Consider the following 55,465-nt stretch of genomic DNA (forward strand, 5'->3'; position numbering starts at 1 on the left):
CCGGGGGGGGGGGGGGGGGGGGGGGGGTGGGGGGGGGCGGGGGGGGGGGGGGGGGGGGGGGGGGGGGGGGGGGGGGGGGGGGGGGGGGGGGGGGGGGGGGGGGGGGCCCCCCCCCCCCCCGCGGCGGGCCCGCCGGGGGTGCGGGCCTGCGGAGGGTGCGGGCCTGGGTGCGCGCCGGGCGGAGGCCGCTCGGCGCAGCGAACCTAAACCGGTTCAGGAGCGCTGTCAACGACTCGCGCAGCAACCACCCCGTCGGGTGGCTCGGCCCCCGGCGGCGAGGTGGACTCGCGCACGGTCAGCCGCGGTGTGGGCATCTGCAGGTCACGCCCGGAGCCGGCCTCGTCGAGGGCCGCCAGCAGGCTGCGGGCGACCTGCTCGCCGAGCGCGAAGGTGTCCCGGCTGAGCGCGGTCAGCGGCGGGTGGACGATCCGGGCCAGCACCGAGTCGTCGAAGGAGACGATGGACAGTTCGGCGGGCACCGCGACGCCCATCTCCCCGGCCACGCCGAGCCCGGCGACGGCCATCACGTCGCTGTCGTAGACGATCGCGGTGGGGCGCCGGGGCCGGGAGAGCAGGGTGCGGGTGGCGGCGGCGCCCTCGGCGTCGCTGAAGTCGGTGGGCACCGACACGGCCTCCTCCAGCCCGAGCCGGCGGGAGGCGTCGCGCAGCGCGCGGATCCGGCGCTGGGTGTGCTGGAAGTGCGGCAGCCCGGCCAGGTGGGCGATCCGGCGGTGCCCGATGGCGGCCAGGTAGTCGACGATGGAGAGCATCGCCTCCCGGTCGTCGGCCCAGATCCGCAGCGGGCCGGCGCCCTTGCCGGGCCCGCCCAGGACGACGGCGGGCAGGCCGAGTTCGTCCAGCACCGGCAGCCGCGGGTCGCGGACCTGGAGGTCGACGACGATGAAGCCGTCGACCCGGTGCTCGGAGGCCCAGCGCCGGTAGACCTCGATCTCGGCGGCGGTGTCCTCGACCACCATCAGGTGCAGCGCGACGGAGCTGGCCGAGAGCACCGCCTGGAGGCCGGACAGCAGTTGGCTGAAGAACGGCTCGACGCCGATGGTGCGGGCGGGGCGGGCGATCACCAGCCCGACGGCGTCGGCCCTGGCTCCGCCGAGGGCCCGGGCGGCGCTGTGCGGGCGCCAGTTCATCTCCTCGGCGACCCGCAGGATCCGGGCCCTGGTCGCCTCGCTCACGCCGGGGCGGCCGTTGAGCGCGAAGGACACCGCGCCCTTGGAGACACCGGCCTGGCGCGCGATGTCGGCGATCGTCGGTCTGGCCACAGAACCCGACTCCTCTCTTGACATCCAAGTTTAGGCGGGAGCATAGTCCCTGGCATAGCTAGACCGGTTTAGTAAGACAGGTTCTGGAACTCGGCACCACCCCCGTGACCCAAAACCACCCCCCGAGCTCGGCACGATCCCCCACCCACCCCCAGGACCGGGAGACCCTCATGCGAAGAATCTGGGCGGCACTGACCACGACGGCGATCACCGCGGCCGCACTCACCGGCTGCGGACTCGGCTCCAGCGAAAGCAAGAACAGCGACAGCGTGGCGAGTGCGGCCGCCACCGGCGAGGTCAAGGGCAAGGTCTCGATCCAGACCTGGGCGCTCAAGCCGAAGTTCACCGACTACATGCAGGGCGTCCTCGACGGCTTCAAGAAGAAGTACCCCGGCGTCGAGGTCGAGTGGCTCGACCAGCCCGGCGAGGGCTACTCCGACAAGGTGCTCAGCCAGGCCGCGTCCGGCGGCCTGCCCGACGTGGTCAACCTCCCGCCGGACTTCGCCTTCCCGCTGGCCAAGAAGGACCTCCTGCTGGACGTCCTCAAGGCCGACCCCAAGCTCGCCGACGAGTACGTCGCGGGCGGCGTCGAGGCCTACCGCTACACCGGCCTGAACGGCACCTTCGGCTACCCGTGGTACCTCAACACCGATGTGAACTACTGGAATTCGGAACTCCTGACGAAGAACGGGCTGGACCCGAAGAAGCTCCCCGCCAGCCTGGACGACCTGATCGCCCAGTCCCGGACGATGAAGGAGAAGTCCGGCGGCCAGACCTACCTGATGAGCCGCAAGCCGGGCCTCGGCGACCTCTACAACGCCGGCGTGAAGCTCATGTCCGACGACGGCAAGTCCTTCACCTTCAACACCCCCGAGGCCGCCGCGCTGCTCGACAAGTACCGCGACGCCTTCAAGGAGGGCCTGCTGCCCAAGGACGTGCTGACCAACACCTACGTCGGCAACTCCAAGCTCTTCAACGCGGGCACGGCGGCCTGGACCACCGGCGGCGGCAACTTCATCACCAGCCTCGCCACCGACAACCCGACGATGGCCCCGAAGATGGTCTCCTCCCCCACCATGGGCGTCCCGCCGCTGTACGTGCAGGGCCTGACCATCCCGAAGAACACCAAGAACCCGGCCGCCGCCGTCGCCCTCGCCCGCTGGGTCACCAGCGCCGAGAACCAGGCCGCGTTCTCCCACCTGACCAGCGTCTTCCCGTCCACCAAGGCCTCCGCGAACGACCCGTTCTTCAGCAAGAGCGACGGCACCAACGCCGGCGACGCCAAGGTGGTCGCCTTCGACTCGCTCGCCAAGGCCAAGCTGATCCAGCCCGTCCAGGTCGACGACGCCATGAGCACCATCGTCAACCAGCAGATCGCGCTGGCCATCAGCGGCGACGCGAGCTCCAAGCAGGCGCTCGACTCCGCCGTCGACCAGTGCAACAAGCTGCTCAAGGGCTGACGGCCACCGCCACCCCGACCGTACCGGCCAAGCGGCGGGCCACCCCCCGCCCGCCGCACCCGGGAATGACCCGCACCACCCCCAGGAAGGCAACGGCATGACCCACCGGCGTTGGTTCACCCCCTGGCTGCTCGCCGGGCCCGCGATACTCTGGCTGGCCGTCTTCAACCTCTGGCCGGCCGTCAACACGGTGATCCTGTCGTTCACCAGCGCCAAGCCCCTGGGCGGCGGGCAGTTCACCGGTCTGGAGAACTACGGGCGCCTGCTCGACGACGAACAGCTCGCCGACGCCCTGCTCAACAGCATCGTCTTCATGCTGGTCTGCCTGCCCCTGCTGACGATCCTGCCGTTGCTGCTCGCCCTGCTCGTCCAGCGCAAGATCCCCGGCATCACCTTCTTCCGCACCGCCTTCTACACCCCGGTCATCGCCTCCGCCGTCGTGGTGGCGCTGATCTGGGGCTGGGTGCTGGACGACCGCGGCCTGGTCAACGGCCTGCTCCAGCAGTCCGGGATGACCGACTCCCCGGTCGCCTTCCTCACCGACCGCTGGCTGCTGCTGTTCAGCGCGATCGCCCTGACCGTCTGGAAGGGCTTCGGCTACTACATGGTCATCTACCTGTCCGCCCTCGCCAACGTCCCGCGCGAACTGCACGAGGCGGCGGCCGTCGACGGCGCCAGCCCGATCCGCCGGTTCTGGCACGTCACCCTGCCCGGGGTGCGGCCGACCATGATGCTCGTCTCCGTCCTCATCTCGGTCAGCGCGCTGCGCGTCTTCTCCGAGCTGTACGTGCTCTCCCACGGCCAGGGCGGCCCGGGCGGGCGGGACATGTCGGTGGTGATGCTGATCCAGATGTACAGCCGCGGCTTCAACGGCCACCTCGGCTACGCCTCCGCGCTCAGCCTGATGCTGTTCGTCATCACCCTCGGCCCGATGCTGCTGCTGATGCGCCTGAACCGGAAGGCGGCCTGAACCCCGTGACCTCCACCCGTTCGAAGGCCGCCCGCCGCACTCAACGCTCCCAGGGCTCCCAGAGCCCGCAGGGCTTCCGGGGCTCCCGGGGCTTCAACACCCCCTCCCCCGCCCAGACCGCCGGCCGCTACCTGCTCCTGGTGTTCGTCCTGCTGCTGGTGGTCGGGCCGTTCCTGTGGCAGCTCTCCACCTCCCTCAAGGGTCCCAACGAGGACGTCTACACCAGCACCCCCAGCTTCATCCCCGAACAGCTGACCTTCGGCAACTACGGCAAGGTCGCCGAGACCATCCCGGTCTGGACCTACGCCCTCAACTCGCTGATCGTCGCCGCCATCTGCATCACCGGCAACGTGGTCGGCTGCACCCTGGCCGGCTACGCGCTCGCCCGGCTGCGCTTCCGCGGCGCCAAGCTCGTCCTCGGCCTCTTCCTCGCCACCCTGGTGCTCCCCGGCGAGGTCACCATCGTCTCCCAGTACGTGCTGGTGCGCGGCCTCGGTCTGGCCGACAGCCTGACCGGCGTCGCCCTGCCCGGCGCGATCGCCATGCTCAACGTGCTGCTGATGCGCACCGCCTTCGCCGCCGTCCCGCTCGAACTCGACCAGGCCGCGCTGGTCGACGGCGCCACCGTGTGGCAGCGCCTGTGGCACATCGGCCTGCCCAACGTGCGCGGCATGCTCAGCGTGATCGTCATCTTCACCTTCATCGGCGCCTGGGACGACTTCCTCTGGCCCCTGATCGTGCTCAACGACCCGCAGAAGTACACCCTCACCGTCGGACTCCAGTACCTCAACGGCACCTTCTCCGCGAACCCGCGGCTGATCGCGGCCGGCACCATGATCGCCTTCCTGCCGATCGTCGTGGTGTTCGGCGTCTGCCAGCGCTTCTTCTTCAAGGGCGTCGAGGAGGGAGCCGTCAAGGGTTAGGCCCCGTCCGACCGAAGACGTGTCCGACGATTCCCGACCCCACCGCCCGTTCGCCCCACACCCGTTGAGGAATCACCAGCCCATGAGCACCCCCGCACCGCAGCGCCCCCGCTTCGGCGTCAACTACACGCCCAGCGCCGGCTGGTTCCACCACTGGCTCGACTTCGACCTCGACGCCGTCCGCGCCGACTTCGACTCCATCGCCGCACTCGGCCTGGACCACGTCCGGGTCTTCCCGCTCTGGCCGCTGTTCCAGCCCAACCGCACCCTGATCCGCCCGCGCGCCGTCGAGCAACTGGCGGCCCTGGTGGACGCGGCCGGCGAACGCGGCCTGGACGTCGCGGTGGACGGCCTCCAGGGCCACCTGTCGAGCTTCGACTTCCTGCCCTCCTGGACGCAGACCTGGCACCGGCGGAACATCTTCACCGACCCCGAGGTCCTCGACGGCCAGGCCGCCTACCTGCGCGCCCTCGCCGAGGCGCTGCACGAGCGGCCCAACTTCCTCGGCATGACGCTCGGCAACGAGATCAACCAGTTCTCCGGCGAGCCGCACCCCGACCCCGACCGGATCACCCCCGGGCAGGCCGACGCCTGGCTGCGCCGGATGCTCGACGCCTGCGAGCAGGGCGCGCCCGGCCGGATGCACCTGCACGCCTCCTACGACGCCGCCTGGTACCTGGACGAACACCCCTTCACCCCCTGGCACTCGGCCCGGATCGGCGCCGCCACCGCCGTGCACTCCTGGGTGTTCAACGGCACCGCCCAGCGCTACGGCGCCCACTCCACCGCCACCGCGCAGCACGCCGCCTACCTGGTCGAGCTCTCCAAGGCCTGGGCGGACGACCCGGCCCGCCCGGTCTGGCTGCAGGAGGTCGGCGCCCCCGCCCCGCACATCACCGCCGAGGACGCCGCCCGGTTCACCGGCGCCACCGTCGAGGCCGTGCTCGACTGCCCGGACGTGTGGGGCGTCACCTGGTGGTGCTCGCACGACGTGGACCGCTCGCTGGCCGACTTCCCCGAGCTGGAGTACAGCCTCGGCCTGCTCACCACCGACCGCGCGGTCAAGCCGGCCGGCGCCCGGCTGGCCGAGGCCGCCGCCGAGGCACGCCGCTCCTGGCAGCCGCCCGCGCCGCGCACCACCGCCGTGGTGGTGGCCACCGGGGACGAGGTGACCGCGCCCAAGCGCTCGGTCTGCGGGCCCGGCGGCGCCGTCTACGAGGCGTTCATGCACCTCGCCGAGGCGGGCGCCCGCCCGACCACCGTCCTCGCCGAGCACGCCGAGGACCAGGCCCACCTGGCCGCGCGCGGGATCACCGAGGTGGTCCACCCGGACGACGTACCTTCTCCCTGACCCCTGTTGTCCCGACCTCACACACGCCCCTCAGTCACGCAACGGAGCCCGCTGACATGCACGATGACCGCACGCTGGTCGAGTCCCGCCTCAAGCGCGTCCTGGACGAGCGCATCCGCCCGGCCGTCTACCCCGAGTCCGTCCCGCTGGAGGTCGGCATCTGGACGGCACCCGGCGAGCCCGTCCCGGTCGCCGAGGGCCTGGCCGCGCCGCGCACCCCGATCGCGGTCGGCGACGCCTGGGGCGCGCCGTGGGGCACCAGCTGGATCACCGTGACCGGCACCGTGCCGCAGGCCTGGGCCGGGCGGACGGTCGAGGCGCTGATCGACCTCGGCTTCGACGCCAACATGCCCGGCTTCCAGTGCGAGGGCCTGGTCTACCGCCCGGACGGCACCCCGGTGAAGGGCCTCAACCCGCAGAACCAGTGGGTGCGCGTCGCCGCCCCCGCGGCCGGCGGCGAGCAGGTCCTGCTGCACGTCGAGGCGGCCTCCAACCCGGTCATCCTGGACTACCACCCCTTCCTGCCCACCGAGTTGGGCGACAAGGACACCGCCGGCGACCAGCCGCAGTACAAGCTGACCCGGATGGACCTCGCCGTCTTCGACGAGACGGTCTGGCAGCTGGTGATCGACCTGGAGGTGCTCGGCGAGCTGATGGCCGAGCTGCCGGTGGACGGCGCCCGCCGCTGGGACGTCCTGCGCGCGGTCGAGCGGGCGCTCGACGCGATCGACCTCCAGGACGTCAACGGCACGGCGGCCGCCGCCCGTTCGGAGCTCACCGACGTGCTGGCCGCGCCCGCCGTGCCGTCCGCGCACCGGATCAGTGCGATCGGCCACGCGCACATCGACTCGGCCTGGCTCTGGCCGCTGCGCGAGACCGTCCGCAAGGTGGCGCGCACCACCGCCAACATGACCGCGCTGCTGGAGGACGAGCCGGACTTCCTCTACACCATGTCCCAGGCGCAGCAGTTCGCCTGGATCAAGGAGCACCGCCCCGAGGTGTACGCCCGGGTGCAGAAGGCCGTGGCCGAGGGCCGGTTCGTCCCGGCCGGCGGCATGTGGGTCGAGTCCGACACCAACATGCCCAGCTCGGAGGCGATGGCCCGGCAGTTCGTGCACGGCAAGCGGTTCTTCCTGGACGAGTTCGGGGTGGAGAACCACGAGGCGTGGCTGCCCGACACCTTCGGCTTCACCGGCGGCCTGCCGCAGATCATCCGCAACGCGGGCTCCAAGTGGCTGCTGACGCAGAAGATCTCGTGGAGCCAGATCAACAAGTTCCCGCACCACACCTTCCTCTGGGAGGGCATCGACGGGACGAGGATCTTCACCCACTTCCCGCCCGTGGACACCTACAACTGCTCCATGAAGGGCAGCGAGATCGCCCACGCGGCGAAGAACTTCAAGGACAAGGGAGTGGCCCGGCACTCGCTCGCCCCGACCGGCTGGGGCGACGGCGGCGGCGGCACCACCCGCGAGATGGTCGCCAAGGCCGGCCGGATGAAGGACCTGGAGGGCTCGGCCACCGTCCGCTGGGAGAAGCCCGCCGAGTTCTTCGCCAAGGCCGAGGCCGAGTACCCGAACCCGCCGGTCTGGGTCGGCGAGCTCTACCTTGAGCTGCACCGGGCCACCCTGACCAGCCAGGCGAAGACCAAGCAGGGCAACCGGCGCAGCGAGAACCTGCTGCGCGAGGCCGAACTCTGGTGCGCCACCGCCTCGTTGCGCACCGGCGCGGACTACCCGTACGAGCAGCTGGACCGGATCTGGAAGACCGTCCTGCTGCACCAGTTCCACGACATCCTGCCCGGCTCCTCCATCGCCTGGGTGCACCGCGAGGCCGAGGCGACGTACGCGGCGCTGGCCGCCGAGCTGGACGCGCTGATCGACGGCGCCCAGCAGGCCCTGGCCGGGGACACCGCCGGCGGGCGCGAGCTGGTGTTCAACTCGGCGCCGCACCCGCGCTCGGCCGTCCCGGCCGGCGGGGCCGCCCCGGCCGGGTCCGGCGCGGGCGCCTGCGAGGTCGTCGAGCGGCCCGAGGGCGGCTTCCTGCTGCGCAACGGGCTGCTGGACGTGGTCGTGGACGCCGACGGCCTGGTGGCGTCGGTGGTCGAGGTGGCGAGCGGCCGGGAGAGCGTCGCCCCCGGCACCCGGGCCAACCTGCTCCAGCTGCACCCGGACTTCCCCAACATGTGGGACGCCTGGGACGTCGACCAGTTCTACCGCAACACCGTCACCGACCTGACCGCCGTGGACGCGCTGACGGCGCTCTCCGCCCCCGACCAGGCCGCCGTCCGGGTGGCGCGCTCCTTCGGCTCGTCCACCGTCGTCCAGACGCTCACCCTGCGGGCGGGCGAGCAGCGGCTCGACATCGACACCGAGGTCGACTGGCACGAGACCGAGAAGTTCCTCAAGGCCGCGTTCCCGCTGGACGTGCACACCGAGCGGTACGCCGCCGAGACCCAGTTCGGCCACCTCTACCGGCCCACCCACACCAACACCAGCTGGGACGCCGCCAAGTTCGAGGCCTGCAACCACCGCTTCGTCCACCTCGACGAGCCCGGCTGGGGCGTCGCCCTCGTCACCGCCTCCACCTACGGCCACGACGTCACCCGCGCCGTGCGCGACACCGACGGCGGCACCACCACCACGGTCCGCTTCTCGCTGCTGCGCGCGCCCCGCTTCCCCGACCCGAAGACCGACCAGGGCCTGCACCGCTTCCGGCACGCCCTCGTCCCGGGCGCGGCGATCGGCGACGCCGTCCGCGAGGGCTACCGGATCGGCCTGCCCGAGCGGCGCGTCACCGGCAGCGCCGAGCAGGTCGCGCCGCTGGTGCGGCTGGACAACGACGCGCTGGTGGTCAGCGCGGTCAAGCTCGCCGACGACCGCAGCGGCGACCTGATCGTCCGGGTCTACGAGGCGGGCGGCGGCCGCGCCCGGGGCCTGCTCACCACCTCCTACCCGCTGGCCGGCGCCGTCCCCTGCGACCTGCTGGAGCGGCCCTGGGACGGCACCCGCGGCGAGGTGGCCGTGGAGGACGGCGCGGTGCGGCTGGCGCTGCGGCCGTTCGAGCTGGTCACGCTGCGCCTGAGCGCGGCGGGCTGAGCACGCCCGGGGCTGCATGCCGGGCCCCCGCTGTCCGGGGCCCCGCACGCCATATGCCGCGCCCCGCATGCCGCACTACGCTGATCGGCGCCCCGGCCCGCCCGCCGGGGCGCCACCCCCGCCCGAACCCGCCTGGAGTCCGCCGCGATGACCCTCACCCCGCCGCCCGCCGCCACCCCGCTGTTCGCCGCCGTGGACATCGGCGGCACCAAGATCGCCGGGGCGCTGGTCGACGGCCACGGACGGCTGCGGCACCGGCACCAACTGCCCACCCCGGCCCGGGAGCCGGGCGCGACCGTGCTCGCCGTCGTACACGAGGTGCTGGACCGGCTCGCCGCCACCGCCGACTGGGCCGCCGTGACGGCCGTCGGGATCGGCAGCGCCGGCCCGGTCGACCTCGCCGCCGGCACCGTCAGCCCCGTCAACATCCCCGGCTGGCTCGACTTCCCGCTGGTCGCCAAGGTCGCCGCGCACCCGGCGGTGGCCGCCCGGCGGCTGCCTGTCCGACTGGCCGGGGACGGCGTCGCGATGGCCGCCGCCGAGCACTGGCAGGGCGCCGCCCGGGACGCGGCCAACGCGCTGTGCCTGGTGGTGTCGACCGGGGTCGGCGCCGGGCTGGTGCTCGACGGCGCCGTCCGCCCCGGTCCCAGCGGCAACGCCGGCCACCTCGGCCACATCAGCGTCGACCTGGACGGCGAGCCCTGCCCGTGCGGCTCGCGCGGCTGCCTGGAGGGCCTCGCCAGCGGCACCGCGATCGCCCGCCGGGCCCTCGCCGAGGGCTGGCGCCCGGCCGGGGAGGACCGCTCGGCCCGGGCCGTCGCCGTCGACGCCGAGGCGGGCGACCCGGTCGCGCTCGCCTCCTTCGACCGCGCCGCCCAGGCCCTCGCCGCCGGGATCGCCGCCACCGCGGCCCTGGTCGACCTCGACCGGGTGGTGGTCGGCGGCGGCGTCGCCACCGCCGGCGACGTCCTGTTCGCACCGCTCGCCCGCCACCTCGACCGCTACGCCACGCTGTCCTACATCCGCGGCCTCGACGTCCGCCGCGCCGAACTCGGCACCGATGCCGGGCTGATCGGCGCGGCCGCGCTCTGCCGCTGACCCGACCCCTCGGAGGCCGCGCCATGTCGCTCCCGCCCTTCGCCCTGCTCCACAACCCGGTCCGCCCGTACGCGTGGGGCTCGCCCACCGCCATCCCCGCGCTGACCGGCACCGCGCCGACCGGCGCCCCGCAGGCCGAACTGTGGATGGGCGCACACCCGTCGGCGCCCTCCGAGCTGCTGGCTCCGGACGGCGCCGGCGGGCCGCAGCCGCTGGACGAGCTCATCCAGCGGTACCCGAACGCCATGCTCGGGCCGGACACCGTGGGGCGGTTCGGCCCGACGCTGCCGTTCCTGTTCAAGGTGCTGGCCGCCGACCGGGCGCTCTCCCTCCAGGTCCACCCGACCCGGACCCAGGCGGCCGCCGGGTACGCGGCCGAGGAGGCTCGCGGCATCCCGCTCGACGCACCCGAGCGGGTCTTCAAGGACCCCGGGCACAAGCCCGAACTCATCTGCGCCCTGGGGGACTTCGAAGCACTGTGCGGCTTCCGCCCGGCCGCCGACACGGCCCGGCTGCTGGACGCGCTCGCCGTCCCGCTGCTCGCCCCCTGGGCGGACGACCTGCGCGCGCACCCCGCCGCCGAGGCCCTGCCCGCGCTGCTGCGCCGGGTCCTGGCCGAGGACCGGCCGACCCGGACCCAACTCGGCGACGTCACCAGGGCGTTGCACCGGCTCGCGGCCGAGGGCGGCCCGTTCGCCGAGGCCTGCGCCGGCTACGCCCGCGCCGCCGCGCAGTACCCCGGCGACCCGGGTCTGATCGCCGCGCTGCTGCTCAACCACGTCCGGCTCACGGCGGGCCAGGCCCTCTACCTGGACGCCGGGGTTCCGCACGCCTACCTCCGGGGCGTGGGCGTGGAGTTGATGGCCAACTCGGACAACGTGCTGCGTTGCGGGCTCACCCCCAAGCACGTCGACGTCGACGGCCTGCTGGCGGTCACGTCCTTCCGCACCGGTGAACCGCAGGTCCTCACGGCGCTCCCGGGCGACCGCTTCGAGGAGGAGTTCCCCTCCCCTGCCGAGGAGTTCAGACTCTCCCGGCTGCGCCCCGGCCCGGCCGCCGTCCGCGCCGAGCTGCCCACCCCGCAGATCCTGCTGTGCGTCGAGGGCCGCGCCCGACTGCACGCCCCCGGCTTCGCGGACCTCGACCTCCCCCGGGGCGCGTCCGTCTACCTGCGGCCGGGCGCCGGACCGGTCGAGCTGACCGGCCGGGGTGCGGAGCTGTTCCGGGCCACCACCGGCGCGCCGGCCCAGGCCGGCACCGGGTGGCCGAACAGCAGGTCGTAGCCGTCCGGGAGCTGCTCGACCACGCGGTCGACCAGTTCCCCCGGGGCCAGGTCGGCGAGGGTGCCGAGCACGGCCCCGATGTCCCACGGCCCGGTCGCCTCGGTCGCGCCGTCGATCCAGCCGACCACGCCGCGCACGAAGCGCTCGGCGGTCAGGGGTTCGGCGGCGGGCCCGGCATCGCGCAGCAGCGGGGCGTACGCCTCGGGCAGGGCGTCGGCGAGCTCGGCCCGTTCGGCCCCGACCAGGTGCTCACCGAGCAGTGCGAGCACGACCCGGATGGCGTGCTCCGCCTCCGCCTCGCTCGGGTACTCCCCGCAGTCGACGACGCGGGCGCGGAAGTCCTCCGGGGAGATGGTCATCGCGTCCTCCTTCCGGTCGGCGGGACCGGCTGCGCTCCGCCCGGAAGCCGGAGGCCGAGGGCCGCCGGCCCTCTCGCGGACGATCCCCGGCCCGGTGGCCCGGAGGCTCGGAGGTCCGGTGGCGGCGGACGGCTGGTGGCGGACGGCCCGTGGCGGACGGCTGGTGGCGGCCAGGTCCGGTCGGCTGCGCCGTCACGGTCCGTGACCGCCTGGGGTTCGCCGGTACCCGTGCTGCTCAGCGTACTGCGGTACGGCGGCACGGCGGCAGGGAGACCGGCCGGACGGATCGACGCCGTTGTCGATCACGCCGCCGGCCCGCGCCCTGCCCGGCGCGGGGCCACCAGGGGCCCGGGTGTCAGGCCACCGACGCCCGACACCGCCTGCGGGTGCGGTGCGGCAGAGCGGCGCCCGAGCGGGCCGCCACGCGCTGCGGGGGAGGCGCCGTGACCGGTGCGGCCGGTGCGGCCGGTGCGGTGGGCACAGCGGGCACAGCCTGCGCGGCGGGGACCCGCACCTCGTCCGGCATAAACGCCTCTAGAAAACTGCGCTCGTTCGAACTGAGTTTGCGCGAGCGGCCGGATTCACGGTCCCGTGCGACCACCACGGTCCTGGCCCGCATAAAGGTGAGCGGGGCACGGCAGACATCCACCACGATATGCGTGGAACTCCGCCCGATCCGTTCAACCGTCAACTGCACCGACAAGGGCTCGGGCCGGTGGTACAACTGCTCCAGGAAATCGATCTCGTGCCGCGCGATAATGAATCCGGACGGGAACAGGGCGTCCCGGACGGCGGTCTCGTGGTGGCAGAACATGTCGTAAATCCCCTCCTGGACGTAGCCGACCAGCCGGGCGTTGTTGATGTGCCCGTTCTCGTCGACGTCGCTCCACCGGGTGGGGCAGGACAGCACGTGCACGCCCGGGTGCAGCGCGCTCACTGCTGCGTCAGCCCGGCGCCGGTCGCGGCGGGGAGCAGTGCCCGGCGCAACCTCGCGTAGTAACCGGACTGTTCCGCCGCCATCCGGGCCGCCGTCCAACCCTCCTCGGCCGCTTCCGCGGCGACCTGGACGACCAGGCTGTCGAGCACCGCGTCGACCGACCGGCAGAGTTCGGCGACCGCCGCGAGGCGCTCGGTGACATCGGCGCCGACGGCCGCACCCCGGGCCGGGAAAGCGGCCAGCGATTCCGCCGCGAGTTGCAGGTCGTCGACGGTGTCCGGCATTTTCTCCGGCATGTTGTCCGGCATCAAATTCGACATGTTTTTCTCCATGACTCATTCCGGACATTACGGCCCGGTAGCTGGTGTTCGAATACACCGAATCGGTGTCGGCCCCCCGACGCCTTCGACGCTATCCCAGCCGACACGGTCGACGGATGGTTTACGGACGGCGACGGGAAACTCACTTCTATTGGAGTAGTTTGCCGGGGTACACAATATGCCCCATCATCCGAATGCCGTCGGCAGAACGGGTGGCATCGCCGACCCGAGCCCCGAAACCGGCACCTGCACGTCGCGGATCTGCTACCAGCCTCCCCACCACCTCGCCTTGTAGAGGTGCGTCCCGCGCAGCATCCGCGTCCCGTCCGGCCGGTGCAGGGTGATCACCGAGGTGCACCAGGAGCACGGCCCGCTGTGGTCCGGGGCCACGGTCAGCAGCCGTCCGGTGCCGGGCTCGTCCCCGACGCTCTTCACGTCCCGGACGGCTGCGGGGTCGTCCAGCCGCACGGCGGCGAAGCGGTCGGCCGCCGGGTCGTACCGCCACAGGCCGGTCAGCGTGCTCACCCAGAACCGCCCGGGCTCGGCCAGCACCGGCGCGAGGTCGTGCCCGCCGTGGTCGGGCAGCGGCGTCGAGCGGACGGCGGTCAGGGTGGGCGCCGCCGGGGTGCCGCCCACCCGCAGCGCGGTCAGCACGTCGTCGCCGAGCACCCAGAGCAGGCCCGTCCGGCCGTCCCAGTGCACGCCGTGCGCACCCGGCAGCGGGTAGCCGGCGTGGGCGGTGGCACGCGGCCCCTGCGAGGCCGCGTACAGCCGCACCCACCCGCCGCCGCTCGCCGCGACCGCGACGTTGCCGTCCGGCAGCAGCTCGATGCTGTGCGGATTGGCCGCCCCGCCCAGGTCCGCCGCCCAGCGGGTCGCGCCGGTGGTGGTGTCCACGACGGCGGCCAGGCCGCCGGAGGCGGTGGTCAGCAGGTAGCGCCGGCCCTGCCGCACCCGGCTCTTCGCCTCGTCCGGATTCGTCCAGCTCCGCGCGGGCGTCAGGTCCGCGAACCCGGCCGCCCGGTCGGCGCTCCAGCCCCACACGACCGGCAGCCGCCCCGGGCCCCGGTAGGCCATCAGCTCCTCGGCGCTCTGCAGCACCAGGACGCTACGGGACTCCTGGTCCACCACCACGACCGCCCACCCGGGCGACCTGGCCTGCGCGCCGGTCGCCGGCACGCAGAACAGCAGGACGCACAGGGCGCACACGGCCACCAGCGTTCTCCTCAGCACGCCCCCACCGTGCTTGCTCCCCGGCGGCTTTGCACGGCGGAGCGTCCGAACGGCCGTGGCGCGTACGGTGGCGGATCCGCACCCCGGATTCGCCACCGTACGCGCCACCGCCCGGACCCGCGCGGACGCCCTCGCTCACGCCCGGACACGCGCGGACGCGTTCACTCACGCCCGGACCCGCGCGGTCGCGTTCACTACCTCCCGGAGACGACGTCCGCGACGCGGGCGATCGGCGAGGTGGTGGCCCGTCCGCCCGCCTCCTGGCGGTCCGCCGCGTGGTAGGCCGCGTACATCGCGTGCACCCCGATCCAGCGCAGCGGCTCGGGCTCCCAGCGGCGCACGGTGTGGCCCACCCAGGGCAGCCCGGTCAATCCGGTGTCCCGGCCGAGGACCAGGTCACGCAGGGTCCGGCCCGCCAGGTTCGTCGTGGTCACTCCGCTGCCGACGTACCCGCCCGCCCAGCCGAGGCCACTCGTACGGTCCAGCTCCACCGTGGCGCACCAGTCCCGGGGCACGCCGAGCACGCCCGCCCAGGCGTGGTCGATCCGGGCGCTCGCGGCCGCCGGGAAGAAGCGGTTCAGGATCTGCCGGAGCTGGCGCACGGTCTCCACCTGGGTGCCGCCGTCCGCGTCCGTCCGCGAGCCGAACCGGTACGGCACGCCCCGGCCGCCCAGCGCGATCCGGTCGTCCGCGGTGCGCTGCGCGTACATGTAGGCGTGCGCGAAGTCGCCCAGCACCTCGCGGCCCTGCCAGCCCGCGTCCGCCCAGAAGGCGGGCGGCAGCGGCTCGGTGGCGATCATCGCCGAGTTCATCGGCAGCCAGGTCCGCCGCTCGCCGCGCAGGCCGGCCGTGAACCCCTCGGTGGCGCGCAGCACGTACTCGGCGGTCACCGTGCCCTGCGGCGTCACCGCGCGCGGCCGGGCGTACGCGGTGCCCGGCAGGATCGCCGTCACCGCCGTCCCCTCGTGCACCGCCACCCCGAGCTCCCGCACCACCCGCGCCAACCCGCGTACCAGTTCCGCCGGTTGGATCCGCGCACCGTACGGCGTCCAGGTGCCGCCGAGGGCCCCCGCGACGGCGATCCGGTCGGCGGCCTCCTTCGCGCCCAGCAGCTCGACGCGGCCCTCGCCGTACGCCCGCTCGGCGGCGGCGAAAGCCTTGAGCCTCTCCAACTGGGCCCTGTTCCTGGCGACTTCGAGCACCCCGCCACGCACGATGTGCGCGTCGATCCGCTCGGCGGCGGCGACGTCCACGACCTCCCCGACCGCCTCGTCCATCGCCCGCTGCATCGCCGCCGCCGCACCCGGGCCGTACCGCTTCGCGAACGCGCCCCGGCCCGCGAACCCGTTGTACAGCCACCCGCCGTTGCGCCCCGAGGCGCCGTAGCCGCAGAACCGGCGCTCCAGCACCGCGATCCGCAGCGACGGCTCCGCCTTCTTCAGGTAGTACGCCGTCCACAGCCCGGTGTACCCGCCGCCGACGATGCACACGTCGACGTCCGTACTCCCGGGCAACGCCGGCCCCGGCTCCGGCAGCCCGCTCGCCGCGTACCAGAACGACACCTCGCCGTTGACCGCCACCAGAACCTCCCACACCCGTCGCCGACCTGCCCGGACGCTACGCCGCACCGGTCCCGCCGGAACACCCCCACACTGCCAAGATCCCCCCGCCCGGCCAGCCACCCTGTCAGACCGCCAACAGCCCCAGCACCCGCGTCCAGCCGTACGCCCCGGGTGTGAACCCGGCGATCCGCACACCCATGCCCAGGGCTGCACCGCCACCGGGGCCCACACGATCCCCCGCCATCCGCGGGACGGGGAGGAGCCGTGGCAGCTCTGACCGACCGTCGGGGGAGGGCGGACACGACCGATGACAACCCGACGTCTTCGAGGCGATCGAGCAGCCGGTTCAGGTGAGCCCCATCGTCACGCGCCAACGGCCGGACCGCAGTTCGTACACCGCAGGTCGTAGACCGTCAGGACCACGGCTCCGGCCTGGCCTCCTCCTGCGCGCGGACGACCGCCGCCGGTGCCGCGTGATGCCCTTGAGGTCCCGGGCGCGTCGGCCCGGCGAGAGGAGACGCTCCGTGAACCCGTCCACGCCGTACAGGACTCGACCACTCCGGCTCAGCGCAGCGGCCGTCGCCGCGGGCGCCCTGCTGCTCGGCATGGCCGCCGCGCCCGCGGCCCGGGCGGCGGGGCCCCGAGCCGACGTCGTCCAGCAGCGCCTCGACGCGCTGGTCCGGCAGGACGGTGTGCCGGGCGCGCTGGCCACCGTGCGCGACCGGAACGGGCACACCCGCACCTACACGGCCGGGGTGGGCGATCTGGCCACCGGGGCGGCGGTGCCCGTGGACGGGCAGGTCCGGGCGGGCAGCAACACCAAGTCCTTCACGGCCGTCGTCATCCTGCAGCTCGTCGCCGAGGGCAAGGTCGATCTGGAGGCCTCCCTCGACACCTACCTGCCGGGCCTCGTCCGGGGCACCGGAGCCGGTGGCGAGATCGACGGGCGGAAGATCACCGTCCACCAGATCCTCCAGCACACCAGCGGCCTGCCCGACTACACCCACTTCCTGCCCGACCAGGGCCTCTCCCAGTACCACGAGCCCCGCGACCTGCTCGACCTCGCGCTCGCCCAGAAGCCCGACTTCGAGCCCGGCAAGGGCTGGAAGTACTGCAACACCGGCTACTTGCTCGCCGGTCTGATCATCCAGAAGGTCACCGGGCGGCCCGCGGGCGAGGAGATCACCCACCGGGTCATCGACCGCATCGGCCTGCGTCACACGTACTTCCCCGCCCAGGGCGACATGACGGTGCACGAGCGCCACCCGCACGGCTACTACACCGAGGAGCCCGGCGGCCAGCCGCTGGACGTCACCGAGCAGGACATGTCCTGGGCCTGGACGGCCGGCGCCCTGGTGTCCACGAACAGCGACCTGAACCGCTTCTTCCGCGCCCTGCTCGGCGGCGAGCTGCTGGCCCCGGCCCAGCTCGCCCAGATGCAGGTCACCGTCCCCGCCGAGTACATGGGCCCCGGCGGCCGTTACGGGCTGGGGCTCGCCAGCCGCCCGCTGTCCTGCGGCGGTGTGTACTGGGGCCACGGCGGCACGCTCCCGGGCTACGTGACCCGCGGTGGTGTCACCGAGGACGGTCGCGCCGCCGACATCGCCGTCACCACCCTGCCCTCCGCCGACGTCAAGCAACACGTCGCCGACGCCGTCGACGCCGCGCTCTGCCGGTGAGGCCCCGAGGCGCTGAGGCGCTGAGGCGCTGAGGCGCTGAGGCGCTGAGGCGCTGAGGCGCTGAGGCGCTGAGGCGCTGAGGCGCTGAGGCGCTGAAACCGCGAGACACCCGGGCCCGGAAGCGGCCCCGGGCGACGGCCGTGCCCGCCCCCGCGTCACGGGGCGGGCACGGTCGCTCATCCGCGGCCTCAGCCGATGGTGGAGCCGGTGACGGGCTCGGAGAGTTCGACGGTCTTGCCGTTCAGGCCGGCCTTGACGAACTGCCAGGTGAGGCCGTTGATGACGCCCTGGCCGAGCGGGGCCAGCTGGGCGAACGCGGGCTGGCTGAGGTCGAGGTGGCCGGCGTCGCAGGAGGGGCACTTGTCCCGGACGGGGACGGTGACGGTCTTGCCCTGGTAGCTGACCTTGACCGAGATGCCCTGACACAGCGGGTCGTTGTTGGGGTTGGCGCTGGTCCACCAGGTGTGGGAGACCGCGACGAGCATCTGGTTGGAGGCGTTGATCTGGGTGCCGCAGGCGCCGTAGCCGGCGTCGTTGTAGTAGGTGGCCTTGCCGGACATGGGCGTGTTGATCGGTATCGCCGCGCTGGCGGTGCCGGCGGTGAGGGCGATGAGGGCGGCGGCCGCGAGCGGGGCGCCCGCGAGGATCCTGAGGTTCTTGCTGATGGCGCGCATGGTTCCCTCCGGTTCTCAAGCCATGGACATGACAGACAGAAGTCGCCGAAGCCGCAAGGGGATTCGGCGAGACCGCCCGATGCCCGTCCGAGTGGAGAGAACGTATACACCCGACGGCCGCATGGTCCAGACCGCCGCCATGTTGACATGAACACAAGTCAGGAATCTTTACCAATACGGCCGAAGGGGCGAAGATACGTGACCGCACCGCGCCACAGGGTGTTGACAGGCCACCACGCCCACCCCCGGAGGCCCCGCCCCATGCGCACCGCACTCGCCGCCCTGCTCCTCGGCGCCGCCCTGATCCCGGCCGCCGTCGCACCCGCCAACGCCGCGCCCGCCGACGGCGCGCCCGCGCCCCGCGCGGTGAACCAGGGCTACAGCATCCCCGTCGGCGGCGTCACCGACCTCGGCGCGCTGCCGGTGCTCGGCAGCCTCGGGCTGGACTTCGCCCACCTGCTCGGGCAGTAGGCGGCCCCTCGAACCCGGCGCCGCCAGACCCGGCCCCCTCACACCCGGACGCTGAACAGGCCTCCGGAGAGCGGTTCCTGGTCGGACCGGGCGGACGTGATGTAGAGCGTCCGCCCGTCCGGCCCGCCGAAGGCGCAACTGGTGACGCGCGGCACCGGCAGCTCGACCGACGCCAGCACCTCGCCCTCGGGCGAGAGGCAGCGCACCGCCCAGCCGTCCCAGAACGCCACCCACAGGTTGCCGTCGGCGTCGAGCGTCATGCCGTCCGGGTAGCCCGTCAGGTGGGAGACGTCGAGCGTGCGGATCCGCTCGCCGAGGGGGCCGTGCTCGGGGTAGGGGTAGAGGGCGATGCGGCGCGTGGTGGTGTCGATGTGCCAGAGCCGGTCGGGCTCCGGCCAGGCGAGGCCGTTGGGGATGTCGAGCCCGCCGAGGATCGCCCGGACGCCGCCGTCGCGCTCCAGCCGGTACAGCGATCCGGGCTCGCGCGGCGCCCCCCGCCCCATCGAGCCGGCGACCGGTCGGCCGTACGGGTCGGTCTTGCCGTCGTTCATCCGGCGGTCCGGGCGGTCGGCCTCGACGGCGGCGACCAGCGTGGTGCGGCCGGTGGCCGGGTCGAGCCGTTCGAAGCCGCGCTCGGTGGCGAGCATCAGCCCGCCGTCGCCGTACGGCATCAAGGTGCCGGGGGTGACGTCGAGTTCGACCGAGCCGATCGCGCCCGAGGCCGGGTCCAGGGTGAGCACCCGCCGGTCGGGGATGCCGATCCAGCGCAGCAGTTGCGCCGGCTCGTCCCACAGCGGGCCCTCGCCCAGCTCCAGGTACGGTGTGTCGGCGACCGGTTCGGCACGCACAGCGGGCCCTCCTCGAACAAGGTGTCAGCGCAACGGGCTTCGGGCGGCATCGCGGTCGTTCCGCCGTCCACGGCGAGGCAGGTACCGCTGACGAACGGGGATTCCTCGCCCGCCAGGAAGCCGACCACCCGCGCGACTTCGGCCGCACTGCCGAACCGCCCCAGTGGGGACGACCGTAGCACCGCGACGCTCGGCCGCGGATCCGTCCGCCAACTGATCGGCGCGGCCCCCTTCCAGGGCATCGGCGGCCTGCACTCCGTCACCTACCTGCCCGGCGGCCCCGGCGCGTTGGCGGCCCTGGCGGATCTTCCCCGGAAGGCCCGCCGGGACCACCCCCACCCGGGTTAGGCTCGATCCGCGCGGCGGCCGTCCGCGCACCGACCGAGGGGGAGCGTGTGATCGGGGACCTGCTGCCGGACGCCGTCGTGACCGAGGTGTCCTACGACGACCCGCCGGAGGCCCGGCTGGAACCGGCCGAGGAGGCCGCCGTCGTCCAGGCGGTGGCCAAGCGCCGCCGGGAGTTCACCACCGTCCGCCACTGCGCCCGCACCGCCCTCACCCGCCTCGGCATCCCCTACCGCCCGCTGGTCCCCGGCCTGCGCGGCGCCCCGAGCTGGCCCGACGGCGTCGTCGGCAGCCTCACCCACTGCGAGGGCTTCCGAGCGGCGGCCGTCGCCCGCTCCGGCGACCTCGCCTCGGTCGGCATCGACGCCGAGCCCGCCCTGCCGCTCCCGGACGACATCCTGGACGTCATCGCGCTGCCCGAGGAGGGGAAGCGGATCGTCGACCTGCTCGCCGAGCACCCCGACACCCCGTGGGACCGCATCCTGTTCAGCGCCAAGGAGTCCGTGTACAAGGCGTGGTTCCCGCTCACCGAGCAGTTCCTGGACTTCAGCGAGGCCGACCTGGTCCTCTCCCCCGACGGCTCCTTCACCGCCCGCCTGCTGGTCCCCGGGCCGAACGTCAACGGCCGCCGCATCGAGGGCTTCGAAGGCCGCTGGGCCGTCGGCGACGGCCTGCTCGCCACCGCCATCGCGGTCGCCCGGTAGTGCGGCGCACCGACGACCGCACTCGGCATATCCTCGACCCCGTGACCGTGACCTATGTGATAGCTGGCACCCGGATCCACACGCTGGACGACTTCTGGGACGTGGTCGGTGAGACCATCGGCAGCGACGGCTACTTCGGCCGGAACCTCGACGCCTTCGCCGACTGCCTGCGCGGCGGCTACGGCACCCCCGAGGACGGCGACTACCTGATCGAGTGGCGCGACCACGCGGTCTCCCGGCGCAACCTCGGCTACCCGGAGACGGTCCGCCAGCTGGAACTGCGGCTGGCCCACTGCCACCCCGCCAACCGCGAGCACGTCCGCGCCGACCTCGCCGCCGCCCGGGCCGGCAAGGGGCCGACGGTGTTCGACTGGCTGGTCCGGATCATCGAGGAGGAGCACCCGGGAGGCCTCCGACTGGCCTAACGCCGCAGCACGCCCCCCCCACCTCACCGCAGCACGTCCGAGAGCCGGACGAAGCGCCGCCCCGCCGCCAGCAGCCCCGGTACCGCCGCCGCCACCCCGGGGGCGGTGCCGCCGCCCGGGTGGTTCATGTGGCAGATCACGATCGCCCCCGGCGGGGCCGCCGCGATCTCCTGCCGCACCTCGGCGGCGCTGAGCGTCGCCCCGCCGTCGCCGTTCACGGTGAAGCCCGCGGCGCGTTCCCCCAGGTCGGCGACCATCCGGGCGGCGACGTCGTCGTAGTGCGCGGTACCGGAGCGGAAGAAGCTCACCGGGTGGCCGAGCAGCCCGGCGAGCTTGTGCGCGTTGCCCGCGACCTCGTCGTACACCTCGCCGACGCCGCCGGTGCCGGCGATGCCGTAGGCGGAGCGGCCGGTGACCGAGAGCGGGCGGTGGACGGTGCCGTGGTTGCCGATCTCGAAGAGCGGGTCGGCGGCGAGCTGCCTGAACACGTCCGGGTTGGCGTCGATCCAGCGGGCGTTCAGGAAGAGCGTGGCCGGGACGGAACGTTTCCGCAGGAAGTCGATCAGGTCGGCGTCGTACCCGCTCCCGCCGGGGCCGCCACAGGCGTCGAAGGTGAGCGCCGTCGCGCTCTCGCCGTCGGGCAGTTTGGTGGTCACCCCGGCGACCTCCATCCCCCACTGCTTCGGCGCGGTGCCGCCGTACCGGACGACCAGCTCGGCCCGGGTCGGCTCCCGGCGCCCGGGCGCAGCGGTCGGAGTGGGCGCAGCGGTCGGGGCGGGCGCAGCGGTCGGGGCGGGCGTCGGGGGCTCCGACGGCGCCGCCGCCGATATCGCCGAGGCCTCGGGGGGCTCGGATGGCTCCGAGGCCCCGGAAACCGAAGCGGAAGCCGCCGGGGCCGCCGTCCCGCCGCCCACCGAGCGCCCGCACCCCGCCAGCGTGCTCCCGGCCACCGCCGCCAGCAGCGCCCGCCGACTCAGTGCCACACCCGCCTCCTCCGCGATGATCCGATCCGCTCGCTATGAATATGAACGGACCATTCGTCACCGCCCGCAACTCGCCGACCCGGCCGACGGCGACCCCCTTCACCGACCCGCCCCCCGCCCGTGGGCCCCGGCTCACCCCTGATTCACCGCCACGGGTAAGGGCCCGGACGGACCCGCCCGCCCCGACCCGGAGGACCCGATGCCCGCCGACCACGACACCCCACGCCCCGCCCGTCGCGACCTCCTCCGCACCGGCCTCACCACCGGAGCCGCCGCCCTCGGCCTCGCCGCGACCACCCCCGCCGCCGCCTCCGCCTCCGCACCCGGCACCCCGGGCACCCCCGGCACCGAGCGGACCCTCACCCTCACCGGCCACCTCCCCACCGGCGCCCCCGACTTCGTCTACCTGCCCGTCGAGGTCCCCGCCGGCGTCCGCGAGATCGCCGTCAGCTACGGCTACGACAAGCCCCCGGTCCCGGCCGGCACCCCCGGCAACTCCTGCGACATCGGCATCTTCGACGAACGCGGCACCGACCTCGGCGGCCCCGGCTTCCGCGGCTGGTCCGGCGGCTTCCGCACCGAGTTCAGCCTCGCCCGCGACACCGCGACCCCCGGCTACCTCCCCGGCCCGATCAACCCGGGCACCTGGCACCTCGCCCTCGGCCCCTACCAGGTCGCGCCGCAGGGGCTGGACTACCACGTCCAGGTCACCCTCCGGTTCGGCGCCCCGGGGCCGGCGTTCACCCCGCACTACCCGTCCGAGCGGGCCCGCGGCCGCGGCCGCGCCTGGTACCGGGGCGACTGCCACCTGCACACCGTGCACTCCGACGGACGGCGCCTCCCGGAGGAGGTGGCCGCCGGCGCCCGCGCGGCCGGCCTGGACTTCATCGTCTCCACCGACCACAACACCAGCTCCTCGCACGCGGTCTGGGGCCCGCTGGCCGGCCCCGACCTGCTGATCGTCCCGGGCGAGGAGATCACCACCCGCAACGGCCACTGGCTGGCCCTCGGCCTCGAAGCGGGCCAGTTCGTCGACTGGCGCTACCGCTCCCGCGACGAGGAGTACCCGCGCTTCGTCCGTCAGGTCCACCGCTCCGGCGGCCTGGTGGTGCCCGCGCACCCGTACTGCCCGTACGTCGCCTGCCAGTGGAAGTTCGGCTACGAGCAGGCCGACGGCGTCGAGGTGTGGAACGGGCCCTGGACGTACGACGACGAGTCCGCGGTCGACACCTGGGACGGCCGGCTCGCCGTCGCCCTGCGCGAGGGCCGTTCCTGGCTGCCCGCCCTGGGCAACAGCGACGCGCACAGCGCCCCGCAGGTCATCGGCTCCCCGCACAACGTCGTCCTGGCCGAGGACCTCACCCGGGACGCGATCCTCGACGGGCTGCGCGACGGGCGCAGCTGGCTCGCCGAATCCGCCGCCGTCCAGCTGGAGTTCACCGTCACCGGGCACGGCCGCCGGGCCGGCATCGGCGAGGAGCTGGCCGTCCCGGCGGACGCCCCGCTGGACGTCCGGCTGACCGTCTCCGGCGTCCCCGGCGGGACGGTGCGCCTCCTCACCGACGAGGGCCAGCTGCACCAGGAGTCACTGCCCGCCGACGGCTCCGGCACGGTGGTCTGGCGCACGACGGCCTCGCTCGCCGCCTACGTCCGGGCCGAGGTCCGCCACCCGAAGCCGGACGGGTCGCCCGGCAAGGGCAACGCCATGGGCCCGGACCTCCCGTGGGGCCCGATGGCGGCCCTGACCAACCCGATCGTGCTGCGCGTCGAGGACCGCTGAGCGCTCCGGTCCAGGAGTGGGGACGACTCGGGGCACCGGCGTGGACTAGGTTGATCCCCGAAAGCACCAGTCGTAGGGACGAGGCGGTCGGCTGTCCGTATCCGGGCCGGCCGGCCCGTCCGCACTCCGACCGCCTCGCCCCGGCTACCCGTCCGTCCCCGGCCCGCGAAGGGATCAGCAGCTGTGAACCGTACGACCGTAGGTGGGCCGGAGCTCGGGGGCGGCCGGGGCGCCGGCGGCGTCCTCGTCCTCGTCGACCCGGCCGGGGCCGGCCAGAGCCCGGTCGCGAGCCGGCTCGCGGAGGAGCTGCACCCGAGCGTCCACCTGCGTGCGCACGACTTCCTGCGGGTCATCCGGCGCGGCCAGCTCCCGCCGCACCTCCCCGAGGCCGAGCGGCAGAACACCACCGCCCTCGCCGCCGCCGCGCAGGCCGCCTTCGCCTACGCGACCGGCGGCTACCAGGTCATCGTCGAGTGCCCGGCCGCTCCGCCCACCCTCGACACCTTCCGCCGCGAGAGCCGCACCACCGGCGCCGCCCTCCACCTCGTCGTCCTCCAGCCCACCCCGGGCGCCGTCCCCGGCCCGCACACCCTGGACACCAGCTCCCTCACCCCCGCCGGCGCCGCCGAGTCCATCCTCACCGCCCTCACCCGCCGCACCCACCTCCTGGGCTGGTAGCCCCACGGGGTGCGGCTACGCCCCCACCACCCCGTCGACCGCCTCCCGGAGGAAGTCGGCGTGCCCGCTGTGCCGGGCGGACTCGTGGATCAGGTGCGGCATCACCGGCCGCAGCGACACCTCGGCGTCCCACCGGGCCTGGTACCCGGTGACGTCGAGGGTCTCGGCGGCGCGCTCGATACGGCGCGCGTCTCCTCCCTCGGCCTGCCGGGCGGCGAAGGCCCCGGCCCGGCTGACGCCGGTGGCGCCGCGCCGGTCTGGAAGCCGCCGTCCCGCGCGCCCGGTAGCCGCCCCCGGTAGTGCGGCGGTGTTCTGAGCCCCCCGGGCCACCTCCGCGCCCCTTTCCCGCCCCGGACCGGGGTCCATCACGTACCGTGTTCGGATCACCACCGGTTTGGGTACGTACCTCGGCGCGCCCGACGGGCGCCGAGCACCGCGGAGCCGGTCGCAGCGCCGCCACACCGCCACACCGCACGTTCAAGCGCCCCCGGTCCGGGGTCGTCACTCCACCGCCGAGACCGGGTACATCACACACCGGGAGACCGACCATCATGAGCCACGACCACATCCCCGCCCCCGTACGCCGGACCTACGGTGCCGGCGATCTGTCCCGGGCCGCGAGCTTCGCCGGTGGATTCATCAACTTCGGCTACTGGCGGGACATGGACCTCACCGCCCCGACGACCGAGGACCGGGTCCACAGCCAGGAGCAGCTCTACCGGCGGGTCCTGCGGGAGTTCGCGGAGCCACGGGAGCGGCTGCGGCTGGCCGAGGTCGGCTGCGGGCGCGGGCTCGGTGCGGCGCTCGCCCTGCGTGAGTTCCGGTTCGGGGGCGTGACCGGGGTCGACATCCACCCGGACCAGATCGAGCGCGCCCGCGCCGTCAACGCCAAAGCCCTGGCCACCTACCCCGATCGGCTGGCCTACACCTTCGGATCGGCCAACCAACTCCCCTTCGCCGACGCCTCCCTGGACGGCGTCTACTCCGTCGAGGCCGCCCAGCACTTCCGCGAGCTCACCGGCTTCGCCCGCGAGACCGCCCGCGTCCTACGCCCGGGCGGCCGACTCGTCGTGACCACCTTCTTCGCCGCCGCCGGACCGGACATCACCGAGCGCCTGAGCATCCTCCTCGCCAGCTTCGCCGACGGCCTCGACGTCCCCCACCCCCTCGCCGCCTTCACCAGCGACCTCACCGCGGCCGGCTACACCACCATCACCACCGAGTCCATCGGCGACGCCGTCTGGCCCGGCCTCGACCGCTACCTCACCGACGCCGTCCCGCCCGGTCACTGGAGCCGCAACTTCCTCCCCGCCTGGCGCAGCGGCCTCCTCGACTACCACGTCGTCACCGCCACCCGGCCCGGGCCGGCGGAAATGGCCCGCCAGATGATCTGACGAGCCGCCCTGCGGCAGCGCGGCCGACCGCCCCCCTCCGCACGCCACCAGGCCCTGACGCCCCCCTCCGCCGTCCGCTCCGGCCAGCCGGTGGCACCGGGCCCGGCGGGCGCCCGGCGGCCGCGACGCGCCGGATCAGCCGACCGCCGCGCCCACCCGCGGCGACGGCTCGGCCGCCGGGCCGGCCAGGGCCGCCAGCCGGCGCAGGCTGGCCCGGCGCTGGAGCGCGCCGAGGCCGACGGTCGCCGCGCCGAGGGCCAGCCAGCCGGCCGGACCGGCCGTCATCACCACGCCGGTGAGCAGCAGCGGGCCCACCGACTTCTGCACCGACTGGGCCATCCCGGCCACCCCCAGGTAGGAGGCCCGGGCCCCCGGGGGCGCCAGGACGACCGCCAGCTCCCAGGAGCTCACCGAGCGCATCAGCTCCGCCAGCGTGACCAGCATCGCCGCGGCGAGCAGCGCGAGCGAGGCCGTCCACGGCCCGCCGCCGGTGGCGAGCGCGGTCAGCAGGCAGCAGCCGAGCAGCGTCAGGCCGTACCAGCCCACCGCCGCGGCCGCCCCGCGCGGGCCCTCCGCCCGCGCCGAGACGCGCAGTTGCAGGAGCACCACGAGCACCGTGTTGAGGATCAGGAAGGCCGGGACGACGGCGTGCGGCGCGCCGGTGTGGTGGACGAGCCAGAGCGGCAGGCCGACGTTGAGGATCGAGTCGTCGAGGTTCAGCGGCATGTCCAGCGCGACGAACAGCAGGTAGCCCCGGTCGCGCCAGGGGCTGGGCACGGCCGCCGGGGCGGCGGCGGGCTCCTCGCCGGAGGCCGCCGCGACCAGGCCGCGCACGGCCGGCTCCCGGGTGCGCCGGACCAGGACGGCGGCGAGGACGAAGGAGAGCGCGTTGGCCACGATCAGCGCGCGGTAGGCGGTCGTGGTGCCCATCGCCAGGCCGATCGCCGCGATGCCCGCGCCGAGCGCGTACCCGGCGTTGGCCACGCTGCGGAACAGCGCCTGGTACGTGCCGCGCCGCTCGCCCGCGATCCGGGTGGCGAACAGCATCTCCAGGGTCTTGGCCGCCCGTTCGGCCAGGCAGGTCAGGGCGACGGCGGGGAGCAGCGTGGCGAAGTCGTCGACGACCAGCAGCAGGCCCATCGTCCCGATCCGCAGCAGGTGGCACCCGATCAGCAGCCACCGCACCGGCAGCCGTTCGGCCGCCCGCCCGGCGAGCGGGGACCCGGCGATCCCCGCCGCCGCGCCCACGCCCAGCAGCACGCCGAGCTGCCGGGCGTCCATGGCGCACACGTAGGTGAAGTACAGCACCGAGGCCGCCGCCCACACCCCGCTCCCGGTCCGGTCGACGCACTGCGCCAGCAGCATGATCCGCGCGTCCCGCCCGCCCGGCGGCTTCCGCAGCTGCGCCATCAGTCCGCTCCCCCGCATGGCAGGCCCCCGTTGCATGATCGACATCAATCTCGACATCAAGATACTTCACGTCGAGATAGATGCGGAAGCCCCGGCCGCGCCCGCCCACCGGGCCCCGCACCCAGGCCGCCGGACCTCGACGGCGGGCGGGCGGTGCGCCACACTCTCCCCAGCAGCATCCGCGCTCCCAACGCACCGGCACGACGTCACGATCCACCGCCACATCGGAGAGCCACACGGTGACCACTCGTCAACTGCTGCACATCGCCTTCTCGTCCGGCCGGGCCGGGACCGGCCCGGCCACCTGGGGCCAACAGGCCATCCGGGACGCCGTGAGCCGGCTCGCCCCGGCCGACGCGCCGCGCTACAACATCGCCGCGGCGGCGCCGCTCGACCCCGGACTGCCGCTGCCCGCCCTGCTCGCCGGCCTGGAGAAGCTGCTCCACCTGCACGACTCGCTGCACACCCGCCTGGTGCCGGGCGAGGCCGGCCGCTTGCGCCAAGTGGTCGACCCCGAGGGCAGGTTGGAGGTGGAGGTGCAGCACTGCGCAGAGCCGGCCGAGGCGGCCGAGGCGGGCGCGCGGCTGCACGAGGAGCTGGCGGCGCTGCCGTTCGACACCGCCGCCCAGTGGCCGATCCGGGTCGGCGTCGTGGCGGCGGACGGGTCGGCCCGGTACGTGAGCCTGGTGCTCTCGCACACCGCGGTCGACGGCACGGGGATGAGCCGCCTGGTGGCCGACCTCACCGCGCTCTGCCAGGGCACCTCGCCGGCCGAGCTGGCCGAGATCCGCGAACCCGCCCAACAACCGCTGGAGGAGGCGGAGTTCCAGACCTCGGAGCGCGGTCGGCGGCGGGACGAGGGCGCCCGCAAGCAGTTCCTGCGCAAGCTGCGGCTGGCGCCGACCCGGCTGTTCCCCCCGCCCGGCGAGCCCGCCACGCCGGCCCCCAGGTTCCCGAACGCCGTCCTGCGCTCGCCCGCGCTGGCCCGCACGGTGGACCGGGTGGCGGCCGCCCACCGGGTGACGTCCTCCTCGGTGCTGCTGGCGGCGACGGCGGCGATGACGGCCCGGCTGTCGGGCTCGACGGACGCGGTGCTGAACGTCGTGGTGAGCAACCGCTTCCTGCCCGAGCTGACCAACGCGGTGAGCGTGGTCGCGGGCGACGGACTGTTCCACCTCCCGGACGCCACCGCCGAGTTCAGGGACGTCGTCCGGCGCACCAACGCCGCCGCGATCGGCGCCTACCGCCACGCCTACTACGACAAGCTCCGACTGGAGGCCGAGATCGGGCGGCTCGCCGCCGAGGGCGTCCCGCTCGCGGACCGGTCCTGCATCTTCAACGACACCCGCGAGCTGGTCGCCGCCTCCCCCGACACCGACGCGGGCGAGGGCGAGGGCGGGACCACCCTGACCTGGCCGGTGGAGTTCGAGCCCCGCCCCGGCCTGACCTACGCCCTGGACGCGCTGCAGTCCCCGGGCGCGCTGAGCCTCGCCATGACGGCCGACCCGGCGGTGCTCCCCCGCCCGGCGATGGAGCGCTTCCTGTACGGGATCGAGGAGTTGATCCTCACCGAGGCCCGCACCGCCGAAGCGGCGGCCTAGGCCCGGTGCCGGAGGGCGCCGCGCACCACGCGGCGCCCTCCGGCGTCCCACCACCCGCCTTTCCCCCCAGGCCTGTTGGCCCCGCCGCTACGCTGGCCCCATGCGGATCCTCCTCCTAGGCGGCACCTCCTTCGTCGGCCGCGCGATCGCCGACGACGCCCTGCGCAGTGGCGCCGAGGTCGCCCTGTTCACCCGCGGCCGGACCAACCCCGGCCTCTTCCCCGCCGCCACCCACCTGATCGGCGACCGCGACACCGGCGACTACACCGCGCTGCGCGACGGCCGCTGGGACGCGGTGGTCGACGTCAGCGGCTACCGCCCCCGCCAGGTCGGCCAGGCCATGGACGCGCTCGGCGACCGGGTCGGCCGCTACCTGTTCATCTCCAGCCACGCGGTGTACGAGCGCAGCGGTCTGGCCCCCGGCTCGGACGAGTCCGTCCCGCGCCGCGCGCCGCTGCGCGACGCCGAGCAGCTCACCGAGGAGACGTACGGCCGGCTCAAGGTCGCCTGCGAGGACGACGTCACCGCCCGCTACGGGGACCGGGCGACGATCGTGCGCCCAGGAAAGGTGGCCGGCCCCCACGACGAGCAGCGCGGGCTCACCTACTGGGCGCGCCGGGCCGCCCGGGGCGGGCGGATCGCGCTGCCGGGGCGGCCGGAGCAGCCCGTCCAGGTGGTCGACGCGCGCGACCTGGCCCGGCTGGTGGTCCGGCTGCTCCAGGACGACCGGACGGGCGCCTTCCACGCCGTCGGCCCGGCCGAACCGACCACGCTGGGCGGGCTGATCGCCACCTGCGCCGAGGTCGCGGGCACCGAGGTGGAGGTCGTCCCGGTGCCGCCGGAGAGCGCGCCGCCGCCGTTCTTCCCGCTGGTCCGGGACGTGCCGCTCTGGCCCGGACAGCAGCGCAGCGCCGCCCGGGCCAGGGCGGCCGGGATGCCGGCGACCCCGCTCGCGGTCACCGCCGCCGACGTGCTCGCCTGGGACCGCGATCGCGGCGAACCGCCCCTCGGCCACGGCTTCACGCCCGAGCAGGAGGCCCGGGTGCTGGCCGAAGCGACGGGTTCGAGGCCCTGAACGGCCGCCGGCCCCGCACCGCACGACCGGGCAGGGCGGACTGCCGGACGGCCACCCCGTCCTGACCGGTTGTCAGTGGCACGCGCTATGGTCGGCCCCGAACGATCCCACCAGCACCTGCACAGCACCACCAGGGGGCACCATGACCGCGCACCGCACCACCGCGCACAGCGCCGGCCCGCGCACCACCCCGCTCGCCGCGCCCCTCGACGTGTCGCTCGACGCACCGCTCGAAGCGCCGCTCAGCACCGCCGATCTCGTCGAGGGCTGGCGGCGGGTGGGCGTCCACGAGGGCATGGCGATGATCGTGCACTCCTCGCTCTCCAGCCTCGGCCGGGTCGACGGCGGCGCCGCGGCCGTGGTGGCCAGCCTGCGCGAGGCGGTCGGGCCCGGCGGCACGGTCGCGGTGCCCACCTTCACCACCGCCCTCGTCCGGGACCCAGCGCCGGAGCACACCGGCCCGCCGAGCCCCGAGGTCGCCGAACGGCGCGCCGCCGTCCCGCTGTTCCACCCCGGGCTCCCCTCCCCGATGGGCGCCGTACCGGAGGCGCTGCGCGCGCTGCCGGAGAGCCTGCGCAGCACGCATCCGCAGGCCTCGGTCGCCGCGGTCGGGGCGCACGCCCGCGAGGTCACCGCCCGCCGCTCGCTGGGCTTCGCGGTCGGCCGCGAGTCGCCCTTCGGCGCGCTGCACGACCTCGGCGGGTACGTGCTGCTGATCGGTGTCGGGCACAACCGCAACACCTTCCTGCACTACGCCGAGACCTTCGCGCCCAACCGCCGCCTCAAGCTCCGGCGCTTCCCGATGGCGATCCAGGGCGAGCGGGTCTGGATCGAGGCGCCCGACGTGGGCGACGACAACGACACCCACTTCCCGGTCGTGGGAAAGGAGTTCGAGGAGCGGGCGGGCATCCGCGAGGTGCTGGTCGGCAACGCGCCCTGTCGGCTGGTCCCGGTCCGGGAGCTCATACCCTTCGCCGTCCGCCGCCTCACCGAGCTGCTGGCGGCGGACGGCCCCGGAGCGGCGTAGCCCGATCGATCGCCCACTTCCTCAAGCGGCCGACCGGACCACGCCCGTCACCAGGTCACGAGGTCACCGGGTCACCGGGTCACCACGTCACCGGTCGCATCCGGGGGCTCGACGGAGCCAGGAATCAACGCTCCTCGTCGTGCAGCGAGTTGGTCTCCTGGATCTTCTTCCAGGACTTCGGCTCCGCCGGCAGTCGCCCGGCATCCTGTCCCGCGCCCGCACCCGGCGCGAGCGAGGCCGCAGCGGCCGCAGCGGCCGGCGCCGGCCCGACGGCCGGCTTCGAGGCGGTGAACAGCCAGGTGGCGAAGAGGTCCCCGAGCTTCTTCCCGGAGACCTTCTCCGCGTACGCCTGGAACTCCGGCACGGAGGCGTTGCCGTAGCGGCGCTCGGTGGGCCAGCCCTTCAGGATCTGGAAGAACTTGTCGTCCCCGACGGCGTTGCGCAGCGCCTGGATGGCCACCGCGCCGCGGTCGTAGACGGCGTTCGCGAACTGGTTGGCGGCGCCCGGGTCGCCCGGCTTGACGGTCCAGAAGGGGTCGTCGGCCGGGTGCGAGGCGTAGACGTAGTCGGCGAGCTCCTGTGCCGTGCCCTCGTCCTCGTGCTCGGACCAGAGGAACTGCGAGTACCGGGCGAAGCCCTCGTTCAGCCAGATGTCGCTCCAGTGCGACACCGAGACGCTGTCGCCGTACCACTGGTGGGCCAGCTCGTGGACGACGACGGAGGTGTTGGAGCCGCGCGCGAACTGCCGGGGGCTGTAGAAGACCCGGGTCTGGGTCTCCAGGGCGAAGCCGGTCTTGACGTTGGGCACGTAGCCGCCGACCGAGCTGAACGGGTACTCGCCGAAGTAGCCGCTCAGCCAGTCGACGATCTCGCCGGTGCGCTCGACGCTCGCCTTGGCCGCGTCGGTGTTCTCGCCGAGGTCCTTGCTGTACGCGTTGTAGACGGGCAGCCCGCTCGGCGTGGAGTCGGTCGTGACGTCGAACTTGCCGACCGCGAGGGTGGCCAGGTAGGTCGCCTGCGGCTTGTTCTCGCGCCAGCTGTAGCGGGTCCAGCCGGCCTGGGAGACGGCGCCGGCCAGGATGCCGTTGCTGATCACCTGGTTGCCGTCCGGCACCTGGACCGAGACGTCGAAGGTGGCCTTGTCGCTCGGGTGGTCGTTGCTCGGGAACCACCACCACGCCGACTCGGGCTCGCCGGCGGCCACCGCACCGTCCGGCGTGCGCAGCCAGGCGGTGAAGCCGTACTTCTTCACGGTGGACGGGACGCCCTTGTAGCGGACCACCACGGTGGCCTGGCTGCCCTTGGCGAGCGGGCGGGCGGGCGTGACCTCCAGCTCCTGCTCGCCGCTGGTGGCGAAGGTCGCCGGACGTCCGTTGACCCGGACCTCCTGGACGTTCAGCGCGAAGTCGAGGTTGAAGCGGGAGAGGTTCTCGGTCGCCGTGGCGAGGATGGTGGTGGTGCCCTCCAGCTCGTCGGTGGCGGGCTGGTATTTCAGCCGGATGTCGTAGTGCGAGACGCGGTACCCGCCGTTCCCGTAGGTCGGGTAGTACGGGTCTCCGATGCCGGCCGCGCCGGGTTGGAAGTCGGCCGCCGAGGCGGGGACGGCCAGGAACAGGCTCAGGGCGCTGGCAGCGGAGACGATCAGCCTCTTGCGCACGTGGTCCTCCAGGGTCACTGGGACGATGGGTCGGATCGATCCATGTCCCGGCGGCTCCCGGTCCACTCCCCAATTGTGAGATGTTCATGAAAAGAAACGGGCCGACATCACACCGCCGCGGCACCGTCACACACCCCACCGGCCCCCGGCGCCCCACCCGTCCCTCACGCCCCGCCCTCGCACCCCCGCCCCCCCTCGCGCGCCGCCCCCCTCACCCGCCGAGCGTCACCGGCGCCCGCACCAGCGAGCCGTACTCCGTCCACGAGCCGTCGTAGTTCTTCACGTGCGGGTACCCCAGCAGCTCGGTGAGCGCGAACCAGGTGTGCGCCGACCGTTCGCCGATCCGGCAGTACGCGATCACCTCGCGCTCCGGTTCCACGCCCTTCCCCGCGTACAGCGCCCGCAGTTCCTCCGCCGAGCGGAACGACCCGTCGTCGTTGGCCGCCTGCGACCAGGGGATGTTGACCGCACCGGGGATGTGTCCGGGCACCTGCGCCTGCTCCTGCGGCAGGTGCGGCGGCGCGATCAGCTCGCCCCGGTACTCGGCGGGCGAGCGGACGTCGACCAGCACCGCGTCCGAGCCGGGCTTGGCGAACAGCTCGGCCTTGCCCAGCACTTCGTCCCGCAGCGCCCGCAGCTCCGGGCGCTCGGGCCCGGTCAGCCGGTAGGCGGTGTGCTGGTAGTCCATCACCTCTTCGGTGAGCCCGCGCCCCTCCAGCTCCCACTTCTTGCGCCCGCCGTCCAGCAGCCGCACGGGCCCGAAGCCGCGCAGCCGCAGCAGCCAGTAGGCGTACGCGGCGAACCAGTTGTTGTTGCCGCCGTAGAGCACCACGGTGGTGTCGTCCTCCACGCCGGCCGCCCGCAGCAGGTGCTGGACGCCCTCCCGGTCGGCGTAGTCGCGGCCGACCTGGCTGTGCAGGTCGGTGGTCCAGTTCCAGCCGATCGCGCCGGGGATGTGGTCCCGGTCGTAGGCGGTGGTGTCCTCGTCCACCTCGACGACCCGGATCGTCCCGTCGTCCAGGTGGTGGGCCAGCCACTCGGTACCGACCAGCGCCTCGGGGTGTGCGTAGCCGTTGCCGGTCATCCCAGGCCCTCCTTCGCTCTGCCCAGGCTTTTCGGCGCCCGACCAGGGGCACAGCGAGCCGCACGCGGGCACGGCGGGGCGCCGGCGACCGGGCCGGACAGTTCGACGCTACGCCGACCGCCCGGCCCGGGCCACCCCACTCAGGAGAAGACCACGGAGCGCAGCTTCAGCCGGTCGCCGAGCTTCTTGCCGGGGTTCATGGCGTAGAAGACGTCGCCCTCGCAGTCGAAGTCCAGGAAGACGGTGGCCGTCGAGCGCGTGAGGTTCTCCGGCGCGAAGGCCGGGTCCGCCTCGGTGGCCCCGAACAGGTTGATGCACTCGCCGCTGCGCGGGTCGGCGAGGCCGGCCGGCACGCCGGGGAGACGGCCGACCTTGTAGAGGAAGTCGCCGACGGTGGCGTTGGCGGAGGTCGGAACGGCGAGGACGAGGGCGACGGCGCTGGCGACGGCGAGCACGGTGTTGCGGAGACGCATGATTGATGGCCTTTCAGGAGGTACCTGGCGGTACCTGATGCATTGATGCGAGATCACCCTAGAGGCCCAAAATCAGCAGAAACGGTTCTCCCAATCCACTCTTTCAGGTGGTTTAAGCGGCAAAGCCGCGACTTCTGCCGGGAACCGTCACCCGCACCCGCCGCCCCGCGCCCGTACTCAGTTCGCCGGGGCCGAGAAGGAGTACCCCTGGTCGATCAGCACCGGCAGGTACGCCTTCAGCGCCGCCACCGTCTGTGACCGGTCGCCGCCGCCGTCGTGGTTGAGCACGATCGACCCGGGCCGGACGTTCTTGAGGATCCGCTCGGTGATCACCGAGGTCCCGGGCGTGGCCCAGTCCTCCGGGTCCACCGTCCAGCCCATCGGCCGCATCCCGAGCTCGGTGGTCACCCTGAGCGCGACCGGCGACCAGTCCCCGCCGGGCGCGCGGAACCAGGACGGCTGGCGCCCGGTGGTCCGGTACAGCAGCTCGGAGGTGCGCTCCAGCTCGTCCCGCACCGCCTCGTCGGACATGTGCCGCAGGTCGGGGTGGGTCCAGGTGTGGTTGCCGATGTGGTGGCCGTGGTCCGCGATCTCCCGGACCAGCCCGGTGTTCTCGACGGCGCACTCGCCGACCAGGAAGAAGGTCGCCCGGATCCCGTACTGCTGGAGCAGCGCCAGGACGGTCGGCGTGTACCGGGGATCCGGCCCGTCGTCGATGGTGAGCCCCACCACCCGTTGGCTCGGGTCGAGTTCGTTGACCGGCTTGGCCTCCTCCTCCGTGAGCCGCCGGCGGGCGGGCATCGGCTGGTCGGCGGGCGGCGGCACAGCCGCGGGGGCGGGCGGGGGCGCCGCAGAGGGGGCGGCGGCCTGAGCCGCCTCCGGCCCGGCGGACGACCCTGCGGCCTCCGGCGCGGCACCCGGCGGCCGTGCCGTGGCACCCGCCCCGGCGTCGTCCGCGCCGCTCCAGGGGCTGCCGCAGCCGGCCGCCCCGAGCAGGGACATCCCGGCCGCGACCAGCAGCAGTCGCCGCGAGGGCTTTTGTGAGGAAATCTGATGATCTGACAACATTCCGAATGCATCCCCCGTGTGCCGCCGCCGCTCCCCGATGGCGCCTCAGACGGGCCCGATCACCACTCCGACGGCGCAAGCACACCCCGCCCGCCCCGGCTCCCCCAGCACTTCCCCGACCGGACGCCCGGCCTCCCCTCCGGACCGCTACGCTGTGCCTTCCCCAGTGTGATGATCTGCCATCAGAGGACGTGGCCATGACGACAAGTCAGGACATCCCGGACCAGGACCGGCCCGACGACGACCCCGCCGAGCTGAGCCAGTGGGAACGGTTCGGCGTCGACACCACCGCCCCCCACTCGGCGCGTGTGTACGACTACTGGCTGGGCGGCAAGACCAACTTCCCGCCGGACCGCGCCATGGGGCAGGCCATCGAGGAGGCCGTGCCGAGCGTCAAGGAGATGGCCAAGGCGAACCGCGCCTTCCAGGGCCGGGCCGTCCGCCACCTCGCCCGGGAACACGGCATCCGCCAGTTCCTCGACCTCGGCACCGGCATCCCCACCTCGCCCAACACCCACGAGATCGCCGAGGCGGTCAGCCCCGGCACCCGGGTGGTCTACGTCGACAACGACCCGATCGTGCTCGCCCACGCCCGCGCCCTGATGGTGTCCAGCCCGGCCAGCCGGACCACCTACATCCACGCCGACCTGCGCAAGCCCGAGGAACTGTTCTCCGACCCGGCGCTCACCGCCACGCTGGACCTCACCCAGCCGGTCGGCCTGCTGATGATCGCCGTGCTGATGCTCATCGCCGACGAGGACGACCCGTGGGGCCGGGTCGCCGCCCTGCGCGACGCCCTGCCCGCCGGCAGCTGCATCGCCCTCACCACCCCCACCCAGGACTTCGACCCGGAGGCGGTCGGCAAGGTCACCGAGGCCGCCCGGGCCGGTGGCATGACCCTCGTGCCGCGCACCCACGACGACGTCCTGCGCTTCTTCGACGGCTGGGACCTGGTCGAGCCGGGCCTCTCCCCCGTCCTCGCCTGGCGCCCGGACGGCGAGCCGCCGGCCGACCCGAAGGCCGCGTACTACTGGGGCGGCGTCGCCGTCAAGCGCTGAACCCGCGCCGGGCCCGCCCCCACCGCAGCCCCGCAGGAACGGGCGGGCCCTACCGGGCCCGCCCCGCCCGCGCCGTCACTTCAGCAGCCGCGACAGCCGCCGGTCCGCCAGCGGCTTCCCCCCGGTCTGGCAGGTCGGGCAGTACTGCAGCGAGGAGTCCGCGAAGGACACCTCGCGCACGGTGTCCCCGCAGACCGGGCAGGGCAGGCCGGTCCGGCCGTGCACCCGCAGCCCCAGCTTCTTCTCCGCCTTGAGCTCCCCCGCCGCCAGCCCCCGCGAGCGCTCCACCGCGTCGCGCAGCGTGGTGCCGAGCGCCTCGTAGAGCCGCGCCGTCTCCTCCTCGGTGAGGCTGGACGCCAGCTTGTACGGGGACATCCGGGCCGCGTGCAGCACCTCGTCCGAGTAGGCGTTGCCCACCCCGGCCAGCACGCCCTGGTCGCGCAGCACGCCCTTGAGCCGGCGCCGGTCGCCGCTCAGCAGGGCGGCGAAGTCCGCCAGGGTGAACGTCGGGTCCAGCGGGTCGGGGCCGAGCCGGGCCACCCCGGGTACCTCGGCCGGGTCCTTCACCACGTAGACCGCGAGACCCTTCTTCGTCCCCGCCTCGGTCAGGTCGAAGCCGTCGCCGGCCTCCCCGGCCAGGCGCAGCCGCAGCGCCAGCGGGTTCCTCGGGCTCGGGCGCGGCGGTTCGGCGGGCAGGCCGTCCTTCCAGCGCAGCCAGCCGGCCCGGGCCAGGTGGACCACCAGGTGCAGCCCGCCGGCCTCGATGTCCAGGAACTTGCCGCGCCGGGTCACCGGGCCGACGGTCCGCCCCTCCAGCGCGGTGACCGGCGGGTCGTACGTCTTCAGCGCGCTGATCGCGACCGGCTGCACCCGGGCGATGACGCGCCCGGTCAGCCGCTCGGACAGGAAGTCGCTCAGCGCCTCGACCTCGGGCAGCTCCGGCATGCGCCCAGTCTCCCGCAGCCCCGCGACGCCCGCCCGCCCGGGGGCGCGCCTTTGCCCGGCTCCCGCGCGGGGCGCAGGCTGGAACTGCGCGCCGTATCCAGCGCCCCCCCTGCGCCCCCCGCCACGGAGCACCGTGATGAGCATCCTTGAGGAACAGATCGACCTCGCCGTCCCCGTCCTCGCCGCCTGGGAGCAACTGCACCGGGTGCACGAGTACCCGCAGTTCCTCGACGGCGTCCGCAGCGCCCACCCGCACGGGCGGAACCTGGCGCACCTCGGGTTGGAGGTCGACGGCGCCGAGCGGGCGGTGGACACCGAGATCACCGACCGCGGCCGGGGCCGGGTGATGTCCTGGCGGACGCTCGACGAACCGCGGCTGCACGGCGCGTTCGCGCTGCTGCCGCTGGACGCCCGGCACACCCGGCTGCAGATCCGGGTGGAGTACGACCCGGAGGCGATGCACGAGGCGTTCGGCGGGCCGCGCGGCTTCGCCCTGGCCGGGGCGATCGAGCGGACCGTACGGGGCGATCTGGAGCACTTCCGGGATCTGGTCGAGGAGCGGGTCGGCGCGACGGCCGGACGCGGGTGAGCACGGCCGGCTGGCCCCGGTGAGCACGGCGGGCAACCCCGGTGAGCACGGCGGCCCGACCCGCGTAAGGGCCGCATAAGCCCAGCTCAGCGCCGGTGGTGAGGCTCTTCACAGCGGACCACCGGCCCGACCGTTTCGCTTTCAACCTGTGGCAGACTCGGATGCCATGGACATCGGCCCGGTCACCAGGACGCTCCGCGCGGCGGTCTTCGCCGCGCTGGTCGTGCTGCTCGCCGGGCTCGGCCAGGTGCTGGTCACCGGCCGGGCGCTGCCGGCCGGCCCGATGGCCCTGGCCTGCGTCGCCGTGTTCGCGGTGGCGTACGCGCCGGCCGGCCGCGAGCGCGGCTACCCGGCGGTCGCGGCGGTGTTCCTGCCGCTGGAGCTGGGCGTCAGCGCGCTGTTCGACTTCGCCCAGACCACCTGCCCGTCCCTGCCGCCCGGCTCCGCGCGCGGCTTCCAGCCGCTGCTGTGCGGCGGCGGTTCGCTGGGCGGGTTCCTGCTCGGCCACGGCGTCTCCCAGCAGATCGGCGTCCTGCTGCTCCTGCTGCTGCACGGCGCGATCGCGCTGGCCGGCGCGTTCTGGCTGCGCCGCGCGGACGCCGCGCTGGCCGGCCTCGCCCGCACCGTCCGGATGCTGGGCGACTTCCTGCACCGGCACCTGCCGGCCGCCGCCCGCTGGCTGCGGCTGCTCGCCGCGCCCGTCCCGGCCCGTCCGGTGGCGCGGGTGCCGTTCCCCCGGGCCAGCCGGGCCCTCGTCCCGGCCGAGGACGTCGTCGTCCGCCCGACCGTCCGGCGCGGTCCGCCGGCGCTCGCCCTGGCCTGCTGACAGGCGCGCGCCGCTCGGCGCCGCTCCCGGCCGGTCCTCTCGCCGCGCGCCCCGCGCGCCCGCACCCCCGCACGCCCGAGAGCACAGGACGACACCTCATGAGCAACACCCGCAAGGCCGCCGCCAAGACCAGCGCCACCGACCGCATGCGCGCCGCCCGCGCCCAGGCCGAACGCTCCGACCGGATCCGCCGCCGGATCGTGGTCGGCGGCGCCTCCGCCGCCGTGCTCGCCCTCGTGGCGGGCGTGGCCTTCGCCGTCGGCGGCTCCTCCGGCTCCGGTTCCGCCGACGCGGCCGCGAGCGGCCCGCTGGTCGTCCCCGCCAACACGGGCGGCCAGGACGGCACCGTGATCACCTACGGCAAGGCCGACGCCCCGCACACCCTGGAGATCTACGAGGACTTCCGCTGCCCGTTCTGCGAGCAGTTGGAGACCACCACCGGCAAGGCCATCCAGCAGCTCGCCGACGACGGCACGTACAAGATCGAGTACCACCTGGCGACGTTCCTGGACAAGAACCTCGGCGGCAAGGGCTCGCGCACCGCGCTGGCCGCCGCCGGCGCCGCGCTCAACGAGGGCGTGGACAAGTTCAAGCAGTTCCACGACGTGCTCTACGCCAACCAGCCCGACGAGCGCACCGACGGCTTCGGCGACGTCAACCACCTCCTCGACCTGGCCGGCCAGGTGCCCGGACTGAAGACCGACGGCTTCGTCAAGGCCGTCCAGGACGGCACCTACGCGCCGTGGGCGGCCAAGGTCAACGAGGAGTTCAACAAGAGCGACGTCACCGGCACCCCGACCGTCAAGCTGGACGGCAGGAAGCTGGACGTCCTCACCGGCGGCAAGGCCGCCACGCCCGAGCAGTTCACCGCGATGGTCAAGCAGGTGACCGGATGACGGCCGCCGCCCCCGCCGCGCGGACGTACGGCGCGAGCCGCCCGTTCGCCTGGCTGCTGCTGATCGGCGGCGCGGTCGGCCTGTTCGCCTCCTCGGTCCTCACGCTGGACAAGATCCGGCTGCTGAAGGACCCCTCGTACGTCCCCTCCTGCAACATCAACCCGATCATCAGCTGCGGCTCGATCATGCGCAGCGACCAGGCCGAGGCCTTCGGCTTCCCCAACTCGCTGCTCGGCCTGGTCGGTTTCGGGGTCGTCATCGCGATCGGCGCCGGGCTGCTCGCCGGGGCGGCGTACCGGCGCTGGTTCTGGCTCGGCCTCCAGGCCGGGACGGTCTTCGGCATCGGCTTCGTGACCTGGCTGATGTACCAGGCGCTCTACCGGATCGGCGCGCTCTGCCCGTACTGCATGGTGGTCTGGGCCTCGATGATCCCGCTGTTCTGGTACACCACCCTGCACAACCTGCGCTCCGGGATCATCCCCACCGGCCGCGCGCTGCGCCCGGTCGTCCGCGAGGCGGCGCGCTACCACTGGGTCGTCCCGGCGCTCTGGTACGCGGTGATCGCCCTGCTGGTCCTCAACCGGTTCTGGTACTACTGGAGCACCCTGCTCTGACCCCGTTCGGCCGACCTCGTCCGCCCGGCCCCGGGCCCTACCGCTCCGGGGCCGGGCGACCAGCCCGTCGGACGCCGCTCAGAACCGGAACTCCTCGACCTCGGCCAGCAGTTCGGCCCGGCGCTCGTCGTCGATGAAGGAGGCCCGGAAGGAGTTGGCGGCCAGCCGGCGCAGGGTCTCCTCGTCGAGCGCGAGGGCCTGCTGCACGGCCCGGAAGTTGTCGTCGACGTAACCGCCGAAGTACGCCGGGTCGTCGGAGTTGACGGTGACCAGCAGGCCGGCCTCCAGCATCTCGCGCAGCGGGTGGTCGGCGAGGGTGTCGATGCACCGCAGGCGGACGTTGGAGAGCGGGCAGAGCGTCAGCGGGACCTGCTCGCGGACCAGCCGCGCGACCAGCTCGCCGTCCTCCAGGCAGCGCAGGCCGTGGTCGATCCGCTCGACGCCGAGCACGTCCAGCGCCTCGGTGATGTAGGACGCCGGGCCCTCCTCGCCCGCGTGCGCGACGCGGCGCAGCCCGGCCTCGGCGGCCCGCCGGTAGACCTCGCGGAACTTGGCCGGCGGGTGGCCGACCTCGGCCGAGTCGAGGCCGATGCCCGCGATCCGGTCGAAGTACGGGCGGGCGGCCTCGAAGGTCTCCAGCGCGGATTCGGCGGACTCGTCCCGCAGGAAGCACATGATCAGCCGGGTGCTGATCCCGTGCCGCTCCTCGCTGCGCGCCAGCGCCCGGGTCAGCCCGTCGACCACCACGCCGAGCGGCACGCCGCGCGCGGTGTGCGCCTGCGGGTCGAAGAAGATCTCCGCGTGCCGCACCCCCGCCTCGGCCGCCCGGGTGAGGTAGGCGTCGGCGAGGTCGGCGAAGTCCTCCTCGGTGCGCAGCACGGCCATCAGCGCGTAGTACAGGTCCAGGAAGGACTGCAGGTCGCTGAAGGAGTACGCCTTCCGCAGCGCCTCGGTGTCGGCGTAGGGCAGCGTGACGGCGTTGCGGGCGGCGAGGGCGAAGGCGAGTTCGGGCTCCAGGGTGCCTTCGATGTGCAGGTGGAGTTCGGCCTTGGGGAGCGGCATGGGGGATCTGTCCGAGCTGTAGGGGGCGGGAGCGAAGAGTCCAGAAGCATTCATCCTACGATCCGTTCGATCACGACCGGCCTGACGGGCGCGCCCCCGGCCACCCGAACTGGTGCACCGGCCGGGGGCAGCGGGCACCCTGGAGGAGGGGGCTTCCGCCGAGGAGGTACCAGATGCGGCACGTCGAGGATCCGCACATCCGGCCTGCGGGCGTCTCCCCGCACGCCCTGGGCAACGACACGCTCCTGCACGAGCTGGAACAGCTGCACCGCACGCGCCACGAGACCTTCCTGTACGGCTCGGAGGAGGCCCTCAAGCGGCACACCCTGCGCACCGGGCAGCTGGAGGCCGAGTACCTGCACCGCTTTCCCAGCCGGCTGGTGACGGCCGGGCGGACCAGGGCCGGCGCCCGGGCCCGCGAGGCGGCGGCCAGGGTCGAATCGCTGCCCGAGTAGACGTGCCCGCGCCACCACCGCCCGGCGGGACACGCCGGGCGGTGGTGGCGTGCCCCCGGGCCGGCCGTCGGGGAGGGTGAGAGGCGCAGACGCACCGGACCCCGACCCCCCTGGGAGCCCCGCATGCCCATCGCCAGCGTCAACCCCGCGACCGGCGAGATCCTGGAGACCTTCGAACCGCTCGACGCGGCCGGCATCGAGCAGCGGCTGGCCCGCGCCGAGGCCGCGTTCCACGGCTACCGCACCACCCCCTTCGCCGCCCGCGCCGACCTGCTGCGCCGGGCCGCCGACCTGCTGGACCAGGACCGGGAGGCGATCGCCCGCACGATGACCGAGGAGATGGGCAAGCCGCTCGCCGCCTCCCGGGCCGAGGCCGCCAAGTGCGCCACGGCGATGCGCTGGTACGCCGACCGCGCCGAGGAACTGCTCGCCGACGAGCACCCGGCCCCGGGCGACGTCGCCGACTCCGGCGCCGCCCGCGCCTACGTCCGCTACCGCCCGCTCGGCGCGGTGCTGGCCGTGATGCCGTGGAACTTCCCGTTCTGGCAGGTGGTCCGGTTCGCCGCGCCGGCCCTGATGGCGGGCAACGTCGGCCTGCTCAAGCACGCCTCCAACGTGCCCCGGACGGCGCTGGCGTTGGAGGGGCTGTTCCGGCGGGCCGGCTTCCCGGAGGGCTGCTTCCAGACCCTGCTGATCGGCTCGGGGGCGGTCGAGGGCGTGATCCGGGACCGCCGGGTGGCCGCGGTGACGCTCACCGGCAGCGAGCCCGCCGGGCGGGCGGTCGCCGCCACCGCCGCCGACGAGGTGAAGAAGGCCGTCCTGGAACTGGGCGGCAGCGACCCCTTCGTGGTGCTGCCCAGCGCCGACCTGGACGCGGCGGTGCGCACCGCCGTCCGGGCCCGGGCGCAGAACAACGGGCAGTCCTGCATCGCCGCCAAGCGCTTCATCGTGCACACCGACGTGTACGACCGCTTCACCGTCGGCTTCACCGAGGCGATGCGGGCGCTGCGCGTCGGCGACCCGATGGACGAGGCGACCGACGTCGGCCCGCTGGCCAGCCGCCAGGGCCGGGACGACCTGGAGGAGCTGGTCGAGGACGCCCGCACCCACGGCGCCCGGGTCGAGTGCGGCGGCGGGCGCCCGGAGGGCTGGGACACCGGCTACTTCTACGAGCCGACGGTGCTGACCGGCATCACCCCGGCCATGCGGATCCACCAGGAGGAGACCTTCGGTCCGGTCGCCACGGTCTACCGGGTCGCCGACCTGGACGAGGCGGTGGCGCTCGCCAACAACACGCCGTTCGGGCTCAGTTCCAACGTCTGGACCCGGGACGAGGCCGAGCAGGAGCGCTTCGTCCGCGACATCCAGGCCGGCGGGGTGTTCTTCAACGGGATGACCGCCTCGCACCCGGCGCTGCCGTTCGGCGGCGTCAAGCGCTCCGGGTTCGGCCGGGAGCTGTCCGGGCACGGGATCCGGGAGTTCTGCAACATCACCACGGTGTGGATCGGCTGAGCACCGCCGGGCGCGAGCCGGACAGGAGCCGGACGCGGACGCGGCCGGGTCAGGACGCCACGCGGTGCCTGCCCCGGCCGGGCGTCATCCAGCGGGCGATCACGCCGACCAGGGCGAGGACGGTCGCCCCCCAGACGATGGCCATCAGCACCAGCATCGGCAGCCAGCTCACCTGGGCGCCGACCATGGCCAGGCCGAGCGAGAGCGCGACCATGAACACCACGGCGGTCGGGTTGAGGCCGAGCAGCCAGTGCCAGGCCCGCTGCACCGGGCTCCGGTGCGGCGGCGGGGCCTCGGGGTCGGGGTCGGTGTCGAGTTCCTTGTACGTCAGCAGGTCCATCGGGATCGCCTCCGGTTCTCGGGGGGCTGCCGGATCCGCGGGGCTCAGGAGGCCTTGCGCGGAGCCGTGGACTTTCCGGTCGCGGCCTTTCCGGTCGCGGTCTTTCCCGCCGCGGCCTTCGCGGTCGTGGTCTTCGCGGTCGAGGTCTTCTTCGCCGGGGCCGTGCTCTTCGCCGGAGCGGCCTTCCCGACGGCGGGCTTCTTCGCCGGGGCGCGCTTGCGGGGCGCGGGCTGCGCCTCCGCCGGTTCGTCCCCGTCGGGCCCGGCGGTGTGCCCCCGCCCGCCCTTGGCCCGCTTGAGGCTGCTGCGCAGCGCCTCCATCAGGTCGATCACGTTGTCGGGCGCCTCGCCCGGCTCCTCCTCGTGCGGGAGCTCGACGCCCTCCAACCGGGCCGTGATCACCTGCTGGAGCGCCTGCTGGTAGTCGTCGTGCAACTGGGCGAGGTCGAAGTCCTCAGAGAGGGTGTCCATCAGCGAGCGCGCCATCTTGAGCTCCTGCGGCCGGACGGTGACGTCCTCCTCGGGCGCGATGCCGGCCGCGGGGCGGACCTCGTCGGGCCAGATGCAGGTCTGCAGCACCAGTGTGCCGTCGTGCACCCGCAGCACCGCCGGGGATTCCCGGGTGCGCAGCGCGATCTTGGTGACGGCGATCTGCCCGGACGCGGTGAGCGCGTCGCGCAGCAGGGCGTACGGCTTGGCGGCGGCCTGGTCGGCGACGCCCACGTAGTAGGCCTTGGAGAACATCAGCGGGTCGATCCCGTCGGCGTCCACGAACGCCAGCACGTCGATGATCTTCTTGCTGGGCAGCGGCAGGTCGGCGAGGTCCTCGTCGGTGAGCGTGACGGTCCGGCCGTCGGGGGACTCGTAGCCCTTGGCGATCTCCGCGTACGGGACTTCCTTCTCCTCCCGCTCGCAGTACCGCTTCATCCGCACCCGTCCGCCGTCCTTGGCGTGCACCTGGTGCAGCGGGACGTCGTGCTCCTGGGTGGCCGAGTAGAGGTGGACGGGGATGCTGACCAGCCCGAAGCTGATCGTCCCCTTCCAGGTGGTCTGCATGGGGGTCGCTCCTTCCCGGAGTTTCCCGTTGCCGGAGTTTCCCGTTGCCGGCGTTGCCGCCCGGCCCGGCGTCCTCGCGCCGAGGACGCGCCCGGGACGTGCCCAGGACGTGCCGAGACTCCCACTGTGCCCGGGTTTGCCCCGATCGGCCACACCGGGCCGACAATGAGCCGAGGAGGTCGATGCCGATGACCGTCCGGAGCCGTGGGCAGGGCGCACCGCCGCCGCCACCACCGGAGCGGACCGTGTACCGGGTGGTGTACGCGGTGCGGGGCGAGGCCGGCGTCCGGCGCGCGGAGGTCGAGGTGGTGCCCGGATACTCGCAGGAGGACGACATCCCCCGGATCCTGGCGGCGCGACTGACCGGCCGACCCGCGGACGCGGCGCGGATCACCGTGCTGGAACTGCGCGGGCCGTGAGCCGCGGCGGGGCTCGAACCGGGCCCTCAAGGGCCTTCAACTCATTGGCGGTGCGTCAGATTTGAGCTTTTCGCACCACTATTCCACCCACTCTGACCTGGCTTTTTGTGTCCGGTTACCGAACATTTACGGATGCTCTGTTCCGATACCCGGCCGTAGAAGTTAGGTTGCACCGCAATGCGCGGGTCCGTCCCCCACCCTCCGGCGCAACGAGCCGAGGGTCGCGCCGCGCGCGGGAAAGGCACAGGGCTCATCTGATGAGTGCGGACACCACCAGGCCTGCGGCAGCCGCCCAGGTCCCCCAGCAGGCCGGGCCGCCCGGGCACGGCGGCGAGGGCCATCTGAAGGCGGGGCTCAAGAACCGCCACCTGTCGATGATCGCCATCGGCGGGGTGATCGGCGCCGGCCTGTTCGTCGGCTCCGGCGCGGGCATCGCCTCCACCGGGCCGGGCATCCTGCTCTCCTACACGCTGGCCGGTGTGCTGGTCGTGCTGGTGATGCGGATGCTCGGCGAGATGGCGGCGGCCGACCCGCAGAGCGGTTCGTTCTCGGCGTACGCGGACCGCGCGCTCGGCCGCTGGGCCGGGTTCACCATCGGCTGGCTGTACTGGTTCTTCTGGGTCGTGGTGCTCGCGGTGGAGGCGACCGCCGGCGCGAAGATCCTCAACGCCTGGATGCCCGGCGTGCCGCAGTGGGCGTTCGCACTGCTCGTGATGGCGGTGCTGACCGCCACCAACCTGTTCTCGGTCGCTTCCTACGGCGAGTTCGAGTTCTGGTTCGCCGGGATCAAGGTGGTGGCGATCGCCGCGTTCCTGGTGATCGCCACGCTCGCCGTCTTCGGTGTGCTGCCCGGCACCCACGCGGTCGGCACCAGCAATCTGACCGGCCACGGCGGTTTCCTGCCGCACGGCGTGGGGGCGGTGTTCACCGGCATGCTCACGGTGGTCTTCGCCTTCATGGGCAGCGAGATCGTCACCCTGGCCGCGGGCGAGTCGGAGGACCCGGAGCGCGCGGTCAGCAAGGCCACCAACAGCGTGATCTGGCGCATCGGGATCTTCTACCTGGGCTCGATCCTGCTCGTGGTCACCCTGCTGCCGTGGGACTCGGACGCCGTCAAGGGCAGCCCGTACGTGGCGGTGCTGGAGCACGTGGGCATCCCGGGCGCCGGCCAGGTGATGAACGTGATCGTACTGACGGCCGTGCTGTCCTGCCTCAACTCCGGGATGTACACGGCCTCCCGGATGGCCTTCTCGCTCGGCCAGCGCGGGGACGCGCCCAAGGCCTTCGCGAGCGTGACCAAGCGGGGCGTGCCGCGGGTGGCGATCCTGTCCTCGGTGGTCTTCGGCTTCGTCGCGGTGTTCTTCAACTACACCTCGCCGGACACGGTGTTCGCGTTCCTGCTCAACTCCTCCGGCGCGGTTGCGCTGTTCGTCTGGCTGGTGATCTGCTTCTCCCAGCTGCGGATGCGCCGGATCATCGAGCGGGAGACTCCCGAGCGGCTGACCGTCCGCATGTGGCTGTACCCCTATCTGACCTGGACGGCCATCGGCATGATCGGGTTCGTGGTGGCGTACATGTTCACCGACGCCGACGGGCGCAAGCAGATGTACCTGTCGCTGGTCGCCGCGGCGATCGTGCTCGCGGCCTCGGCCGTGGTGGGCCGACGGCGGCGGGCCGCGGTGGCGGCGGAGTCCTGACCCGTCCGCGCCGCGCGACGGTGCCGGGCCCGGGAGCCGTTGCGGAGGCTCCCGGGCCCGGTGCCGTTCGAGGGATGCGAACCACAGTTTGACAATGGCACGTCAAAGGGGATACCTGGGCATGGCGCTCCCCCACGAGCGCTCCCCCACCCCCCGGGAGACCCCTTGCCACCCCTCCCCGCCCCCGCGTCCGCGCGCCTGCGCTTCGGCCACCGGCTGCGCCACTGGCGCGAGGCCCGCGGACTCAGCCAGGCCGAACTCGGCCGCCTGCTCGGCTACCACAACTCACTGATCAGCCGAGTGGAGAACGCCCGCCGCTGGCCACCCCCGGGACTCCCCGCCCGGGCCGACGAACTCCTGCTCACCGGAGGCGAGTTGGCCGCCCTCTGGCAGCCCGTCCGGCAGGAGCGGGAGCACCTCGGCGAACTCGCCGCCCCCACCCCGCCACCCCTCGGCGGAAGCGGCACGGGGCCCCCGGCGAGCCGCCCGGACGCCGCCACCTTCGCCGTGCTCGGCCACCTGCTCGACGTCTACCGCGCGGCCGCCACCCACACCGGCGGCGAACAGCTCGCCACCGTCCTCGAACACCACGCCCGCACCCTGGCCGCCTGGCAGCACGCCGCCCCGCGCGAAACCGCCCCCGCCGTCCGCTCGCTCGCCGCCCGCTACGCCGAACTCGCGGGCTGGGCCCACTTCGAGGGGGACCGCCGCACCCGCGCGCTCGGCTGGTACGCGGCCGGGCTGGAGTGGGCCCGCGCCGCCGACGACCAGCCGACCGCGGCCGCCCTGCTCGCCCGGCAGAGCACCCTGCACTGGTGGAGCGGCGACCCGGCCACCGCCCTCGCCCTGGCCGAGGCCGCCCACGCCACCGCCCGCACCCTGCCCGGCCTGCGCGCCTGGGCCGCCCTCGCCCAGGCGCACGCCCACGCGCTGGCCGGCGCGGCGCCCGAGACGTGGCGGGCGCTGGCGGACGCCGAACGGCTGACCGAGGCCGCCCTGCGGGCCGGCGAGCCGGCGCCCGGGGCCGCCCGGGCCGCCCTGGTGCTGGGCGTCGCCCACGGCACCTGCCACCGGGACCTCGCCGTCCGCACCGGCCACACCGCCCACGCGCACGCGGCGGTGGCCCACCTGGGCGCCGCCCTGGGGCGCCTGGACCAGGCCGCCCACCCGCACGACCACGCGCTGGTCGCCGGCCGCCTCGCCGGGGCGTACGCCCGGGCCGGGCGCCACGAGGCCGCGGCCGCCGTCCTCTCCCGGCTGCCGCCGGACGCCACCGGCCGGATCGCCTACGAGCGGCGCCGGGCCCGGGCCTGGCTGGGCGGCTCGACGGCGCACCGGCCCCCGGCGGACGGCTGACCGCTGACCGCCGACCGCCGACCGCCGACCGCCGACCGCCGACCACGGACGGCTGACGCGCCGGAGCGCCCGGTGGGGATCCCCCCTCGGGCGCTCCGGTTCTCCGGTTCTCCGGTTCTCCGGTTCTCCGGTTCTCCGGTTCTCCGGTTCTCCGGTTCTCCGGTTCTCCGGTTCTCCGGCTCTTCAGCTCTTCGGCTCTTCGGCTCTCCGGCCGTCGGCGTCAGAGCCCGGCCGCCGCCGCGGCGATGTCGGCCGCGTAGGTGCTGACCTTGGTGTAGACGCCCGGGTAGCCGGGACGGGCGCAGCCGTTGCCCCAGCTGACGATGCCGACCTGGACCCAGCGGCCGGCCGCGTCCCGGTGGACCATCGGCCCGCCGGAGTCGCCCTGGCAGGTGTCCACGCCGCCCTGGTCGACGTAGCCCGCGCAGAGCGAGGCCGCGCTGTTCAGGCCCGGGTAGGCGTTGGCGCAGGAGGCGTCGTCGACGAACGGCACGGTGGCCTTGAGCAGGTAGCGCTGCTGCGCGCCGCCCTCGGTCGCGGCGCCCCAGCCCATGATGGTGAAGGTGCCGCTGTCGTAGGCGGTGGAGTCGGTGGTCGGCAGCGTGCTCACCTGGCTGCCGCCGACCGGCGAGGCCAGCTTGATCAGCGCCCAGTCGTCGCCGCTCTCCGCCCCGGAGAAGCCGGGCGCCTGGTAGACGTACGTCGAGCGGACCTTGACCGCGCTGCCGCTGCGCAGGTCGACCGCGCCGGCGGTCGCGGTGATGCTGGTGTCGGCGCCGGTGCCATTGACGCAGTGGGCGGCGGTGAGCACGATCTGCGGGGTGTAGAGCGCGCCGCCGCAGCCCATCGAGAGCCGCACCACGAACGGGAACTCGCCCTGCGCCGCCCGCGTGCCGCCGACCACGCCCGGCGACGACGTCGAGGGGGCGGGCGAGGCGGCGGCGGGCAGCACGAGCGCGCCGGCGCCGAGCACCAGGCTGGCCAACAGCACGATGAATCTTCCGAATTGACGCTTCATCAGGCTCCTCCATCGACAGGTCGGGGAGCACCGAGGGTGGCCCCGCAGGCGTCGCGACAGGAGGGGCCCGGCCCTGCCGGTCGAAACTGGCAGGAACACGGCAATGCGGGGTTCCGGACGGGGAACCCCTAGGGTGATCGCCCATGCGAGATCTTGTGGCGGGGATGAAGTACCTGGTCGGGGGCCAGAAGTGGGTCGGCCGGCACGGCCGCTGGTGGGGCTTCGGCATGCTGCCCGCACTGCTCACCCTGGCCGGGTACGCCGTCGCGCTCGTCTTCCTCGGCGGCTGGTCGAAGGACCTCGCCGGCTGGGCCACCCCCTTCGCCGACCACTGGAGCTCGCCCTGGCAGGGCCTGCTGCGCGACGCGCTCGCCGCGGTCGCCTTCGGCGGCGGCCTGCTGCTCTCGCTGCTCACCTTCACCGCCGTCACCCTGCTGGTCGGGCAGCCCTTCTACGAGGCGCTGTCCGCGAAGGTCGACGAGACCGAGGGCGGTGCGCCTGCCCCGCCGGAGTCGCCGCTGTGGCGCGAACTGGTGATCGCGGTACGGGACAGCGCCTCCGTCCTGGTGCGGGTGGCCGCGTTCGGCGTGGTGCTGTTCGCCTGCGGCTTCGTCCCGGTGATCGGGCAGACGGTGGTGCCGGCGCTGGGCTTCCTGGTGTCCGGGTTCTTCCTGACCGTCGAGCTCGTCGCCGTCGCCCTCCAGCGGCGCGGGGTGCCGCAGCGCGAGCGGATCCGGCTGCTGCGCTCCCGGCTCGGACTGGCGCTGGGCTTCGGCACGCCGCTGATCCTGGCGTTCCTGGTTCCGCTGGTGACGGTGCTCGCCATGCCGGGGGCCGTCGCGGGCGCCACCCTGCTGGCCCGGGACCTGGCCCGCGACCTCGCCCTCGACCCGGTCCGCGACGCGGCCCACGACGCGGCTCCGGCGGACGAGCAGGAGAAGGAGCAGGAGCCGGAGCCGGAATCGGCGGAGGAACCGACCGCCCCGCCCGCCACCGGAGGCTCGCACCCGATCTCCTGAAGCGGTGACCGGCCGGTCACCCTGCGCCGATCCCGGCCAGCCGGACGTGTGAGGCCGCCCACACGGGGTCCGCCGTCTACGGCCCCCGATAGTGGACGGCTACGGCCGCAGCGCCGACCGGCCCCCCGGCGCGGGCTCCCGCCCCGCGTCGGGCCGCCCGGAACGCCTCGAAGGACGCAGGCCACCGCACCTCGCACCCGCCCATTCCGCTCGCGCCACCGGCCTTCGACCTACAAATGTGCAAGTCGGACAAACTCCCCCAAAATCATCACCGCGTCCCGCCGCGCCCGCCCCGCGACTACTACCCGCCGTAGTGGCAACTGCCTTTGCCACCCGTCCCCGGCCCTGCCAAGAATGGCCCGTCGCCAGGCAGCGCAGCCGGCCCCGTCCGCCGCGCAGCCGACCCGCCCCGCCGCTTCCGCCGGGGCACCACGGCCGTCCCGGACGGCCGCACGGGCCCCGCTCACCCGGGCGCCCGTGCGATGCCCCGCACCCGGTGCCACCGGCACGGCCCCCGACGGAAAAGGATTGTCCGCTTCATGCAGCTCAGCCATGCCCGCCGCAACTCCCTGATCACCGGCATCGCCACCCTCGTCGTCGCGAGCGCCGCCACCGCCGCCCTCGCCCTCCCGCAGGCCGGGAGCACCACCGAGACCGCCGCCCCCGCGGCCGCCGTCACGGTGGAGGACAAGGCGGCCGCCGACCAGGCCCAGGCTGACACCGCTGCCGCTGCCGCCGCCGACCAGGCCGCGCAGGAAGCCCAGGCCCAGGCGCAGGCCCAGGCCGAGGCGGAGTCCGCCGCCCAGGCCCAGGCCGAGGCCGACGCGAAGGCCCAGGCGGACGCCAAGGCCAAGGCCGACGCGGACGCCGCCGCCTCCCGCTCCCAGGCGCGCCAGGACCTCACCAGCGCCCCGGCCCTCACCGGCAGCCCGCAGCAGATCGCCGCGCAGCTCGTCCCGGCCGGCCAGCTCCAGTGCTTCAGCAACATCGTGTCCCGCGAGAGCAGCTGGAACCACCTCGCCGTCAACGCCTCCTCCGGCGCGTACGGCCTGGTGCAGGCGCTGCCCGGCAGCAAGATGGCCTCGGCCGGCTCCGACTGGCGCACCAACCCGGCCACCCAGATCAAGTGGGGCCTGGACTACATGAACACCCGCTACGGCAGCCCCTGCGCCGCCTGGTCGTTCTGGCAGAACCACCACTGGTACTAGACCGAGAGTGCCGAGCCTCGGCACGGCCCGGGCCCGCGACGCACCACGCGTCGCGGGCCCGGGCGCGTTCCGGCTGTCGTGGACGCGTCCGGCAGGCCGCGTGAAGATATGGCGTACGGTCGTACGATTTGGCGGGGATTGCTCGGTATTACGCACCGTCAGGGCTTTGCCACGGTCAGCGCGTCCTCTTACGCTCCGGCGTCATGCCCTCACCCCTCATCAGCGTCGTGCTCCCCGCCTACGACCAGCACAAACAGCTCGCGGACTGCCTGGACTCGCTGCTCGCGCAGTCCTTCCGGGACGTCGAGGTGATCGTGGTCGCCGACCGCTCGCCCGACGCCGCGGGCGAGCTCGCCGACGCGTACGCGGCCCGGCACCCGCGGCTGTCGGTCCTGCACCTCAACGCGGCGGTCGGGGTCGGGGTGAGCCGGAACGCGGGGGCGGCGCGGGCGGCCGGCGAGTACCTGCTGTTCCTGGACGCCGACCACCAGCTGCCCCAGGACGCGCTGCAGACCCTCGCCGACCGGCTCGGGCAGACCGGCCCGGTGGACCTGCTGCTGTTCGGCCACTCCCGCCGGCACAACGACCGGGACTGGCCGGGCGGGGCGGAGGCGCTGCTCGCCGAGGCCGGCCCCGAGGTGTTCGAACCCTTCGACCAGCCCGCGCTGTTCGGCGCGCCGCCGCTGGTCTGGGACCGGCTGATCCGCCGCGGCCACTGGGAGGAGCTGCGGCTGGCCTTCCCCGACGGCCGGTACGAGGAGATCCCGGTGGTGCACGCGGCGCTGCTCGGCGCCCGCCGGGTCGCCGTGCTGGCGCGCGAGTGCGTGCAGCTGCGCCGCCGGGAGACCGTCCACCCCACCGGGTCCCCGGGCAGCGGCGTGTTCGACCTCTTCGACCAGTACGAGCGCAGCTTCGCGCTGCTGGAGGACCAGCCGCACCTGTACGCGGTGCGGGACGCGCTGTTCGTCCGGATGATCCGGCACTACCTGTTCGTCTTCGACCTGGCCGGGTGCGTCACCCGCGCCGAGCGGCCGCAGTTCTTCCACCGGGCCGCCGAGCACCACCGGCGCTTCCAGCCGCCCGGCCACCGGCGCCCGGGCGGCCGCGAGGGGATCAAGTTCTCGCTGCTGGCCGGCGGCGCCTACCCCGCGTTCGAGATGGCCAAGCTCTCCCACATCGCCCGCGGCACGCTCACCGGGCGGCGGTGACCGGACTCCGGACGTGCGCGGCCCCGCCTCCGCAGGCGGCGGGGCCGAGGTCCGGTCCGGCCGACACCCCATCGGCGGTACCCCGGTCGTGGCCGGTACCCCTGCGGGCGCGCGGCTGCCATGATCGGCCGGAGCCGTCGCCGCACCCGCCCGGAGGTCCCTGGTGAGTCGTCCGTCCGCAGCCCCCGGGGCCGAGCTGGCCCGCGAACTGGCCGCCGTGCTGCGCGGGGAGGTCCGCTTCGGCACCGCCGAGCGGACCGTCTACAGCCACGACGCGTCCAACTACCGGCAGCTGCCGCTCGGCGTGGTCAAACCCGCCGACCTCGACGACGTCCGCACCGCCCTCGCGCTCTGCCGCCGGTACGGCGTGCCGGTGGTGCCGCGCGGGGCGGGCACCAGCATCGGCGGGCAGGCGATCGGCCCGGGCGCGGTGGTGCTGGACTTCCGCCGCCACCTCGGCGCGGTCCTGGACATCGACCCGCAGGCCCGCACCGCCCGGGTCCAGCCGGGCACCGTGCTGGACGACCTCCAGCGCGCCGCCCGGCCGTACGGGCTGCGCTTCGGCCCCGACCCGTCCACGCACAGCCGCTGCACCCTCGGCGGCATGATCGGCAACGACTCCTGCGGCTCGCACTCGCTCGCCTGGGGGCGCACCTCGGACAACGTCGAGCGGCTGGAGCTGCTGCTCGCGGACGGCACCGAGCTGACCGTGGGCGGCCGGCTCACCGCGCAGGAGCGCGCCGCGCTCCGCGCCCTGCCCGGGCGGCCCGGTGAACTCCACCGGCAGCTCCAGGAGTTCACCGACCGCAACCTCGCCACCATCCGCCAGGGCCTGCCCGCGCTGCCCCGCCGCACCTCCGGCTACCCGCTGGACGCCCTGCTGCCCGAGCACGGCCACGACCTGGCCCGCGCGCTCACCGGCACCGAGGGCAGCTGCGCGCTGCTGCTCGGCGCGACCGTCCGGCTGGTCGAGGAACCGCCCGCGCGCGCCCTGGTGGTGGCCGGCTACCCCGACGAGGGCGCCGCCGCCGACGCCGTCCCCGCGCTGCTGCCGCTCGGGCCGCTCACCGCCGAGGGCATGTCCGCCGACCTGATCGCCGCACTGCTCGCCGCCGGCCCCCGCCCGCCCGCGCTGGACCGGCTGCCCGCGGGCGAGTGCTGGCTCTTCCTGGAGACCGGCGGCGCGACCCCGGTCGAGGCCTACCAGGCCGCCCGCCGGCTCGCCGACGCGGTGCGCCGCGAGCGCTCCGCCTCCGTCGCCCTCGTCACCGACCCGGCCGAGCAGCGCCAGCTCTGGGCCGTCCGGGAGGCCGGCGCCGGCATCGTCACCCGGCTGCCCGGCGGCGGCGAGGCCTGGCCCGGCTGGGAGGACTCCGCCGTCCCGCCCGAGCGCCTCGGCGACTACCTGCGGGACCTGCGCGCCCTGCTGCGCCGGCACAGCCTGCACGGCGTGCCGTACGGGCACTTCGGCGACGGCTGCGTGCACCTGCGGATCGACTTCCCGCTGGACGAGCCCGCCGGGGTGCTGGTCTTCCGGGAGTTCCTGGAGCAGGCCGCCGACCTGGTGGTCTCCTACGGCGGTTCGCTCTCCGGCGAGCACGGCGACGGGCAGGCCCGCGGCGAACTGCTGCCCCGGATGTACCCGCCCGACGTGATCGCCCTGTTCGGCGAGTTCAAACGGATCTGGGATCCCGAGCACCTGCTCAACCCGGGGGCCCTGGTCGACCCGCGCCCGCTCGACGCCGACCTGCGCTTCGTCACCGCCCCGCGCCGCCCGCTCCCGCTCGCCCTCCCGTACGAGCAGGACGGCGGCAGCCTGGCCAAGGCCGTGCACCGCTGCGTCGGCGTCGCCAAGTGCGTGGACCCGAACACCGGGGTGATGTGCCCCAGCTACATGGCCACCGGCGAGGAGCGGCACTCCACCCGGGGCCGGGCCCGGCTGCTGGCCGAGATGCTGCGCGGCATGGCCGCACCTCCCGGCAGCCAGGGCGGCGCGGCGATCGCCGACGGCTGGCGCTCGACGGAGGTCCGGGAGGCCCTGGACCTCTGCCTGAGCTGCAAGGGCTGCGCGAGCGACTGCCCGGTCCATGTCGACATGGCGACCTACAAGGCCGAGTTCCTGCACCAGCACTACCGGCACCGCCCGCGCCCGCTCGCCCACTACTCGATGGGCTGGCTCCCGCTCTGGCTGCGGGCCGCCGCCCTCGCCCCCGGCGCCGCCAACACCCTCGCCCGCTCCCCGGCCGCCGGGCTGCTCAAGCGGCTCGGCGGGATCGACCGGCGCCGGGTGCTGCCCGTCCTCCCGCCGGAGACCTTCACCCGCTGGTACCACCGCCACCGCGCCGCGCACCCGGCCCCGGCGGGCGCACGGCCGGTGCTGCTGTGGCCGGACACCTTCTCCGACCACCTCCAGCCGAACGTGCTGCGCTCCGCCGTCGAGGTGCTGGAGCACCTGGGCTTCGACGTACGGCTGCCCGCCGGCCCGGTCTGCTGCGGCCTGACGTGGTACTCCACCGGCCAACTCGGCACCGCCCGCCGGGTGTTGCGGCGCAGCCTGCGGACGCTGGCCGACGCCGGGCTGCCCGCCGACACCCCGGTGGTCGGGATGGACCCGAGCTGCACCGCCGCCCTGCGCGAGGACCTTCCCCGGCTGCTCGGCCCGGACGGCCGCCCGCTCGCCGAACGCACCCGCACCTTCGCCGAGTTCCTCGACCAGTACGCACCCGACGCCCCGCTCCCCCAGGTCCCGCTGGACGCCGTCACCCAGACCCACTGCCACCAGCACGCCGTCCTCGGCAGTGCCGCCGACCGCCGGGTCGAGGACCGACTCGGCCTGCACAACCGGGTGCTGGACTCCGGCTGCTGCGGCCTGGCCGGCAACTTCGGCTTCGAGCGGGGCCACTTCGAGGTGTCCGAGGCGATCGCCGAGCGCGTCCTG

At 74.1% G+C, this 55,465-nt stretch carries 50 protein-coding genes and 2 pseudogenes (1 of these 52 only partly in view); 31 read left to right on the forward strand and 21 right to left on the reverse strand.

Annotated features, from left to right (window positions below):
- Positions 1–203: 203 nt before the first annotated feature.
- Positions 204–1,280 (reverse strand): LacI family DNA-binding transcriptional regulator, encoded by a 1,077-nt coding sequence (locus ACFVTF_RS11015; RefSeq protein ID WP_371515943.1) that lies wholly within the window; start codon positions 1,278–1,280, stop codon positions 204–206.
- A 170-nt stretch (positions 1,281–1,450) separates the two neighbouring features.
- Here ACFVTF_RS11015 and ACFVTF_RS11020 point away from each other — a divergent pair, with 170 nt between their 5' ends.
- The 7 genes from ACFVTF_RS11020 (at position 1,451) to manA (ending at position 11,463) form a co-directional block, all read left to right on the forward strand.
- Complete coding sequence (locus ACFVTF_RS11020) at positions 1,451–2,740, forward strand: ABC transporter substrate-binding protein (protein WP_387812015.1); 1,290 nt, start codon at positions 1,451–1,453, stop codon at positions 2,738–2,740.
- A 97-nt stretch (positions 2,741–2,837) separates the two neighbouring features.
- Positions 2,838–3,710: a carbohydrate ABC transporter permease gene (locus ACFVTF_RS11025; protein WP_371515945.1), complete on the forward strand. Its 873-nt coding sequence runs from the start codon at positions 2,838–2,840 to the stop codon at positions 3,708–3,710.
- A 5-nt stretch (positions 3,711–3,715) separates the two neighbouring features.
- Positions 3,716–4,633, forward strand: coding sequence for a carbohydrate ABC transporter permease (locus tag ACFVTF_RS11030; protein WP_387812018.1), 918 nt, complete (start codon positions 3,716–3,718; stop codon positions 4,631–4,633).
- An 82-nt stretch (positions 4,634–4,715) separates the two neighbouring features.
- A complete protein-coding gene (locus ACFVTF_RS11035) occupies positions 4,716–5,984 on the forward strand; it encodes a glycosyl hydrolase (protein ID WP_387812021.1) in 1,269 nt (422 codons plus the stop codon).
- A 56-nt stretch (positions 5,985–6,040) separates the two neighbouring features.
- Positions 6,041–9,082 (forward strand): alpha-mannosidase, encoded by a 3,042-nt coding sequence (locus ACFVTF_RS11040; RefSeq protein WP_387812024.1) that lies wholly within the window; start codon positions 6,041–6,043, stop codon positions 9,080–9,082.
- A 147-nt stretch (positions 9,083–9,229) separates the two neighbouring features.
- Positions 9,230–10,180 (forward strand): ROK family protein, encoded by a 951-nt coding sequence (locus ACFVTF_RS11045; RefSeq protein ID WP_387812027.1) that lies wholly within the window; start codon positions 9,230–9,232, stop codon positions 10,178–10,180.
- Positions 10,181–10,203: 23 nt separating this feature from the next.
- Positions 10,204–11,463, forward strand: coding sequence for a mannose-6-phosphate isomerase, class I (gene manA / locus ACFVTF_RS11050; RefSeq protein ID WP_387812030.1), 1,260 nt, complete (start codon positions 10,204–10,206; stop codon positions 11,461–11,463).
- Here the strand turns inward: manA and ACFVTF_RS11055 are convergent.
- The 5 genes from ACFVTF_RS11055 to ACFVTF_RS11075 form a co-directional block, all read right to left on the reverse strand.
- The gene (locus ACFVTF_RS11055; protein ID WP_079135401.1) at positions 11,346–11,822 is read right to left on the reverse strand and encodes a DUF2267 domain-containing protein; all 477 of its coding nucleotides are present in this window, start codon (positions 11,820–11,822) and stop codon (positions 11,346–11,348) included. The two genes, manA and ACFVTF_RS11055, sit on opposite strands and share 118 nt — an antisense overlap.
- Before the next feature lie 355 nt (positions 11,823–12,177).
- Positions 12,178–12,759, reverse strand: a complete 582-nt coding sequence (locus tag ACFVTF_RS11060; protein ID WP_387812034.1) for an acyl-CoA thioesterase — start codon at positions 12,757–12,759, stop codon at positions 12,178–12,180.
- The gene (locus ACFVTF_RS11065) at positions 12,756–13,091 is read right to left on the reverse strand and encodes a hypothetical protein (protein WP_387812037.1); all 336 of its coding nucleotides are present in this window, start codon (positions 13,089–13,091) and stop codon (positions 12,756–12,758) included. Before ACFVTF_RS11065 ends, ACFVTF_RS11060 begins: the two co-directional genes overlap by 4 nt.
- A 252-nt stretch (positions 13,092–13,343) precedes the next feature.
- Positions 13,344–14,312: a DUF6528 family protein gene (locus tag ACFVTF_RS11070; RefSeq protein ID WP_387812040.1), complete on the reverse strand. Its 969-nt coding sequence runs from the start codon at positions 14,310–14,312 to the stop codon at positions 13,344–13,346.
- A gap of 194 nt (positions 14,313–14,506) precedes the next feature.
- Complete coding sequence (locus tag ACFVTF_RS11075; protein WP_387812542.1) at positions 14,507–15,895, reverse strand: NAD(P)/FAD-dependent oxidoreductase; 1,389 nt, start codon at positions 15,893–15,895, stop codon at positions 14,507–14,509.
- Between the two features lie 503 nt (positions 15,896–16,398).
- Here ACFVTF_RS11075 and ACFVTF_RS11080 point away from each other — a divergent pair.
- On the forward strand, positions 16,399–17,553 hold the full coding sequence (locus ACFVTF_RS11080; RefSeq protein ID WP_387812043.1) for a serine hydrolase domain-containing protein: 1,155 nt from the start codon (positions 16,399–16,401) through the stop codon (positions 17,551–17,553).
- A gap of 188 nt (positions 17,554–17,741) precedes the next feature.
- Here ACFVTF_RS11080 and ACFVTF_RS11085 read toward each other — a convergent pair whose 3' ends face one another.
- Positions 17,742–18,227, reverse strand: coding sequence for a cysteine/serine endopeptidase inhibitor (locus ACFVTF_RS11085; protein ID WP_371515958.1), 486 nt, complete (start codon positions 18,225–18,227; stop codon positions 17,742–17,744).
- A 261-nt stretch (positions 18,228–18,488) separates the two neighbouring features.
- Here ACFVTF_RS11085 and ACFVTF_RS11090 point away from each other — a divergent pair, with 261 nt between their 5' ends.
- Positions 18,489–18,698, forward strand: a complete 210-nt coding sequence (locus ACFVTF_RS11090; protein ID WP_387812046.1) for a hypothetical protein — start codon at positions 18,489–18,491, stop codon at positions 18,696–18,698.
- Between the two features lie 38 nt (positions 18,699–18,736).
- Here the strand turns inward: ACFVTF_RS11090 and ACFVTF_RS11095 are convergent, their stop codons facing one another.
- Both ACFVTF_RS11095 and ACFVTF_RS11100 read right to left on the reverse strand, forming a co-directional pair.
- Complete coding sequence (locus tag ACFVTF_RS11095) at positions 18,737–19,546, reverse strand: SMP-30/gluconolactonase/LRE family protein (protein WP_387812049.1); 810 nt, start codon at positions 19,544–19,546, stop codon at positions 18,737–18,739.
- Between the two features lie 65 nt (positions 19,547–19,611).
- Positions 19,612–19,788, reverse strand: a pseudogene (locus ACFVTF_RS11100) (SDR family oxidoreductase); the annotation flags it as partial.
- 153 nt (positions 19,789–19,941) lie between these two features.
- Between ACFVTF_RS11100 and ACFVTF_RS11105 the strand changes: the two are divergent.
- Together ACFVTF_RS11105 and ACFVTF_RS11110 are read left to right on the forward strand one after the other, a co-directional pair.
- Positions 19,942–20,595 carry a 4'-phosphopantetheinyl transferase gene (locus ACFVTF_RS11105; RefSeq protein WP_371515961.1) on the forward strand — a complete coding sequence of 218 codons (654 nt, stop codon included), beginning with the start codon at positions 19,942–19,944 and terminating at the stop codon, positions 20,593–20,595.
- Between the two features lie 41 nt (positions 20,596–20,636).
- On the forward strand, positions 20,637–21,020 hold the full coding sequence (locus ACFVTF_RS11110; RefSeq protein ID WP_063346419.1) for a barstar family protein: 384 nt from the start codon (positions 20,637–20,639) through the stop codon (positions 21,018–21,020).
- 23 nt (positions 21,021–21,043) lie between these two features.
- Here ACFVTF_RS11110 and ACFVTF_RS11115 read toward each other — a convergent pair whose 3' ends face one another.
- Positions 21,044–22,003, reverse strand: coding sequence for a polysaccharide deacetylase family protein (locus ACFVTF_RS11115; RefSeq protein ID WP_387812053.1), 960 nt, complete (start codon positions 22,001–22,003; stop codon positions 21,044–21,046).
- Positions 22,004–22,202: 199 nt separating this feature from the next.
- Between ACFVTF_RS11115 and ACFVTF_RS11120 the strand changes: the two genes are divergently transcribed.
- Both ACFVTF_RS11120 and ACFVTF_RS11125 read left to right on the forward strand, forming a co-directional pair.
- A complete protein-coding gene (locus tag ACFVTF_RS11120; RefSeq protein WP_387812056.1) occupies positions 22,203–23,783 on the forward strand; it encodes a CehA/McbA family metallohydrolase in 1,581 nt (526 codons plus the stop codon).
- 183 nt (positions 23,784–23,966) lie between these two features.
- Positions 23,967–24,461, forward strand: a complete 495-nt coding sequence (locus ACFVTF_RS11125; protein ID WP_387812059.1) for a hypothetical protein — start codon at positions 23,967–23,969, stop codon at positions 24,459–24,461.
- A 15-nt stretch (positions 24,462–24,476) separates the two neighbouring features.
- Here the strand turns inward: ACFVTF_RS11125 and ACFVTF_RS11130 are convergent.
- Positions 24,477–24,707 (reverse strand): annotated as a pseudogene (locus tag ACFVTF_RS11130) (DUF664 domain-containing protein); the annotation flags it as partial.
- A 305-nt stretch (positions 24,708–25,012) separates the two neighbouring features.
- Here ACFVTF_RS11130 and ACFVTF_RS11135 point away from each other — a divergent pair.
- Entirely contained in the window at positions 25,013–25,855 is an 843-nt protein-coding gene (locus tag ACFVTF_RS11135; protein WP_387812062.1) for a class I SAM-dependent methyltransferase, read from the forward strand.
- 135 nt (positions 25,856–25,990) lie between these two features.
- On the opposite strand, the gene ACFVTF_RS11140 is transcribed toward ACFVTF_RS11135, so the two are convergent.
- Positions 25,991–27,265 carry an MFS transporter gene (locus ACFVTF_RS11140; RefSeq protein WP_387812066.1) on the reverse strand — a complete coding sequence of 425 codons (1,275 nt, stop codon included), beginning with the start codon at positions 27,263–27,265 and terminating at the stop codon, positions 25,991–25,993.
- A 239-nt stretch (positions 27,266–27,504) separates the two neighbouring features.
- Between ACFVTF_RS11140 and ACFVTF_RS11145 the strand changes: the two genes are divergently transcribed.
- The 3 genes from ACFVTF_RS11145 (at position 27,505) to ACFVTF_RS11155 (ending at position 30,968) form a co-directional block, all read left to right on the forward strand.
- Entirely contained in the window at positions 27,505–28,866 is a 1,362-nt protein-coding gene (locus ACFVTF_RS11145; protein ID WP_387812069.1) for a condensation domain-containing protein, read from the forward strand.
- Between the two features lie 100 nt (positions 28,867–28,966).
- A complete protein-coding gene (locus tag ACFVTF_RS11150) occupies positions 28,967–29,941 on the forward strand; it encodes an NAD-dependent epimerase/dehydratase family protein (RefSeq protein WP_387812071.1) in 975 nt (324 codons plus the stop codon).
- A 142-nt stretch (positions 29,942–30,083) separates the two neighbouring features.
- Positions 30,084–30,968 carry an aminoglycoside N(3)-acetyltransferase gene (locus ACFVTF_RS11155; RefSeq protein ID WP_387812074.1) on the forward strand — a complete coding sequence of 295 codons (885 nt, stop codon included), beginning with the start codon at positions 30,084–30,086 and terminating at the stop codon, positions 30,966–30,968.
- A gap of 124 nt (positions 30,969–31,092) precedes the next feature.
- Here the strand turns inward: ACFVTF_RS11155 and ACFVTF_RS11160 are convergent, their stop codons facing one another.
- From ACFVTF_RS11160 to ACFVTF_RS11175, 4 genes are all read right to left on the reverse strand, one after another.
- Positions 31,093–32,625, reverse strand: coding sequence for a M1 family metallopeptidase (locus ACFVTF_RS11160; protein WP_387812076.1), 1,533 nt, complete (start codon positions 32,623–32,625; stop codon positions 31,093–31,095).
- A 211-nt stretch (positions 32,626–32,836) separates the two neighbouring features.
- On the reverse strand, positions 32,837–33,709 hold the full coding sequence (locus tag ACFVTF_RS11165) for a sulfurtransferase (protein ID WP_387812079.1): 873 nt from the start codon (positions 33,707–33,709) through the stop codon (positions 32,837–32,839).
- A gap of 140 nt (positions 33,710–33,849) precedes the next feature.
- Positions 33,850–34,182, reverse strand: a complete 333-nt coding sequence (locus tag ACFVTF_RS11170) for a hypothetical protein (RefSeq protein WP_387812082.1) — start codon at positions 34,180–34,182, stop codon at positions 33,850–33,852.
- Positions 34,183–34,359: 177 nt separating this feature from the next.
- Complete coding sequence (locus tag ACFVTF_RS11175; RefSeq protein ID WP_387812085.1) at positions 34,360–35,184, reverse strand: polysaccharide deacetylase family protein; 825 nt, start codon at positions 35,182–35,184, stop codon at positions 34,360–34,362.
- 263 nt (positions 35,185–35,447) lie between these two features.
- On the opposite strand from ACFVTF_RS11175, the gene ACFVTF_RS11180 reads away from it, so the two are divergent.
- Complete coding sequence (locus ACFVTF_RS11180; protein WP_387812088.1) at positions 35,448–36,308, forward strand: SAM-dependent methyltransferase; 861 nt, start codon at positions 35,448–35,450, stop codon at positions 36,306–36,308.
- A gap of 75 nt (positions 36,309–36,383) precedes the next feature.
- Here the strand turns inward: ACFVTF_RS11180 and ACFVTF_RS11185 are convergent, their stop codons facing one another.
- Entirely contained in the window at positions 36,384–37,253 is an 870-nt protein-coding gene (locus ACFVTF_RS11185) for an Fpg/Nei family DNA glycosylase (protein ID WP_387812091.1), read from the reverse strand.
- Positions 37,254–37,389: 136 nt separating this feature from the next.
- Between ACFVTF_RS11185 and ACFVTF_RS11190 the strand changes: the two genes are divergently transcribed.
- From ACFVTF_RS11190 to ACFVTF_RS11205, 4 genes are all read left to right on the forward strand, one after another.
- Positions 37,390–37,842: an SRPBCC family protein gene (locus ACFVTF_RS11190; protein ID WP_387812094.1), complete on the forward strand. Its 453-nt coding sequence runs from the start codon at positions 37,390–37,392 to the stop codon at positions 37,840–37,842.
- A 166-nt stretch (positions 37,843–38,008) separates the two neighbouring features.
- Positions 38,009–38,668 (forward strand): hypothetical protein, encoded by a 660-nt coding sequence (locus ACFVTF_RS11195; protein WP_387812097.1) that lies wholly within the window; start codon positions 38,009–38,011, stop codon positions 38,666–38,668.
- A 98-nt stretch (positions 38,669–38,766) separates the two neighbouring features.
- The gene (locus ACFVTF_RS11200; protein ID WP_371515979.1) at positions 38,767–39,564 is read left to right on the forward strand and encodes a DsbA family protein; all 798 of its coding nucleotides are present in this window, start codon (positions 38,767–38,769) and stop codon (positions 39,562–39,564) included.
- The gene (locus ACFVTF_RS11205) at positions 39,561–40,178 is read left to right on the forward strand and encodes a vitamin K epoxide reductase family protein (RefSeq protein ID WP_387812101.1); all 618 of its coding nucleotides are present in this window, start codon (positions 39,561–39,563) and stop codon (positions 40,176–40,178) included. The genes ACFVTF_RS11200 and ACFVTF_RS11205 overlap by 4 nt, the downstream gene beginning before the upstream one ends.
- Before the next feature lie 78 nt (positions 40,179–40,256).
- Here the strand turns inward: ACFVTF_RS11205 and ACFVTF_RS11210 are convergent, their stop codons facing one another.
- Positions 40,257–41,240 carry an adenosine deaminase gene (locus ACFVTF_RS11210; RefSeq protein ID WP_363369635.1) on the reverse strand — a complete coding sequence of 328 codons (984 nt, stop codon included), beginning with the start codon at positions 41,238–41,240 and terminating at the stop codon, positions 40,257–40,259.
- A 173-nt stretch (positions 41,241–41,413) separates the two neighbouring features.
- Between ACFVTF_RS11210 and ACFVTF_RS11215 the strand changes: the two genes are divergently transcribed.
- Complete coding sequence (locus ACFVTF_RS11215; RefSeq protein ID WP_350883625.1) at positions 41,414–41,695, forward strand: DUF6158 family protein; 282 nt, start codon at positions 41,414–41,416, stop codon at positions 41,693–41,695.
- A 123-nt stretch (positions 41,696–41,818) separates the two neighbouring features.
- Positions 41,819–43,207: an NADP-dependent succinic semialdehyde dehydrogenase gene (locus ACFVTF_RS11220; RefSeq protein ID WP_387812106.1), complete on the forward strand. Its 1,389-nt coding sequence runs from the start codon at positions 41,819–41,821 to the stop codon at positions 43,205–43,207.
- Between the two features lie 49 nt (positions 43,208–43,256).
- Here ACFVTF_RS11220 and ACFVTF_RS11225 read toward each other — a convergent pair whose 3' ends face one another.
- Together ACFVTF_RS11225 and ACFVTF_RS11230 are read right to left on the reverse strand one after the other, a co-directional pair.
- Positions 43,257–43,547, reverse strand: a complete 291-nt coding sequence (locus ACFVTF_RS11225) for a hypothetical protein (protein WP_387812109.1) — start codon at positions 43,545–43,547, stop codon at positions 43,257–43,259.
- 44 nt (positions 43,548–43,591) lie between these two features.
- Positions 43,592–44,602, reverse strand: coding sequence for a Ku protein (locus ACFVTF_RS11230; protein WP_387812111.1), 1,011 nt, complete (start codon positions 44,600–44,602; stop codon positions 43,592–43,594).
- Between the two features lie 188 nt (positions 44,603–44,790).
- Here ACFVTF_RS11230 and ACFVTF_RS11235 point away from each other — a divergent pair, with 188 nt between their 5' ends.
- The 3 genes from ACFVTF_RS11235 to ACFVTF_RS11245 all read left to right on the forward strand — a co-directional run bounded on the left by ACFVTF_RS11235 (position 44,791) and on the right by ACFVTF_RS11245 (position 48,074).
- Positions 44,791–45,021, forward strand: coding sequence for a hypothetical protein (locus ACFVTF_RS11235; RefSeq protein WP_387812114.1), 231 nt, complete (start codon positions 44,791–44,793; stop codon positions 45,019–45,021).
- A gap of 257 nt (positions 45,022–45,278) precedes the next feature.
- A complete protein-coding gene (locus ACFVTF_RS11240) occupies positions 45,279–46,718 on the forward strand; it encodes an amino acid permease (protein ID WP_387812117.1) in 1,440 nt (479 codons plus the stop codon).
- A gap of 165 nt (positions 46,719–46,883) precedes the next feature.
- Positions 46,884–48,074 (forward strand): helix-turn-helix domain-containing protein, encoded by a 1,191-nt coding sequence (locus ACFVTF_RS11245; protein WP_387812120.1) that lies wholly within the window; start codon positions 46,884–46,886, stop codon positions 48,072–48,074.
- Between the two features lie 220 nt (positions 48,075–48,294).
- Here ACFVTF_RS11245 and ACFVTF_RS11250 read toward each other — a convergent pair whose 3' ends face one another.
- A complete protein-coding gene (locus ACFVTF_RS11250) occupies positions 48,295–49,092 on the reverse strand; it encodes a S1 family peptidase (RefSeq protein WP_387812123.1) in 798 nt (265 codons plus the stop codon).
- A 143-nt stretch (positions 49,093–49,235) separates the two neighbouring features.
- Between ACFVTF_RS11250 and ACFVTF_RS11255 the strand changes: the two genes are divergently transcribed.
- From ACFVTF_RS11255 to ACFVTF_RS11270, 4 genes are all read left to right on the forward strand, one after another.
- Entirely contained in the window at positions 49,236–50,111 is an 876-nt protein-coding gene (locus tag ACFVTF_RS11255) for an EI24 domain-containing protein (RefSeq protein ID WP_387812126.1), read from the forward strand.
- 539 nt (positions 50,112–50,650) lie between these two features.
- Positions 50,651–51,319, forward strand: coding sequence for a lytic transglycosylase domain-containing protein (locus ACFVTF_RS11260; protein ID WP_387812129.1), 669 nt, complete (start codon positions 50,651–50,653; stop codon positions 51,317–51,319).
- Positions 51,320–51,522: 203 nt separating this feature from the next.
- On the forward strand, positions 51,523–52,527 hold the full coding sequence (locus tag ACFVTF_RS11265; protein WP_387812132.1) for a glycosyltransferase family 2 protein: 1,005 nt from the start codon (positions 51,523–51,525) through the stop codon (positions 52,525–52,527).
- 163 nt (positions 52,528–52,690) lie between these two features.
- Positions 52,691–55,465, forward strand: partial view of an FAD-binding and (Fe-S)-binding domain-containing protein gene (locus ACFVTF_RS11270; RefSeq protein WP_387812135.1) — the 5' portion only. 147 nt of this gene lie beyond the right edge of the window; only the first 2,775 of its 2,922 coding nucleotides appear in the window; it begins with the start codon at positions 52,691–52,693; its stop codon lies off the right edge, out of view.

Origin of the sequence: Kitasatospora sp. NPDC057940, assembly GCF_042887425.1 — a bacterium.
Classification (GTDB): domain Bacteria; phylum Actinomycetota; class Actinomycetes; order Streptomycetales; family Streptomycetaceae; genus Kitasatospora.

Bases quoted from the DNA above. Each gene is read 5' to 3' on its own strand.
- ACFVTF_RS11020 (WP_387812015.1), top strand. From the start codon at position 1,451: ATGCGAAGAATCTGGGCGGCACTGACCACGACGGCGATCACCGCGGCC.
- ACFVTF_RS11025 (WP_371515945.1), top strand. From the start codon at position 2,838: ATGACCCACCGGCGTTGGTTCACCCCCTGGCTGCTCGCCGGGCCCGCG.
- ACFVTF_RS11035 (WP_387812021.1), top strand. From the start codon at position 4,716: ATGAGCACCCCCGCACCGCAGCGCCCCCGCTTCGGCGTCAACTACACG.
- ACFVTF_RS11040 (WP_387812024.1), top strand. From the start codon at position 6,041: ATGCACGATGACCGCACGCTGGTCGAGTCCCGCCTCAAGCGCGTCCTG.
- ACFVTF_RS11045 (WP_387812027.1), top strand. From the start codon at position 9,230: ATGACCCTCACCCCGCCGCCCGCCGCCACCCCGCTGTTCGCCGCCGTG.
- manA (WP_387812030.1), top strand. From the start codon at position 10,204: ATGTCGCTCCCGCCCTTCGCCCTGCTCCACAACCCGGTCCGCCCGTAC.
- ACFVTF_RS11055 (WP_079135401.1), bottom strand. From the start codon at position 11,822: ATGACCATCTCCCCGGAGGACTTCCGCGCCCGCGTCGTCGACTGCGGG.
- ACFVTF_RS11065 (WP_387812037.1), bottom strand. From the start codon at position 13,091: ATGGAGAAAAACATGTCGAATTTGATGCCGGACAACATGCCGGAGAAA.
- ACFVTF_RS11085 (WP_371515958.1), bottom strand. From the start codon at position 18,227: ATGCGCGCCATCAGCAAGAACCTCAGGATCCTCGCGGGCGCCCCGCTC.
- ACFVTF_RS11090 (WP_387812046.1), top strand. From the start codon at position 18,489: ATGCGCACCGCACTCGCCGCCCTGCTCCTCGGCGCCGCCCTGATCCCG.
- ACFVTF_RS11120 (WP_387812056.1), top strand. From the start codon at position 22,203: ATGCCCGCCGACCACGACACCCCACGCCCCGCCCGTCGCGACCTCCTC.
- ACFVTF_RS11135 (WP_387812062.1), top strand. From the start codon at position 25,013: ATGAGCCACGACCACATCCCCGCCCCCGTACGCCGGACCTACGGTGCC.
- ACFVTF_RS11140 (WP_387812066.1), bottom strand. From the start codon at position 27,265: ATGGCGCAGCTGCGGAAGCCGCCGGGCGGGCGGGACGCGCGGATCATG.
- ACFVTF_RS11150 (WP_387812071.1), top strand. From the start codon at position 28,967: ATGCGGATCCTCCTCCTAGGCGGCACCTCCTTCGTCGGCCGCGCGATC.
- ACFVTF_RS11155 (WP_387812074.1), top strand. From the start codon at position 30,084: ATGACCGCGCACCGCACCACCGCGCACAGCGCCGGCCCGCGCACCACC.
- ACFVTF_RS11165 (WP_387812079.1), bottom strand. From the start codon at position 33,709: ATGACCGGCAACGGCTACGCACACCCCGAGGCGCTGGTCGGTACCGAG.
- ACFVTF_RS11170 (WP_387812082.1), bottom strand. From the start codon at position 34,182: ATGCGTCTCCGCAACACCGTGCTCGCCGTCGCCAGCGCCGTCGCCCTC.
- ACFVTF_RS11175 (WP_387812085.1), bottom strand. From the start codon at position 35,184: ATGTCCCTGCTCGGGGCGGCCGGCTGCGGCAGCCCCTGGAGCGGCGCG.
- ACFVTF_RS11180 (WP_387812088.1), top strand. From the start codon at position 35,448: ATGACGACAAGTCAGGACATCCCGGACCAGGACCGGCCCGACGACGAC.
- ACFVTF_RS11185 (WP_387812091.1), bottom strand. From the start codon at position 37,253: ATGCCGGAGCTGCCCGAGGTCGAGGCGCTGAGCGACTTCCTGTCCGAG.
- ACFVTF_RS11190 (WP_387812094.1), top strand. From the start codon at position 37,390: ATGAGCATCCTTGAGGAACAGATCGACCTCGCCGTCCCCGTCCTCGCC.
- ACFVTF_RS11195 (WP_387812097.1), top strand. From the start codon at position 38,009: ATGGACATCGGCCCGGTCACCAGGACGCTCCGCGCGGCGGTCTTCGCC.
- ACFVTF_RS11200 (WP_371515979.1), top strand. From the start codon at position 38,767: ATGAGCAACACCCGCAAGGCCGCCGCCAAGACCAGCGCCACCGACCGC.
- ACFVTF_RS11205 (WP_387812101.1), top strand. From the start codon at position 39,561: ATGACGGCCGCCGCCCCCGCCGCGCGGACGTACGGCGCGAGCCGCCCG.
- ACFVTF_RS11210 (WP_363369635.1), bottom strand. From the start codon at position 41,240: ATGCCGCTCCCCAAGGCCGAACTCCACCTGCACATCGAAGGCACCCTG.
- ACFVTF_RS11215 (WP_350883625.1), top strand. From the start codon at position 41,414: ATGCGGCACGTCGAGGATCCGCACATCCGGCCTGCGGGCGTCTCCCCG.
- ACFVTF_RS11220 (WP_387812106.1), top strand. From the start codon at position 41,819: ATGCCCATCGCCAGCGTCAACCCCGCGACCGGCGAGATCCTGGAGACC.
- ACFVTF_RS11225 (WP_387812109.1), bottom strand. From the start codon at position 43,547: ATGGACCTGCTGACGTACAAGGAACTCGACACCGACCCCGACCCCGAG.
- ACFVTF_RS11230 (WP_387812111.1), bottom strand. From the start codon at position 44,602: ATGCAGACCACCTGGAAGGGGACGATCAGCTTCGGGCTGGTCAGCATC.
- ACFVTF_RS11235 (WP_387812114.1), top strand. From the start codon at position 44,791: ATGACCGTCCGGAGCCGTGGGCAGGGCGCACCGCCGCCGCCACCACCG.
- ACFVTF_RS11240 (WP_387812117.1), top strand. From the start codon at position 45,279: ATGAGTGCGGACACCACCAGGCCTGCGGCAGCCGCCCAGGTCCCCCAG.
- ACFVTF_RS11250 (WP_387812123.1), bottom strand. From the start codon at position 49,092: ATGAAGCGTCAATTCGGAAGATTCATCGTGCTGTTGGCCAGCCTGGTG.
- ACFVTF_RS11255 (WP_387812126.1), top strand. From the start codon at position 49,236: ATGCGAGATCTTGTGGCGGGGATGAAGTACCTGGTCGGGGGCCAGAAG.
- ACFVTF_RS11260 (WP_387812129.1), top strand. From the start codon at position 50,651: ATGCAGCTCAGCCATGCCCGCCGCAACTCCCTGATCACCGGCATCGCC.
- ACFVTF_RS11265 (WP_387812132.1), top strand. From the start codon at position 51,523: ATGCCCTCACCCCTCATCAGCGTCGTGCTCCCCGCCTACGACCAGCAC.